This window comes from Mesorhizobium sp. M0802 (assembly GCF_040320115.1).
Taxonomy (GTDB): Bacteria; Pseudomonadota; Alphaproteobacteria; order Rhizobiales; family Rhizobiaceae; genus Mesorhizobium.
The window spans coordinates 113,735-168,135 of sequence record NZ_JAMYOY010000010.1; the positions used below are offsets into that span (position 1 = coordinate 113,735).

63 protein-coding genes (2 of these 63 running past the window's edge) are annotated in these 54,401 nt (G+C 63.8%); 19 read left to right on the forward strand and 44 right to left on the reverse strand.

All coding sequences use genetic code 11. The features are described 5' to 3' along the window. Positions 1–150 carry the end of an oxygen-dependent tRNA uridine(34) hydroxylase TrhO gene (trhO, locus tag NKI10_RS16045; protein WP_352860892.1) on the forward strand. Its footprint begins 777 nt before the window's first position, so only the last 150 of its 927 coding nucleotides appear in the window; its start codon lies off the left edge, out of view; its stop codon occupies positions 148–150. A gap of 23 nt (positions 151–173) precedes the next feature. Here the strand turns inward: trhO and NKI10_RS16050 are convergent, their stop codons facing one another. Beyond that, positions 174–536, reverse strand: coding sequence for a YybH family protein (locus tag NKI10_RS16050; RefSeq protein WP_352860894.1), 363 nt, complete (start codon positions 534–536; stop codon positions 174–176). Between the two features lie 202 nt (positions 537–738). Between NKI10_RS16050 and NKI10_RS16055 the strand changes: the two genes are divergently transcribed. Further along, positions 739–1,476 carry a tellurite resistance TerB family protein gene (locus NKI10_RS16055; protein WP_352860895.1) on the forward strand — a complete coding sequence of 246 codons (738 nt, stop codon included), beginning with the start codon at positions 739–741 and terminating at the stop codon, positions 1,474–1,476. Between the two features lie 355 nt (positions 1,477–1,831). Beyond that, complete coding sequence (locus tag NKI10_RS16060) at positions 1,832–2,593, forward strand: SDR family oxidoreductase (protein ID WP_352860897.1); 762 nt, start codon at positions 1,832–1,834, stop codon at positions 2,591–2,593. A 12-nt stretch (positions 2,594–2,605) separates the two neighbouring features. Here the strand turns inward: NKI10_RS16060 and NKI10_RS16065 are convergent, their stop codons facing one another. Continuing rightward, positions 2,606–3,790, reverse strand: coding sequence for a pyridoxal phosphate-dependent aminotransferase (locus tag NKI10_RS16065; protein WP_352860899.1), 1,185 nt, complete (start codon positions 3,788–3,790; stop codon positions 2,606–2,608). An 83-nt stretch (positions 3,791–3,873) separates the two neighbouring features. On the opposite strand from NKI10_RS16065, the gene NKI10_RS16070 reads away from it, so the two are divergent. Genes NKI10_RS16070 through denD form a run of 4 tightly spaced genes read left to right on the forward strand, consistent with a single transcriptional unit; the run spans position 3,874 to position 6,808 of the window. Continuing rightward, positions 3,874–4,560 carry a GNAT family N-acetyltransferase gene (locus NKI10_RS16070; RefSeq protein WP_023701049.1) on the forward strand — a complete coding sequence of 229 codons (687 nt, stop codon included), beginning with the start codon at positions 3,874–3,876 and terminating at the stop codon, positions 4,558–4,560. Positions 4,561–4,575: 15 nt separating this feature from the next. Next, on the forward strand, positions 4,576–5,547 hold the full coding sequence (locus NKI10_RS16075; protein WP_352860901.1) for a cation diffusion facilitator family transporter: 972 nt from the start codon (positions 4,576–4,578) through the stop codon (positions 5,545–5,547). A gap of 58 nt (positions 5,548–5,605) precedes the next feature. After that, on the forward strand, positions 5,606–5,812 hold the full coding sequence (locus NKI10_RS16080; protein ID WP_023701051.1) for a hypothetical protein: 207 nt from the start codon (positions 5,606–5,608) through the stop codon (positions 5,810–5,812). A 12-nt stretch (positions 5,813–5,824) separates the two neighbouring features. Further along, a complete protein-coding gene (gene denD, locus NKI10_RS16085) occupies positions 5,825–6,808 on the forward strand; it encodes a D-erythronate dehydrogenase (RefSeq protein ID WP_023701052.1) in 984 nt (327 codons plus the stop codon). A 10-nt stretch (positions 6,809–6,818) separates the two neighbouring features. Here denD and NKI10_RS16090 read toward each other — a convergent pair whose 3' ends face one another. The 4 genes from NKI10_RS16090 to NKI10_RS16105 all read right to left on the reverse strand — a co-directional run bounded on the left by NKI10_RS16090 (position 6,819) and on the right by NKI10_RS16105 (position 10,859). Further along, positions 6,819–7,991: a nickel/cobalt transporter gene (locus tag NKI10_RS16090; RefSeq protein WP_373432825.1), complete on the reverse strand. Its 1,173-nt coding sequence runs from the start codon at positions 7,989–7,991 to the stop codon at positions 6,819–6,821. 8 nt (positions 7,992–7,999) lie between these two features. Beyond that, positions 8,000–8,668, reverse strand: coding sequence for a DUF1007 family protein (locus tag NKI10_RS16095; RefSeq protein WP_023725173.1), 669 nt, complete (start codon positions 8,666–8,668; stop codon positions 8,000–8,002). Between the two features lie 89 nt (positions 8,669–8,757). Further along, positions 8,758–9,657, reverse strand: coding sequence for a LysR family transcriptional regulator (locus tag NKI10_RS16100; protein ID WP_023671925.1), 900 nt, complete (start codon positions 9,655–9,657; stop codon positions 8,758–8,760). Between the two features lie 2 nt (positions 9,658–9,659). Further along, on the reverse strand, positions 9,660–10,859 hold the full coding sequence (locus NKI10_RS16105) for an amidase (protein WP_352860903.1): 1,200 nt from the start codon (positions 10,857–10,859) through the stop codon (positions 9,660–9,662). Positions 10,860–11,400: 541 nt separating this feature from the next. Here NKI10_RS16105 and odc2 point away from each other — a divergent pair. Further along, entirely contained in the window at positions 11,401–12,534 is a 1,134-nt protein-coding gene (odc2, locus tag NKI10_RS16110; RefSeq protein ID WP_023671923.1) for an ornithine/lysine decarboxylase, read from the forward strand. Between the two features lie 147 nt (positions 12,535–12,681). Next, positions 12,682–13,353 carry a GNAT family N-acetyltransferase gene (locus NKI10_RS16115; protein ID WP_352860905.1) on the forward strand — a complete coding sequence of 224 codons (672 nt, stop codon included), beginning with the start codon at positions 12,682–12,684 and terminating at the stop codon, positions 13,351–13,353. A 69-nt stretch (positions 13,354–13,422) separates the two neighbouring features. Here the strand turns inward: NKI10_RS16115 and NKI10_RS16120 are convergent, their stop codons facing one another. The 7 genes from NKI10_RS16120 to flhA form a co-directional block, all read right to left on the reverse strand. Next, the gene (locus tag NKI10_RS16120) at positions 13,423–13,707 is read right to left on the reverse strand and encodes an SCP2 sterol-binding domain-containing protein (protein ID WP_023744214.1); all 285 of its coding nucleotides are present in this window, start codon (positions 13,705–13,707) and stop codon (positions 13,423–13,425) included. A 198-nt stretch (positions 13,708–13,905) separates the two neighbouring features. After that, positions 13,906–14,454, reverse strand: coding sequence for a hypothetical protein (locus NKI10_RS16125; protein ID WP_352860907.1), 549 nt, complete (start codon positions 14,452–14,454; stop codon positions 13,906–13,908). Between the two features lie 28 nt (positions 14,455–14,482). After that, positions 14,483–14,899 (reverse strand): hypothetical protein, encoded by a 417-nt coding sequence (locus NKI10_RS16130; protein ID WP_023671919.1) that lies wholly within the window; start codon positions 14,897–14,899, stop codon positions 14,483–14,485. A 13-nt stretch (positions 14,900–14,912) separates the two neighbouring features. Further along, positions 14,913–15,485, reverse strand: a complete 573-nt coding sequence (locus NKI10_RS16135; RefSeq protein ID WP_352860908.1) for a rod-binding protein — start codon at positions 15,483–15,485, stop codon at positions 14,913–14,915. Between the two features lie 291 nt (positions 15,486–15,776). Continuing rightward, positions 15,777–16,160, reverse strand: a complete 384-nt coding sequence (locus tag NKI10_RS16140; RefSeq protein WP_023740974.1) for a hypothetical protein — start codon at positions 16,158–16,160, stop codon at positions 15,777–15,779. Between the two features lies 1 nt (position 16,161). After that, positions 16,162–16,914 carry a flagellar biosynthetic protein FliR gene (fliR, locus tag NKI10_RS16145; RefSeq protein WP_023714022.1) on the reverse strand — a complete coding sequence of 251 codons (753 nt, stop codon included), beginning with the start codon at positions 16,912–16,914 and terminating at the stop codon, positions 16,162–16,164. Beyond that, entirely contained in the window at positions 16,911–18,998 is a 2,088-nt protein-coding gene (flhA, locus tag NKI10_RS16150) for a flagellar biosynthesis protein FlhA (protein WP_023671908.1), read from the reverse strand. The genes fliR and flhA overlap by 4 nt, the downstream gene beginning before the upstream one ends. A gap of 123 nt (positions 18,999–19,121) precedes the next feature. Between flhA and NKI10_RS16155 the strand changes: the two genes are divergently transcribed. Beyond that, positions 19,122–19,421 carry a putative quinol monooxygenase gene (locus tag NKI10_RS16155; RefSeq protein WP_023683279.1) on the forward strand — a complete coding sequence of 100 codons (300 nt, stop codon included), beginning with the start codon at positions 19,122–19,124 and terminating at the stop codon, positions 19,419–19,421. A 39-nt stretch (positions 19,422–19,460) separates the two neighbouring features. Here the strand turns inward: NKI10_RS16155 and NKI10_RS16160 are convergent, their stop codons facing one another. Further along, on the reverse strand, positions 19,461–19,775 hold the full coding sequence (locus tag NKI10_RS16160) for a hypothetical protein (RefSeq protein WP_156033727.1): 315 nt from the start codon (positions 19,773–19,775) through the stop codon (positions 19,461–19,463). Between the two features lie 170 nt (positions 19,776–19,945). Between NKI10_RS16160 and NKI10_RS16165 the strand changes: the two genes are divergently transcribed. From NKI10_RS16165 to NKI10_RS16200, 8 genes are read left to right on the forward strand one after another with little or no spacing between them, the layout of a single operon-like run. Further along, complete coding sequence (locus NKI10_RS16165; RefSeq protein WP_245260023.1) at positions 19,946–20,302, forward strand: hypothetical protein; 357 nt, start codon at positions 19,946–19,948, stop codon at positions 20,300–20,302. Further along, a complete protein-coding gene (locus tag NKI10_RS16170; protein ID WP_027049833.1) occupies positions 20,299–20,952 on the forward strand; it encodes a helix-turn-helix domain-containing protein in 654 nt (217 codons plus the stop codon). The genes NKI10_RS16165 and NKI10_RS16170 overlap by 4 nt, the downstream gene beginning before the upstream one ends. Positions 20,953–20,989: 37 nt before the next feature. Beyond that, positions 20,990–22,066 (forward strand): extracellular solute-binding protein, encoded by a 1,077-nt coding sequence (locus tag NKI10_RS16175; protein WP_023728389.1) that lies wholly within the window; start codon positions 20,990–20,992, stop codon positions 22,064–22,066. 22 nt (positions 22,067–22,088) lie between these two features. After that, positions 22,089–22,961, forward strand: coding sequence for an ABC transporter permease (locus NKI10_RS16180; protein WP_023683283.1), 873 nt, complete (start codon positions 22,089–22,091; stop codon positions 22,959–22,961). Then, entirely contained in the window at positions 22,961–23,758 is a 798-nt protein-coding gene (locus NKI10_RS16185) for an ABC transporter permease (RefSeq protein ID WP_023695739.1), read from the forward strand. The genes NKI10_RS16180 and NKI10_RS16185 overlap by 1 nt, the downstream gene beginning before the upstream one ends. Further along, positions 23,755–24,870, forward strand: a complete 1,116-nt coding sequence (locus NKI10_RS16190; RefSeq protein ID WP_352860910.1) for an ABC transporter ATP-binding protein — start codon at positions 23,755–23,757, stop codon at positions 24,868–24,870. Before NKI10_RS16185 ends, NKI10_RS16190 begins: the two co-directional genes overlap by 4 nt. Positions 24,871–24,920: 50 nt before the next feature. Continuing rightward, entirely contained in the window at positions 24,921–26,306 is a 1,386-nt protein-coding gene (locus NKI10_RS16195; protein WP_352860912.1) for an NAD(P)/FAD-dependent oxidoreductase, read from the forward strand. A gap of 58 nt (positions 26,307–26,364) precedes the next feature. Beyond that, positions 26,365–26,733, forward strand: a complete 369-nt coding sequence (locus NKI10_RS16200; RefSeq protein WP_081726812.1) for a cupin domain-containing protein — start codon at positions 26,365–26,367, stop codon at positions 26,731–26,733. Between the two features lie 23 nt (positions 26,734–26,756). Here NKI10_RS16200 and NKI10_RS16205 read toward each other — a convergent pair whose 3' ends face one another. The 12 genes from NKI10_RS16205 to fliK all read right to left on the reverse strand — a co-directional run bounded on the left by NKI10_RS16205 (position 26,757) and on the right by fliK (position 38,052). Further along, positions 26,757–28,400, reverse strand: coding sequence for an MFS transporter (locus tag NKI10_RS16205; RefSeq protein WP_352762484.1), 1,644 nt, complete (start codon positions 28,398–28,400; stop codon positions 26,757–26,759). A gap of 223 nt (positions 28,401–28,623) precedes the next feature. Next, complete coding sequence (gene asnB / locus NKI10_RS16210) at positions 28,624–30,492, reverse strand: asparagine synthase (glutamine-hydrolyzing) (RefSeq protein ID WP_352860915.1); 1,869 nt, start codon at positions 30,490–30,492, stop codon at positions 28,624–28,626. A 71-nt stretch (positions 30,493–30,563) separates the two neighbouring features. Further along, the gene (fliQ, locus tag NKI10_RS16215; RefSeq protein WP_023671896.1) at positions 30,564–30,830 is read right to left on the reverse strand and encodes a flagellar biosynthesis protein FliQ; all 267 of its coding nucleotides are present in this window, start codon (positions 30,828–30,830) and stop codon (positions 30,564–30,566) included. A gap of 24 nt (positions 30,831–30,854) precedes the next feature. Further along, positions 30,855–31,262: a flagellar hook assembly protein FlgD gene (flgD, locus tag NKI10_RS16220; RefSeq protein ID WP_023671895.1), complete on the reverse strand. Its 408-nt coding sequence runs from the start codon at positions 31,260–31,262 to the stop codon at positions 30,855–30,857. Beyond that, positions 31,262–31,705, reverse strand: coding sequence for a flagellar biosynthesis repressor FlbT (flbT, locus tag NKI10_RS16225; RefSeq protein WP_023683290.1), 444 nt, complete (start codon positions 31,703–31,705; stop codon positions 31,262–31,264). The genes flgD and flbT overlap by 1 nt, the downstream gene beginning before the upstream one ends. Then, positions 31,702–32,049 carry a flagellar biosynthesis regulator FlaF gene (flaF, locus tag NKI10_RS16230; protein ID WP_023671893.1) on the reverse strand — a complete coding sequence of 116 codons (348 nt, stop codon included), beginning with the start codon at positions 32,047–32,049 and terminating at the stop codon, positions 31,702–31,704. The genes flbT and flaF overlap by 4 nt, the downstream gene beginning before the upstream one ends. Positions 32,050–32,079: 30 nt before the next feature. Then, complete coding sequence (locus NKI10_RS16235) at positions 32,080–33,123, reverse strand: flagellar hook-associated family protein (protein WP_352860917.1); 1,044 nt, start codon at positions 33,121–33,123, stop codon at positions 32,080–32,082. A gap of 3 nt (positions 33,124–33,126) precedes the next feature. Continuing rightward, positions 33,127–34,581: a flagellar hook-associated protein FlgK gene (gene flgK / locus NKI10_RS16240; RefSeq protein ID WP_352860919.1), complete on the reverse strand. Its 1,455-nt coding sequence runs from the start codon at positions 34,579–34,581 to the stop codon at positions 33,127–33,129. 175 nt (positions 34,582–34,756) lie between these two features. After that, positions 34,757–36,010 carry a flagellar hook protein FlgE gene (locus NKI10_RS16245; RefSeq protein WP_352860920.1) on the reverse strand — a complete coding sequence of 418 codons (1,254 nt, stop codon included), beginning with the start codon at positions 36,008–36,010 and terminating at the stop codon, positions 34,757–34,759. A gap of 94 nt (positions 36,011–36,104) precedes the next feature. Further along, complete coding sequence (locus NKI10_RS16250; protein WP_023740983.1) at positions 36,105–36,773, reverse strand: response regulator transcription factor; 669 nt, start codon at positions 36,771–36,773, stop codon at positions 36,105–36,107. A 222-nt stretch (positions 36,774–36,995) separates the two neighbouring features. Continuing rightward, a complete protein-coding gene (locus NKI10_RS16255; RefSeq protein ID WP_502897543.1) occupies positions 36,996–37,583 on the reverse strand; it encodes a transglycosylase SLT domain-containing protein in 588 nt (195 codons plus the stop codon). Then, positions 37,516–38,052, reverse strand: a complete 537-nt coding sequence (fliK, locus tag NKI10_RS16260) for a flagellar hook-length control protein FliK (protein ID WP_352860924.1) — start codon at positions 38,050–38,052, stop codon at positions 37,516–37,518. Before fliK ends, NKI10_RS16255 begins: the two co-directional genes overlap by 68 nt. A 453-nt stretch (positions 38,053–38,505) precedes the next feature. On the opposite strand from fliK, the gene NKI10_RS16265 reads away from it, so the two are divergent. Next, on the forward strand, positions 38,506–38,838 hold the full coding sequence (locus NKI10_RS16265; RefSeq protein ID WP_352860926.1) for a hypothetical protein: 333 nt from the start codon (positions 38,506–38,508) through the stop codon (positions 38,836–38,838). Positions 38,839–38,897: 59 nt separating this feature from the next. On the opposite strand, the gene NKI10_RS16270 is transcribed toward NKI10_RS16265, so the two are convergent. The 18 genes from NKI10_RS16270 to fliI all read right to left on the reverse strand — a co-directional run. Next, entirely contained in the window at positions 38,898–40,325 is a 1,428-nt protein-coding gene (locus tag NKI10_RS16270) for a MotC family chemotaxis protein (protein WP_352860928.1), read from the reverse strand. After that, entirely contained in the window at positions 40,322–41,668 is a 1,347-nt protein-coding gene (locus NKI10_RS16275) for a MotB family protein (RefSeq protein ID WP_023701072.1), read from the reverse strand. The genes NKI10_RS16270 and NKI10_RS16275 overlap by 4 nt, the downstream gene beginning before the upstream one ends. A 31-nt stretch (positions 41,669–41,699) precedes the next feature. Then, positions 41,700–42,326 carry a hypothetical protein gene (locus NKI10_RS16280; protein WP_352860930.1) on the reverse strand — a complete coding sequence of 209 codons (627 nt, stop codon included), beginning with the start codon at positions 42,324–42,326 and terminating at the stop codon, positions 41,700–41,702. 3 nt (positions 42,327–42,329) lie between these two features. Then, positions 42,330–43,970 (reverse strand): flagellar basal-body MS-ring/collar protein FliF, encoded by a 1,641-nt coding sequence (fliF, locus tag NKI10_RS16285; protein ID WP_352860932.1) that lies wholly within the window; start codon positions 43,968–43,970, stop codon positions 42,330–42,332. A 192-nt stretch (positions 43,971–44,162) separates the two neighbouring features. Then, entirely contained in the window at positions 44,163–45,047 is an 885-nt protein-coding gene (locus NKI10_RS16290) for a flagellin N-terminal helical domain-containing protein (RefSeq protein WP_023683302.1), read from the reverse strand. Positions 45,048–45,329: 282 nt separating this feature from the next. Beyond that, positions 45,330–46,214 carry a flagellin N-terminal helical domain-containing protein gene (locus tag NKI10_RS16295; RefSeq protein WP_023683303.1) on the reverse strand — a complete coding sequence of 295 codons (885 nt, stop codon included), beginning with the start codon at positions 46,212–46,214 and terminating at the stop codon, positions 45,330–45,332. A 210-nt stretch (positions 46,215–46,424) separates the two neighbouring features. After that, entirely contained in the window at positions 46,425–47,156 is a 732-nt protein-coding gene (gene fliP / locus NKI10_RS16300) for a flagellar type III secretion system pore protein FliP (protein ID WP_023817295.1), read from the reverse strand. Next, entirely contained in the window at positions 47,153–47,653 is a 501-nt protein-coding gene (locus tag NKI10_RS16305) for a flagellar basal body-associated FliL family protein (protein WP_023733437.1), read from the reverse strand. Before NKI10_RS16305 ends, fliP begins: the two co-directional genes overlap by 4 nt. Before the next feature lie 17 nt (positions 47,654–47,670). After that, positions 47,671–48,375: a flagellar basal body L-ring protein FlgH gene (gene flgH, locus NKI10_RS16310; protein ID WP_023673654.1), complete on the reverse strand. Its 705-nt coding sequence runs from the start codon at positions 48,373–48,375 to the stop codon at positions 47,671–47,673. Continuing rightward, positions 48,372–48,953 (reverse strand): MotE family protein, encoded by a 582-nt coding sequence (locus NKI10_RS16315; protein WP_031192939.1) that lies wholly within the window; start codon positions 48,951–48,953, stop codon positions 48,372–48,374. The genes flgH and NKI10_RS16315 overlap by 4 nt, the downstream gene beginning before the upstream one ends. 3 nt (positions 48,954–48,956) lie before the next feature. Beyond that, on the reverse strand, positions 48,957–50,198 hold the full coding sequence (locus NKI10_RS16320; protein ID WP_023673652.1) for a flagellar basal body P-ring protein FlgI: 1,242 nt from the start codon (positions 50,196–50,198) through the stop codon (positions 48,957–48,959). Beyond that, on the reverse strand, positions 50,195–50,722 hold the full coding sequence (gene flgA, locus NKI10_RS16325; protein WP_023740991.1) for a flagellar basal body P-ring formation chaperone FlgA: 528 nt from the start codon (positions 50,720–50,722) through the stop codon (positions 50,195–50,197). Before flgA ends, NKI10_RS16320 begins: the two co-directional genes overlap by 4 nt. A gap of 6 nt (positions 50,723–50,728) precedes the next feature. Beyond that, positions 50,729–51,517, reverse strand: a complete 789-nt coding sequence (gene flgG / locus NKI10_RS16330; protein ID WP_023686343.1) for a flagellar basal-body rod protein FlgG — start codon at positions 51,515–51,517, stop codon at positions 50,729–50,731. Between the two features lie 11 nt (positions 51,518–51,528). Next, positions 51,529–51,864, reverse strand: coding sequence for a flagellar hook-basal body complex protein FliE (gene fliE, locus NKI10_RS16335; RefSeq protein ID WP_352860936.1), 336 nt, complete (start codon positions 51,862–51,864; stop codon positions 51,529–51,531). Continuing rightward, entirely contained in the window at positions 51,864–52,280 is a 417-nt protein-coding gene (gene flgC, locus NKI10_RS16340) for a flagellar basal body rod protein FlgC (RefSeq protein WP_023686341.1), read from the reverse strand. The genes fliE and flgC overlap by 1 nt, the downstream gene beginning before the upstream one ends. Positions 52,281–52,282: 2 nt before the next feature. Beyond that, a complete protein-coding gene (flgB, locus tag NKI10_RS16345) occupies positions 52,283–52,663 on the reverse strand; it encodes a flagellar basal body rod protein FlgB (protein ID WP_023683310.1) in 381 nt (126 codons plus the stop codon). An 84-nt stretch (positions 52,664–52,747) separates the two neighbouring features. Beyond that, on the reverse strand, positions 52,748–53,614 hold the full coding sequence (locus tag NKI10_RS16350; protein WP_023673646.1) for a hypothetical protein: 867 nt from the start codon (positions 53,612–53,614) through the stop codon (positions 52,748–52,750). Further along, positions 53,601–54,401, reverse strand: partial view of a flagellar protein export ATPase FliI gene (gene fliI, locus NKI10_RS16355; RefSeq protein WP_352860939.1) — the 3' portion only. Its footprint extends 621 nt past the window's final position; only the last 801 of its 1,422 coding nucleotides appear in the window; its start codon lies beyond the right edge, outside the window — the gene reads right to left on this strand; it ends in the stop codon at positions 53,601–53,603. Before fliI ends, NKI10_RS16350 begins: the two co-directional genes overlap by 14 nt.

Consider the following 54,401-nt stretch of genomic DNA (forward strand, 5'->3'; position numbering starts at 1 on the left):
GAGGACCGGCTGTCGCCGCATTTTTCCACCGGCGTGTCATGCCCGCATTGCTACGAGGCACGCTCGGATGAGGATCGCACCCGCTATGCGGAGCGCCAGCGCCAGGTCGAACTTGCGCAGGCGCAGGGCAGGGGACATATCGGCAGTTAAGTGCCGCCGACGCCCTGACTGGATCACCACGCGACGGAATAGCGGTCGATCACCCACAGCCATGTGCCGTCGGCCTGCCGGCGCGCGACCTCTGAGATTATCGAGCCGTCGGCAAGCCTGGTCGACGTCAACGCGAGGTCGCCGTTGATGGCCGCCGGGCGCTGCTCGCCGCGCTGGAATTTTCGCCCGCTCTCGGCAAAGGCTTCGAACAAAGCGCGGATCGCCTCGTGGCCACGCGTCAATTCGGCTGCTCCGGTGTCTATGACGGCATCGGGTTCGAACAGCGCCACCATGCCGTCAATGTCTCCCACCCACTGCCGCTCGATCAGCAGACGTTCCAGATCCTGCGGATCGCGCGCCGGTTCCCGGCCAGGTTGATCGGTCACGGCAAGGTTCCTCCCTCGGCAATGCGGCGGCGACATTAGCGCAAGCCGAGGCCGGTATCGACACACCGATTACCGATTTGCGGCATTGCCGGGCCGATAGCAAAGCGTGCGTCCGTCATTGTAATGTCAGTGTGCGGGCCCTACGTCTGCAACGTCCAAAACCTGCCCGTCCACGTTTCGCGGGCCCTTTTCTGGAGGCACCATGTTCGACCCCAAAAAGCTTCTCGACGATCTGCTCGGCTCGCAAGTTCCCGGCACAACCGGCACCGTTCGCGACAAGGCCGGGCAGGCTGTGCAGATGGCCAAGGACAATCCGCTGGCCGCCGGTGCGCTGGCCGCGGTGCTGCTTGGAACCGGCACGGGACGGCAGGTCACCGGCACGGCCGTGAAGCTCGGCGGACTGGCTGCGATCGGCGGTCTCGCCTACAAGGCCTACCAGAATTACAAGGCCGGCAATGCACCCGAGCAGGCGCCGGCGGCCGGCCAGCCGGAATTGCTGCCGCCGCCCGCCGACACCGGCTTTCATCCTTCACAGGCGCCACAGGGGGAGGACGAGCTCACGCTGACCCTGGTGCGGGCGATGATCTCGGCGGCCAAGGCCGATGGCCATGTCGATGACGCGGAACGCCAAAAGATCGCCGGCAAGCTCAGTCTGGCCGGCATCGGCACGGAAGCGGAAAAGTTTCTGATGGCCGAGCTGGACAGCCCGCTCGACCTCGATACGCTGGTCGCAGGCGCCAAGACCGATGAGCAGAGGCTCGAGCTCTACACCGCGTCGCGACTGACGATCGACCCCGATACGCGCGCCGAACGCGGCTATCTCGACCTGCTCGCCGGCCGGCTCGGCCTGCCGGATGCGCTCGTCGATCATGTCGAGGCTACGGTGTCGGCGGCCAAGGTGCCGGTTCCGTCAGGCACGGCGCCGAACCCGCGCTGGTAGACAACGCAGCCGCGCGCCTGAGGCAGGGGGGCCGAGGCGGAAAAAATGCGTTAACGTCTCGTTTACCGAGGAAGCGCATGATTTTAGTCAGTCGGATCGGCTTTCCTCCTCCCAAGCCCGGTTCAGATCAGGGGGCGGTCGCCAATGACCGCCCTTTTTGTTGGACCGATCACATAAAGCGCGTCGCGCTTCATGTTTTTGTCCTGACGCATGTCGTTGTTTCAAAACTGGGGCCACTTTTGAGCGACATGCATTAGTGTCCGACTTGCCATGATCGCCTTCATTTGCGATGGGTCGGTGCATTCGGATGCACCCCGATCTGTGCCGGGATGCGCGGCGCGCAGGAGCAAAATCCATGACAGCCCTCCCAGAGAAAACCGCCATCGTCACCGGCGCCGGCACCGGCATCGGCAAGAGCGTCGCCACGGCGCTGCTGAAGGCGGGCTGGAACACGGTGTTTTGCGGCCGCCGCAAAGCGGTGCTCGATGCCGCCATTACCGAGGCCGGGAAAACGGACGCCAAGGCGCTGGCGGTTGCCTGCGACATCAGCAAGGCCGACGAAGTCGATGACCTGTTCGAGACGGTGGCCGCAGCCTTCGGCCGCGTCGACCTGCTCTTCAACAATGCCGGCATGAGCTACAAGTCGACGCCCATCGACGAGATCCCGGTCGAGGTCTGGAACGATATTGTCGGAGTCAATCTCACCGGATCGTTCCTATGCGCCCGCGCCGCCTTCGGCGTCATGCGCAAGCAAAAGCCAATGGGCGGCCGCATCATCAACAATGGCTCTGTGTCGGCCTATGCGCCACGGCCGGGCTCGGTGCCCTACACCGCGACCAAGCACGCCATATCGGGGCTGACCAAGACGCTGGCGCTCGACGGCCGGCCCTATGACATCGCCTGCGGCCAGATCGATATAGGCAACGCGCTGACCGATATGGCGCACGCAATGACGGTCGGCGTGCCGCAGGCCAATGGCACCATCGCCGCCGAGGCGGTGATGGACGTCCAACGCGTCGCCGACGCCGTCGTCCACATGGCCAGCCTGCCGCTCGACGCCAACGTGCTGTTCATGACCGTGATGGCGACCAAGATGCCGTTCGTGGGGCGTGGGTGAAGAGCCGAAGGCCTACTTCTTCAAAAACGCCTCGATCCGCTCCAGCGCGTGCAAGATGTTCTCTTCGGAATTGGCGTAGGAGAGCCTGATGTAGCCTTCGCCGAGAATGCCGAAATCGGGGCCGCCGATCAGCGCCACGCCGGCCTCCTCGAGCAGTGCCGAGGCGAGCTTCTTGGCCTTCCAGCCGGTCTTCGAAACATTCGGGAAGGCATAGAATGCGCCCTTGGGCGTGATGCAGGAGACGCCGGGCAGCGCGTTCAGCCCCTCGACCACGATCTTCCTGCGGTTGTCGAAGGCGCGCATCATCTTGTCGACATCGTCCTGGGGGCCGTCGATGGCGGAGATGCCGGCGAACTGGCTCGGCGCGTTGACGCAGGACCAGCAATTGACCGCCAGCTTGCGGACCTTGTCGTAGAGATGCGCGCCCTTGTCGCCATTCGGCCAGATCGACCAGCCCATGCGCCAGCCGGTCATCGCCCATGTCTTCGACCAGCCGTTGAGCACGATCAGCCGGTCGCGAATTTCCGGAAAATTGAGCAGCGAAAAATGCGTCTCGCCGTCATAGGTCATGACGTCGTAGATTTCGTCGGAGAGGATAGCGACCTGCGGATGCGCTTGCAGTCCCTTCACCAGCTTCTCGATCTCGGCGCGCGGCGTGACGCCGCCGGTCGGGTTGGCCGGTGAGTTGAGGATCAGGAGCCTCGTCTTCGACGTGATCAGCGCCAGCGTCTCTTCTGCCGAGAAGGCAAAGCCGTTCTCCTCGCGGATCGGCACCGGAATGGGCGCGGCGCCGGTGAACTCGATCATCGAGCGGTAGATCGGAAAGCCTGGGTCTGGATAGAGGATCTCGGCGCCGGGTTCGCCGAACATCAAGATGGCCGCGAACATGGTCGGCTTGCCGCCGGGCAGGATCATCACATTTTCCGGCGAGACCTCGACGCCGGTGGTGGCCAGCGTGCGCCGCACCACCGCTTCGCGCGTCGCCAGCAGGCCGTTGGCCGGGGTGTAGCCATGGTGACCGTCGCGCAGCGCCTTGATCGCTGCGTCGACAATGTGCTGCGGCGTTTTGAAGTCGGGCTGGCCGATGCCGAGATTGACGATGTCGCGGCCCTGTTGAGCCAGTGCAGTGGCGCGCGCCAGCACGGCAAAGGCGTTTTCCTCGCCGAGGCGGTCGAAGGCCGAAATCGTGTGGAGCATTTTTCCCGTCCGTGTGGTTCTTGCTGTTAGGTCGCGTTTTTGTGAGCGTCTGCTCACAAAAGTCAAACGGATTGGAGTTTTGCGTGTCGGAAAATCTCAAAGATTGGCAAGCGCGTCCGCGGCCCGAGCGCAAGCCCATTGACGGCCGCTATGTCCGGCTCGAACCGCTGAGCGCCGAAAAGCACGGCGATGGGTTGTACGAGGCGTCGTCCGTGCCCGACATCGATGGACGCTTTGCCTGGCTGCCCGACTACCCGCCGCAAACCCGCGCCGATTTCCAGCCATGGCTGGATAAGGTCGAGGCGAGCGAGGATCCGCTGTTCTTCACCGTCATCGACAAGGCCAGCGGCAAGGTCGCCGGGCGACAGACGCTGATGCGCATCGATCCCACCTATGGCGTCATCGAGATCGGCAACATCTATTGGGGGCCGCTGATCTCGCGCAAGCCGGCAGCGACCGAGGCGCAGTTCCTGTTCATGAAGTATATTTTCGACGGGCTCGGCTATCGCCGCTACGAGTGGAAATGCAACAACCGCAACGAGCCGTCAAAGCGCGCGGCGGAACGGTTCGGCTTCAAGTTCGAGGGCATTTTCCGCCAGCATCTTGTGGTCAAGGGTGAAAACCGCGATACCGCATGGTACTCGATCATCGACAAGGAATGGCCGGCGCTGCGCAAAGCCTATGAGGCATGGCTCGATCCCGCCAATTTCGATGGCGAAGGCCGGCAGAAGCGGCGGCTCGAGGATTTCCGCGCCGAGTTCGGCGCGTAACAGGAGTTTTTTCCGATGGCGCACAGCCATGATCATGGTTCGCATGCTGGGCATGGCGCCGGCCACGTGCATGGCTCGACCGACAAGAAGCGTGTGCTGATCGCAGCCTGCCTGACCGCCGGCTTCATGGTGGCCGAAGGGCTTGGCGGCCTTTTGACGGGATCACTGGCGCTGCTGGCCGACGCCGGCCACATGCTCGCCGACTCGATCGCGCTTGGCCTTGCTTGGTACGCCTTCCATCTTGGCGGAAGGCCGGCGACAGTGCGCCTGACCTATGGCTTCGGCCGGGTCAAGACGCTGGTCGCCTACACCAACGGCATCGCCATCTTCGCCATTGCGTTGTGGATCGTCTACGAAGCCTGGGGCCGGCTGATGACGCCGGCGCCGGTGCTGGGCGGGCCGATGCTGGTGGTGGCGATCGCCGGCCTTCTGGTAAACTTCGCCTCGTTCTTCGTGCTGCATGGCGGCGACCGCGACAGCCTCAACATGCGCGGCGCCATCCTGCATGTGCTGGGCGACCTGCTCGGCTCGGCGGCGGCGATCGTGGCGGCGCTGGTCATCCTGGCGACCGGCTGGACGCCGATCGACCCGATTCTGTCGGTGCTGGTCTCCCTGCTGATCCTGTCCACCGCGTGGTCGCTGATGCGCGAAGCCGCCCACGTCCTGCTCGAAGGCGTACCGGCAAGCCTCGACCGCGACCTCATCGCCAAGGACATTGCCGGCACCGTCAACGGCGTGCGCGAAGTGCATCACATGCATGTCTGGTCGCTCGACGGGTCCAGCAACATGGCGACGCTGCATGCCTGCCTCAACGATGGCGTCGATCCGCACCAGGCGGTCAGCGCCATCAAGAAGCGGCTCGCCGCCGAACACGGCATCAGCCACGCCACGGTTGAACCGGAATTCGGCCAGTGCGCCGACAGCCGTGACGAGCACGATCATGACCACGACCATGGTGCGCCACCGCATCACGGCCATTATCACTGACAGGGAATTTCATGGCATTGGCATCCGAGTTGACGAGTTCCCGCTGTGGTGGGACGGCATGATGGACCGCGACACGCGAAACGCGCTGATTGCCGCAGCCTGGATCATGCTGCTGTTCGGCATCGCGGCGTTCTATTTGCCGACCGTGATGCTGGCCGTCGGCAATGTCTCGACCGTACTTGCCGGCATCGTCGGCATCGCCTTCGTGCTGGCATTTTTTCTGGTGTTCTGGTTGCGGGGCCGCAACCAGAACAAGGGCAAATAAGAGGCTTTCGAAATGCGCATCCTGATTACTGGCGCCGCCGGCATGGTCGGCCGCAAACTTGTCGACCGGCTGGCCAAGGACGGCACGCTCAACGGCCGCAAGATCACCGGGCTCGACCTGCACGACATCGTGCCGCCGCAGGCGCCGGCGATGGATGGCGTCAGCATCGCCACGCATACGGGCGACCTTGCCGACGCCGGTGCTGCCGAGAGCCTGGTGGCGTCACGCCCCGACGTCATGTTCCATCTCGCCGGCATCGTGTCGGGCGAGGCGGAGGCGAATTTCGATCTCGGCTACCGCGTCAACCTCGACGGCACACGGGCGCTGTTCGACGCCGTGCGGCTGGCAGACTTTGCGCCGCGCCTCGTCTTCACCTCGTCGATCGCGGTGTTCGGCGCGCCGTTCCCCGATGTCATCCCGGACGACTTTCATCCGACGCCGCTGACCTCCTACGGCACGCAGAAGCAGATGAGCGAAGCGCTGCTGGCCGACTATTCCAGGCGCGGCTTCTTCGACGGCATCGGCATAAGGCTGCCGACCATCTGCGTGCGGCCCGGCAAGCCGAACAAGGCGGCGTCAGGTTTCTTCTCCGGCATCATCCGCGAGCCGCTGAGCGGCCACGAGGCGATCCTGCCGGTGCCGCGCTCGGTGCTGCACACCCATGCCAGCCCGCGCTCTGCGGTCGGTTTCCTGATCCATGCCGCCGGGCTCGACGGTGCCGCTGTCGGGCCGCGCCGCAACCTCACCATGCCCGGCGTTGCCGTCACCGTCGGCGAGCAGATCGAGGCGCTGGAGCGCACTGCAGGCGCCGAGGTGGCGAGCCTGATCCGCGAGGAGCTCGACGAAACGATCTGGGCGATCGTCAAGGGTTGGCCGACGCGCTTCGAGGCGCGCCGTGCAAGGGACCTCGGCTTCAGCGCCGAAAACAGTTTCGATGAAATCATCCGCGCTCATATCGAGGATGAGCTGGGCGGAATGATCGCGGGTCAGGCCTGACCCGCCGAGGTCACACAGCTCCGGACAGGCTCGCCGACAACAGCAACAGCCCGAACAGGAAGACGAAGGCGGCGCCGCCGATTTCGACGACTGTGTGGATGCGGTTGCCCATGCGGCCGTCGCCGGCGAAATAGACCGCCCAGTTCTTGGCGGTGACTGCGATCGTTGCCAGCGCCGAGACTGTGATGGCGGTTCCAATCGACATCGCCAGCACCGACAGCAGGCCGCCGAGCCACAGGCCGTTGAGCAAAGCGAAGCTCAGCACAATCAGCGCGCCGGAGCAGGGGCGGATGCCGACGGCGGCTACAGCCGACCAGGCCGTGCGCCAGTCGAAGCGGTCGCCCGACAGCAGCGCCGGATCGGGCGCATGTGAGTGGCCGCACGTATCACAGACCTCGCCGGCTGGGTGATCGTGAGCGGCGTGATCGTGATGAGCGTGGTCGTGATGGGAATGATCGTGTGTGTCGTGGTCGTGCGCAGCGTGATCGTGATGATCATGCGAATGGTCGTGATGCACATGCAAGGCATGCGAATGCGCATGCGCCGCGTGGCTGTGAGCGGCATGCGAATGGCCGCCATGGGAATGACCGGCGTGGGCTGCCGACAGGCTGTAGGCGGGCGCCTTGCCGAACCAGCGCAGGACCGTAGGCCTGAGCTTGCGCCACAGCAGCCAGGCGCCGAACAAAGTGACGAAGACATAGCTCATGATCTCCATGAACCAGGCTGCGTCGGTCATCGAGATGGCGGTGCCGCGCAGGACGAAATAGGCAAGCAGCATCACCAGGATCGCGGTCAGGCCCTGCAGCAGCGCCGAGACGAAGGACAGCAGGATACCGCGCCTGAGCGCCACTTCATTGGCCACCATGTAGGACGAGATCACCGCCTTGCCGTGGCCGGGGCCGGCGGCGTGGAAAATGCCGTAGGCGAAGGACAGGCCGATCAGCAGCCACATCTTGCTGCCGTCCTCGCGCATTGCTTTCATCGCCGTGGCCAATGCGCGGTAGAATTCCTGCTGGCGCAGATTGATCCACATCAGGATATGGGCGAACGGGCCGGTGGTGGGCGCCATGCCGTCATTGACACCGATGCCGAGTGAGCTCTGGGCATGGGCCTGCCCGAGAAAGTGCGTCATCAGCAGGGCAGCGGCCACGAGGCCGAATGCCAAACGCAGGGACGGTTTCATCACCGGATCTATCCTTCTGGCGGGCAATTCAGTTCGAGCTTGGTGGCGAAGATCTTGCTCATGTCGGTGCCTGTCGGGTCGTTGAAGAACGCGTCCGTCAGGGTCTTCTGGTTTTCCTTGATCGCCTCGTCTGGATCAGGCCGGATGACGCTCTTGGTGCAGTTCGAGGGCAGGCCTTCCACCGTGATGTTGCTATCCTCGGTGAAGTCGATCGCTGTGTAGAAGGTTGGATCGTAGACGCCGAAATCGATCTTGCCGGCGAGCTTGATCGGCACCTTGGGTTCGGATTCGAACAGGATGATCAGCTGGTCGTTTTCGAAATTGGCCATAAGATGCGGTGGCGGCGTCATCGGCACGTCCTTGCCGTCGACGGTGACGAGCTGGAAATAATTGAACTCGGCCAGCGAGGCATGAACGGTGTCGGCGACATCCTTCAGCTCCTTGTCGTCAAGCTTCAGGTCGGAGTTCTTGTCGAACTCCATCATCACCGTACTCGAAAACAGATCATCGAAACGCCAGAGGTGACGCAGCGCTTTCACACTTTGGTGATCCGGCGAGAGGATCACGTCGAGGCGGGCCTCGGCGAAGACATGAGGATGCGCGCCAGCCGCTCCGACGGAGGCAAAAGTCGTCGCCAGGGCCGAAGCCAGCATGATTGCGTGCCGTTTCAGATGCATTCTCGGTCGCTGTTCCATCGGCCTCGGAGAGATTTCGAGAGGTTACCAGAAACGGGGCGAAATTGGGACCGCGGCACGGCAGGACCGGCTCAAGCGCTCTCGCGGTTCTTGAACCATTGCACCAGGAAATCGACGAAGACACGGACCTTGGCCGGCAGATAGCGACGGTGCGGGTAGACGGCGAAAATGCCGCTGCCCGACTGGATGCGGTCGTCGAGCAACGACACCAGCAGCCCGGATGCGAGGTCGGGCGCGGCGATGAAATCCGGCAGGATGGTGAAGCCCAGACCGGACACGGCGGCGGCTCGCGCGGCCATCGGGCTGTTGACCTCGATCGGACCCGATACGTTGACACTGACTGACTCCTCGCCATCGCCCCTGAAGCGCCAGTTGGCAAGCGAGCGGCCATTGGTGTCGACGATGCAGGGCAAGTTGGCGAGATCCTGCGGGCGCGTCGGCTTGCCGTGCTTGGCGATCAGCTCCGGCGAGGCGCAAAGCTTGATCGAAAACGGCCCCAGGCGGCGGGCGATCAGCGATGAGTTCTCCAGGCGCGAGATGCGCACGGCAAGATCGAAACCTTCCTCGACCAGATCGACAAAACGGTCGTCGAGATGGATGTCGAGCACGATGTCGGGATGCTGTTTGGCGAAGTCGATGAGCGATTGGCCTATCGGCGCGTCGGCGAAGGTGCGCGCCGCCGACAGCTTGATCCTGCCGCGCACGTCGCCGGAGGATTCGCGCACGGCGTCGGCCAGGCTGTCGACCTCGCGCACGATTTCCGAAGCGCGGCTGTAATAGGTATGGCCGGCCTCGGTCAACGAGAACTGCCGCGTGGTGCGGTTGAGCAGCAGCGCGCCGAGTTCGTCCTCGAGTTCGCGCACATATTTCGACAGCAGCGCCTTGGAGCGACCGATCTTGCGCGCGGCCGCCGAAAAGCCTTCGGCCTCGACGACGTCGATGAAGGCGCGCATGCGGGTCAGTGTATCCATCATCAGGCCTTTCGAGCCGCATCGAGAATTCGCCGGCCGAGCCGTATCAGGGCAATGTCGCTGCCGGGAGGGCCGAGCAGAGAGAGGCCGAAAGGGGCACCGTCGACCGAGCCCAGCGGCAGGGTGATTTGCGGAAAGCCTGAAAGACCCGAAAGGCACAAAAGATGCAAGGCCCTTTCGCGGTAGGCCTGGAGCTGCTGCGGCTCGCTTTTGACCAGAGGTGCGGGGCCTGGAACGGTAGGCAGGACAAGAAACCCGTCCTGGCCGAGCAGCGCGGCTAGCTCGGAGCGGAACGTCAAGCGGCGCACCGCCTCGGCCCGCGCGGTCTTTTCGTCGATTGTCCGGCCGAAACCAAAGCGCTCCTCGACGCCCGGCCCGAGATCGCGCTCGCCCGAAATGATCCAGGCGCCATGCTGCTGCCAGGCCTCGGCGGCCTGGAGGCGGCGAAAGCACCAGTAGAGCTCGTCGGGGAAGGAGGCGAAGCTGTACTCTACCGGCGCCGGCTCACCGACAAGACTGGCGGCCAGCGCTCTCATCCTGGCATATTCGGCTGCCTCGGCGGGGCCGGCCACGAAAGCGTCCAGCCAGCGGATCGAAAGCGGCCGGTTGAGCGGATGCTGATGCGGGTCGCGGCCAAGCAACAGCTTGCCGATCGTCTCATAGGTTTCGATGTCGTCGGCGAACCAGCCGAACGTATCGAAGCTCGGCGCCAGCTTCATCGTGCCTTCGAGCGAGATGCGGCCATGCGTGGTGCGCAGCCCGATCAATCCGCAAAAGCTCGCCGGGGCGCGGATCGAGCCGCCGGTGTCGGAGCCGGTGGCGATATCGGCAAGCTTGCCGGCCACCGCCGCCGCCGATCCGGAGGACGAGCCGCCGGTGACGCGATCGGGAGCGGCCGGGTTCACCGGAAACGGAAAATGCGCGTTCTGGCCCATCAGCGAGAAGGCGAACTCGTCGGTCTGCGTCTTGCCGATGAAACGCGCGCCGGCGTCGAGAATCATCTGCACGGCCGGTGCCGTGCTGGACGCGGCGTGGGACTCGGCGAACTTCACCGGATTGCCGCAACCGGTGCGGTAGCCGGCGACGTCGTAAATGTCCTTCACAGCCAGGCGCAGCCCGGCCAGTGGCCCCAGTTCCGCATTGGCGACCGGCATTCGACGCAGGTCGAGAAGGGCGTTGAGCGGGCCGTGCGTGCCTGGCATCGTTCGATATCCGTATACAGTAGGCCCAGCATTGTTCGATGCCGGAAATTTTACAACCTGGAGTACGATTTTTATTGATTGTGAAATCTTTCGATCTTATATCGCGCTTGCCCAAAGTCGCACGTGCCTGTGGGTGTCCGCCGATCCTCGAATGGTGAGGGAAATCGGTAAGGTAACTGGAGCTAACCCCTCCAGTCGGTCTAGCGGCCAACCGCCAGCCCGAGGACACCTTGAAGCAACGACGGTGCGGGCCTTTCTGGTGTTCTGCCGGTCGTCCAAAGACCGGGGTTACTGAAGAGGCACACCTTCATTGCCGGCAGTGCGGACGGGTCTCCCATCCAAGCCAAGGCAGACAAAGCGAACCGAGGCCGGGCAAGGCCAAGGTTCACCGCCGCGAGACGGCGTTTCATGGTTCCGGGGTCTCCACCGGCTGGTTCCATGGATTTCCGTCCCGCCTTTGTTTGACCGCGTGTTCGCGAGGCCGAAAGCCCGCGTCCCGCAGCCTTATTGCGCGCCGCAAGGCGTTAATGGAGAGACCCCGATGGCCACCCAGCGCATCCTCGACTTCCTCGCCACCCGACGTCCGTCCGGCCCCTGCCTCGTCGTCGACCTCGATGTCGTGCGCGACAATTTCCGTGCCTTCGAGAAGGCGCTGCCCGATTCCAGAATCTACTATGCGGTGAAAGCAAACCCTGCGCCGGAGATCCTGCGCCTGCTTGCTGCGATGGGCTCGTCCTTCGACACCGCTTCCGTTGCCGAGGTCGAGATGGCGATGGACGCCGGTGCGCCGGCGGACCGTATCTCCTTCGGCAACACCATCAAGAAGGAGCGTGACATTGCACGCGCCTACCAGCTCGGCATTCGGCTGTTTGCCGTCGATTGCGTCGAGGAGGTCGACAAGATCGCCCGCGTCGCTCCCGGCGCGCGCGTGTTCTGCCGCGTGCTGACCGACGGCGAAGGCGCCGAGTGGCCGCTGTCGCGCAAGTTCGGCTGCGTGCCGGCGATGGCCGTCGATGTGCTGCGCCATGCCAGGACGCTCGGCCTCGACGCCTATGGCGTGTCGTTCCATGTCGGCTCGCAGCAGACCGACCTGACGGCGTGGGACCGTGCGCTGGCCGACGCCAAGAAGGTGTTCGCCACGCTCGCCGACGAAGGCATCGTCCTCAAGATGGTCAATATGGGCGGCGGTTTCCCGACGCGCTATCTGCGTGATGTGCCGGCGGCTCAGGCTTACGGCCAGGCCATCTTCTCGGCGCTGCGCAAGCATTTCGGCAATGCGATCCCTGAGACCATCATCGAGCCGGGCCGCGGCATGGTCGGCAATGCCGGCGTCATCAAGTCGGAAGTCGTGCTGATCTCGAAGAAGGCCGAAAACGACAATGTGCGCTGGGTGTTCCTCGACATCGGCAAGTTCGGCGGTCTGGCCGAGACGATGGACGAGGCGATCCGCTATCCGATCGTCACCCGCCATGACGGTTCGGAGACCGCACCTTGCGTGCTCGCCGGCCCGACCTGCGATTCGGCCGACGTGATGTACGAGAAGACGCCGTATCCGCTGCCTCTGTCGCTGACCATCGGCGACGATGTGCTGATCGAAGGCACCGGCGCCTACACGACCACCTACTCGGCGGTCGCCTTCAACGGCTTCGAGCCTCTCCGATCCTACGTGATCTGACGGCTTCGGCCTTCAGATCACCCCAGGCGGACGTTTGCGTCCGCCCGGGTTCGCCTGTGGAACAAGCTCCGCTCGTGAAGGATCGCGGAAATGGACATTGTAAATTACATTGATGGTGCCGTGGGAATCTCCCCCCTTGAGGGGGAGATGGCAGGCAGGCCAGAGGGGGTCGTCTCGCGTGAAGCGCCGGCATCCCTCGTCCACGACGCGGTGTCGCGTCACGTCGTGCCGACCCCCTCTGTCGCCTTCGGCGACATCTCCCCCTCGAGGGGGGAGAGTGCCCGCGCCATTCCCATCGTCGCCGAAACTGCGGCAGACATTGCATTGCGTGAAGCGTTGCTCGATCGCGCTATGGGGCCGATGCGGCGCAAGAAATCGTCGGAGAAGCTGCGGCGTGGCCGCCGGCCTTCCGAAGGCCTCGCTTTTGTCGTGCGCGATGCAACCGGCGCGGTTGCTGGTACGGTGCGGCTGTGGGACGTGCGTCTGGGCGAGGGTGGCCCGGGAGCACTTCTGCTCGGACCGCTCGCCGTCGATCCGGCGCTGAAGAACGCCGGCATCGGCTCGGCGCTGATGCGCCATGCTTTGGCCGAGGCCGCGCGTCTCGGCCATGCCGCGGTGCTGCTGGTAGGCGATGCGCCTTACTATGGCCGCTTCGGCTTCTCGGCGGAGAAGACCGGCGCGCTCGCCATGCCTGGTCCGTACGAGCGGCACCGCCTGCTGGCGCTGGAACTGATCGATGGTGCGCTCGACGGCGCGCATGGCACGCTGAAGGCTGCAGGTCGCAAGCTCAAGACACAGAGGCTGTTGCTGGCCGCCTGATTGTCCAAAAACAAACGCCGCCGGTCCTTTGCATTTCAGCGAGGGCGGCGTTTTGTTTTTGCGAAGGGCTCAGCCGATCAGCTGGCTGAGCGCCATGGCGACCGACATATCGCCTTCGACCTTTATCTTGCCGGACATGAAGGCCATGGTCGGATTGAGGTCGCCGGCGATCAGCGAATCCAGATCGTCGAGCGACAGCTTGATGGTGCAGTCGGTCGGCGCATCGGTGTTTGAGACGGTCGCACCGTCAATGACGATGACGCCGTCACTGCCGGTATCGAACTTCACGGAATGTTCGAACCCGGCGCTCGCCACGCGCGACCTCATCTTCTCGGCAATGTCCTGAACGCTCATGACTGTTCTCCTGGTCTCGTTGCGTTTTGCCGCGCTTCAGTGACCGGCCTCCGCCAAAGTCGCTGTCTCGCGCGTGCCGCGATCCTGGTCGCTTGGCGCATATAGCTTCGAGTTGACGTAAACGTCAACGCGGTCGCGATGCGTCATCTCGTTTCAGTCGGAAGGAATGCGGCAGAGACATTCACCCTGCGATGAAGGTTAGTGTTCAGCAGCGGACTTCGCCGCCTCGGCCTGGGCCGATTCCGCCGGGGCCGGTTCGGTCGGCGTGGCCGGATCCTTGCGGCGGCGCATGGCGTTGTCGCGGATTTCGTCCTTGGTCAGGAAGTTGACCTGGTCGATCAGCACTTCATGCACCAGGTCGGCGCCGACGCGCGCGTTGACGGTGTCGCGTATGGCCTTGCGGAAGGCATCGAGATCGATGGTTTCCTTCTTGGTGAAGTCGATCTGAGGATTGGAGTAGAGATAGGAATAGACCTGATCGGTCATCAGGGCTTCGGCCGGAATCGACATCTTCTTTATCTCGGCCGGCTCGACCGTGTAGACGAGCTTGGTGAGGAAATAGCCGTCGATCTTGGAATCGCGGATCAGCGGCACCGAGATGATGTCGGTCTTGACGTAGTCGAGGCCACCCAGCATCGGTTTCGGCGTCTCGCCGACGCCGCGCTCAACGGCCGCCTGGAACGAATAGAACACGGCGCCCAGCGTGGCGGCGCAGATCCAGATCGCGGCGGCGATGAATTTGATCACCGGTTGTTCCCGCCTGGTGCCGAGATCATCAGCTCGCCCAACCGAATTCGCCGGCCGAATAGGTGCCGTCAGCTTCGGCGCGCTGAATGGCGTTCTTCAACAGCGTGGCGACTTCGTTGACCGCGTTGAGGTGGGCGAGGATTGCAGCCTCGTTTTTCGCGAGCTTCTGGCGCAGCCGCGCCAGACTGTCGCGATGCTGTTCCAGGAATTCGATCTCGTTGGCGCCCTTCATGGCGCGGGTCAGCTCATAGAGGTAGCGGCTCTTGCGGGCGTTGGAGGCCTTGAGGTCATAGCTGGTGTCGTTCTTCAAACCGGCCGTCTCTTCCTCGACCGCTTCCTCGATGCGGCCGATGATGGCGGCAAGGTTGCCCGGCCGTGCAAACGGGATCGGCGCTTCGGACGTACGCGCCGGCAGGTTGGAAGAGTATTTTGAAAAATCGGCCATTGAAAATCCTGGTCTAGATCTTGATTTCGGTTTTGATGGTCGTCTCGTCGCCGGTCATCGACCGTGCGGCCTTGCGCTGCAATTCCTCGACCAGCGAGGTGGACAGCCGGGTCTGCTGGTCGATCTCGGTCTTGTGCGGCCCGGTTGACACCGGGCCGATCGGCACGGTGCGCTTGCCGTCCTTGTAGTGGTCGGCGACCAGCGATTTGGCGATGCCGATCCCTCCGCGCTCGGCCATGACGTCGGCGACACGCTCGGCAAGCTGCGATTTCCACATGTCGCCGGCCAGCCCCTTGCCGTAGACGCCCTCTGTGTCCTTGGGCAGCATGTTCTGGATGAAGGTCTGCAAGACCATCGCCTCGAACTTCTTGAACTTGCTGGCGGGATCGGCATTTGCGGCGGCCTTGTCGGCGGTGGCGCGCGACAGGATCGAGCCGGCATCGACCGAAGCAGCCATGTCGACAGAAAAATTACCGCCAACGCCGTTGGCCCGCTTGGCCAGCGCGGCACGGGCAGCCTCGATATCCGCCGGGTCGACGGCTCGGGCAACATCGAGAACGATGTCACTGGGTGGAGAAATCGCCAAGAAAGTCCGCCTCTTTGCCGGGTTTCCTGAGCGACCATGCCGCAACAAGCTTGTGGCAGGCTTGCCGGTTTGAAATCCTTCGCCGGATGCTGGGCCATTGCTATCAGCAGCGGCAAGTCCGGCTGGGTCGATGCGATCTGGTCGTTTGCGGTGGGCGCTGCCGGCGTCGCCATGGTCAGATCGTAGGTGGCGTAGGCGCAGAGGCCGAACACGGCGCCGTACACCCAATACAGCCCGCCGCACGGAACGAAACCGAACGCCGTCCGCAAGTGACGCGGCTTTAACTTTCGATTATTCCTGCCCGCGCTTCTGCGCGATCAGATCGAGCCGGTCGCGGTCGGAGCGTTCGCGTTCGTCCTGTCGGCGCACGTCCTTGTAGGCGCGCTCGACCATGTTGGTGCGCGCCGTCGCAGTGGCGATGAGCGTGACCTCCTGCCTGGCGCTTTCCAAGCTCGCTTCCTGCCGGACCAGCGCATTGGCGATGCGGCGATGGTAGAGGTCAGGGAACAGCACCGCCAGCGACTGATCGGCGTCGAAATGCTGGACAAGTTCCCTGGCTTCGGTCTCGGCGGTTGCGGCCGCCGCCAGGAAGGCCGCATGGCGCGTCTCGTGCAGGGCCTTCAGCTGCTCCTGCACCTTGACCAGTTTCTTCAGCCGTTCCTTGCGCGTGCTCATCTCACCTCGCCAGCGTCAGATCGACAAAGCCGTCGACGAACAGCGACAGCATGGTGCCGATGGCGAAGTAGAAGATGATCATGCCGCCGGCGATGACGAAAGGCAGCGAGATGAAGTAGACCGGAATCTGCGGCGTCAGCTTGTTGACGAAGCCGATGGTCAAATTGACGAGGATGGCATAGGCGATGAACGGGCTGCCGAGCCGGATGACCAGGAAAAAGGCGTCCGACACCGTGTCGGTGAGATCGACCAGTGCGGCCTGCGGGTTGAAGAAGACGTTGACCGGCGCCACCGTGTAGGAGGCGACCAGAGCGCGGATGATCTCGTGGTCGAAATCGAAGACGAAGAGCAGCAGCAACGCTGAAAACGAGATGATGGCGGCGAGGGCCGCCTGCGGCTCCGGCTCCTCGATGGCGGGGCCGCCGGTGCCGCCATAGCCGATCAGCATGGCGATGGCCGAACCCATGAAGCGCAGCGCCTCCATGTAGAGCCTCGTCATCGCGCCGATCAGCCCGCCGACCAAAAGTTCGGAGATGATCATCGGTGCCAGCACCTGCGGACGCGCATCGACGAAGGGAAAGATCTTGTCCCACAGGAAGGCGAGCAGGCCACCGGTGGCGGCGATCGACGCGAACAGCCGGACCTGGACCGGCACGCGGGCGCTGGACAGGCCCGGCATCAGCATGAAGCAGGCGCCGATGCGACAGAAGGCGAGGAAGGCGGCGATGACGACGCCTTGCGACAGTATGTTCACGAGATCGTCCCGAGCACCTTGATCTCGACGCCCTTGGCGATTTCGACATGGGAGAGAACGGGAAGCGTCGTGAACAGGCGCTCGATGATCATGCGCACATAGGGGCGAGCATCGGGCGCGGTGACGAGGACAAAACGCTCGCCGGCCTCGAGATGCTTGCGGATCGCCTTGGTCGCGTCCTGGCCGAATTCCTCCAACTGGCGCGGGTCGATGTCGAATTCGCGCACCTCGCCCTTGGCGTCGCGCTTGAGGCTCTGGTGGAAGGCGAGGTCCCAGCGGTTGCCGAGCCGCAGCACCTTGAGCATGCCGCCCTCGGAGAGATCGCCGCAGATCTGCTGGGCCATGCGGATGCGGACATGCTCGACGATCTGCTCGGTGCGGCGCACATGCGGTGCGATCTCGGCGATAGCCTCGATGATCAAATGCAGGTTGCGGATCGATACGCGTTCGGCCAGCAGCAGTTTCAGCACCGCCTGCAGGCCGGGATAGGAGATGTGCGAGGTGCAGATCTCGTCGGCGAGCTTGCGGTATTCCGGATCCTGGCGCTCGAGCAGCGCCTTCATGTCCTTGTAGGACAGAAGCTGCGGCAGGTTGTTGCGGATCACCTCGGACAAATGCGTGAGCAGCACCGACATGTTGTCGGCAAAGGTATAGTTCTCGCGCTTCAGATCCTCGGCGAAGGTTTCCAGCACCGAGAAGGCGCGCATGCCGAAGGCCGGCTCGCGGATTTCCTCGCCGGGAACGTCGGGCAAATCCCGGTTGCCGAGCAGCACCATGATCTCGCCGACGCGCATCTGGTATTCGGCGACGACGGTGCCGTGGACCTTGATCTGATAACTTTTCGGCGGAATGCCGAAATCGTCGGCGACGCGCACTTCCGGCACAACGAAGCCGTATTGCGTGGCAAATTTCTTGCGCATCTTGGCCATGCGGAACACCAGTTCCTGATGCGACACCAGCAGCCGCGTCGACAGCTGCTTGCCGATCAGAAGCTCGATCTCGGCGGTGGTCAGCGAAGCCTTGACCGAGTTCTTCTCTTCCTCGACTTTGTTCGCCTTCTCCAGATCCTTGATCGCTTCGGCGGCGGCAGCCTCGCGGTTGGCGCGCATCGGGATGACGTAGCCAAGGCCGGCCATGCCTGCAGCCAGCGTGAAGAACGGGAAGAACGGCAGGCCGGGCATCAGGCCGAGCAGGACGAGCAGCGAGGCCGCGACATAGAGCGCGCGCGGATGCGCGCCGAGCTGGCCGAACACCGCCTGGTTGGTCGAGCCGCGCGTGCCGCCCTTGGACACAAGCAGGCCGGCGGCGAGCGAAACGATCAGCGCCGGGATCTGGGTGACGAGGCCGTCGCCGACCGACAGTTTGATGAAGACATCGGCGGCTTCGCCCATGCCCATGCCGTGCCTGATGTAGCCGATGGCGATGCCGCCGACGATGTTGATTGCGGTGATGATGAGGCCGGCAATGGCATCGCCGCGCACGAATTTCGAGGCACCGTCCATCGAGCCGAAGAAGGAGGATTCCTCTTCCAGCTCGCGGCGGCGCAGTTGCGCTGTCTTGTCGTCGATCATGCCGGCGGACAGGTCGGCGTCGATCGACATCTGCTTGCCGGGGATGGCGTCGAGGGTGAAGCGGGCGCCGACTTCGGCAATACGGGTGGCGCCTTTGGTGATGACGATGAAGTTGACCACAATCAGGATCATGAAGACGATCAGGCCGATGACGAAATCGCTGGCCATCACAAGTTTGGAGAAGCCGGCGATGACATAGCCGGCGGCGTGCGTGCCCTCATTGCCGTGCGACAGGATCATGCGCGTGGTGGCGATGTTGAGCGATAGCCGTAGCATGGTGGCGATCAGCAGCACGGTCGGGAAGGACGAGAAATCGAGCGGCCGCTGGATCCACAGCGCCACCATCAGGATCAGCACCGACAGTGCGATCGAGAAGGCGAGGCCGATGTCGATGAGGAAGGCCGGGATCGGGAGGAACAGCACGGCCAGGATGATGACGATGCCGATGGCGAAGAAGACATCGCGGCCGTTCTTGGCCACTGTTCCTGTCGCTAAGCTTTCGCTGACGGCCATATCGTCCCCAATCACAAGCCTGCCGAGCACGCGACAGCCCTTCGAGCCTAACCGGTCAAGCTTGCGCGAGGGTGGGAGGACTGGTTACTTGCCGGGACGACAGAGGCCTTGAGGAGAGAGATCATGCTGGTGATCATCGGCACCATTCGCCTGCCTGCGCAACGGCTCGACGAGGCAAGGCCGGCCATGCGGCGCATGATACTGGGCAGCCGTGCGGAGCCCGGCTGCATCGAATACTCCTACGCGCAGGACGTGCTCGACGTCGGGCTCATCCATGTAACCGAGGTGTGGAGCGACAGGGCCGCGCTCGACGCGCATTTCCGCTCGCCTCACATCGCCGATTGGCGGGCGAGTTGGGCATCGCTCGGCATAGGCGAGCGCAACCTCATGCTCTATGAGGCCGGCGAGCCGAAGCCGATCTGAGGACCGGGCACAGTCAAGAAGGCGTGGGCCCAAGAAAGTCTAGCAGGCGTTGACCTGTCTGCAGGACCATCCGCCGCCATCGGTATCGTGGCAGTCTTCATAGCTGCCGTAGCAGGTGTTCGTCGAATTGCGATACCAAGGGTAGCCGCCAGGACAGCAAACATCTTGTTGTGCAGTCTGGATAAATTCCTTTGCCGGCCGGCTTTGGCTTTCCGGATTGCCTCCCGCCAAAAAAAGAGACATCGGGTGTGACACAACAGACCTAACCGGCATATCCATGCTTGAATTGCTCACCGCAGACGAGCTCAAAAAAATCATGCCGACAGCTAATGAAAAAAATCCCCGCGCACTCATCTTCTCCTCCTTGAGGGAAATAGAGACGGCCAAAAATAACACAGCTGCGTCGATTGCGTAAGCGATCGCTCATATACCTCGACACGCTCGCGGGGAATTGAAGCGGGGCGGCAAGCCTGACTGCTCCTCAGCGCCAGAATGGCGCCGCAAGCAGCCGGCATTATGTCGGCGTGCTGATCGTCGCCGAACTGCACAGCGATCCGTCCGATGGTGACACGCCGGTGCTGGCGCTGGCCAAGTTCACGGATGCGGTGCTGGTGCCGAGCATGAACGTCCAGTCCGCCGCCGGAACCTCCAGCGCGCCGTCGCCGAGGAACTGGCGGTGGTCGAGAATTTCGACAACCGGGCCGTTGTCGGCTTTTGACCGAGGGCCATCTGATGCGACGCTACGCCGAGGACTCGACAAGGCGCGGCGCGACCTGTCGGGCGAAGAACAGGCCTCAGCCGGCATTTTAAAATGTCCCGGCGCTTGCCACGTGTACAGTGTCACTGTACAAATTGTTCAGTGGGAGAAAAAGACGGGATGAGCACCGACCAGGCTCCGGTCAAGAATGGCGTCGCCTCGACGGCGACGCATGCCCATCAGATGTTGGGCCAGCGGCTGAAGAGCCTGCGTCTCGGCCGGCGGCTTTCGCTGCGCGAACTCGCCGAGCTGACCGGGACCAGCGCCAGCTTCATCAGCCAGCTCGAGCGCGGCCTGACCGGCGCCAGCACCGCCTCGCTCAACCAGATGGCCTCGGCGCTTGGGGTGAGCGTGGCGATGCTGTTCGAGGATAGTGCCGCCGGGCAGCGCGGGGTCTTGCTGCGCAGCGAGCGGCCGAGCCTGCCGCCCAGCGACGGCTGCCGCAAGATGCTGCTCTCGCGTCCCCCTTTAAGCGACATGGAAGTCTATGTCGGCGAGTTCGAAATCGGCGGCTCGACCGGCCCAGCGCTCTACACCCATGGCGACGCGCACGAGATGCTCGTCGTGCTGCGCGGCATCGTCGAGGTTTCGCTCGGCGATGTCAGGCATGTGCTGGAAGAGGGCGACAGCATCGAATACGCGACATCGACAGCACATCGCTCAGAGAACATCGGCAGTGGCCGAGCCGAGGTGATGTGGATCATTGCGCCACCGACTTCGGTGCGCGCCGAACTCGATCAATACAGGGCCTGGAAACCGCTCGCAGCCAGGTAGGTTCAATCCATGCGGGTCAAATGGGAGAACAATAATCATGCTGAAAACAAGACATCTTGGCCTTGGCGCCGTGCTGGCGCTCGGCGTTCTGGCAACCGCAGCTTTCGCGCAGGAAAAGCCTGTCGCGGGTGAGGTCAAGGAAGGCTCGCTCAAGGGCAAGACGCTGACGCTCGTCTCCTATGGCGGCATCTACCAGGACGGCCAGGCCGCCGCGCTCAAGGAGTTCGTCGAAAAGTCCGGCGCCACGCTGCTCAATGACGGGCCGACAGAGATCGCCAAGCTGCAGGCGCAGGTCGAATCCGGCAACGTCACCTGGGACGTCGTCGACACCGCCGACCTGCCGCCTTACGTCTATTGCGGCAAGCTGTTCCAGAAGCTTGATTTCAGCAAGCTCGACGTCTCCAAGGTGCCCGAGGGCCAGGTCGGCGAATGCTCGGTGCCGGCCATGAACTACGGCGTCGTGCTGATGTACAACAAGGAGAAGTATGGGGATAACCCGCCCAAGAACTGGGCCGATTTCTTCGACACGGCAAAATTCCCCGGCACGCGCGCGCTCGACGGTTCGGGCGACCCGACGGGCGGCCTGCTGGAGCAGGCGTTGAAGGCGTCTGGCGGCGACCCGAAGGCGATGACGGCGGCCGACATCGACAAGGCCATCGATGTCATCCGCAAGCTCGGTCCCGACACGATCTATTGGAAGACCGGCGCTGAATCGCAGCAGCTTGCCGAATCTGGCGAAGCCGACATGCTGATGATGTGGACCGGACGTGCCATGACGGCGGTGAAGAACGGCGCCAAATATGCGCCGGCCTGGCAGGACTGGCTGGTGGTGATGGACCAGATGACCATTCCGGTCGGCGTCAAAGATACGGATGCGGCTTATGCGCTGCTCAATGCCTATCTCGGCAAGGGGGCGCAGGAGATCCTGGCGCAGCAGACCTCCTATACGCCGATCAACAATGACGCGCAGCCCAAGGTCGATGCGTCGGTCGCCGCCTTCCTGACCAACACGCCCGAGCGCCAGAAGCAGGGTTACAAGCAGAACATCAAGTTCTGGGTCGAGAACTTCCCGGTGGCGCAGGAGAAGTGGTCGGCGCTGATGGCCGGCAACTGAACAGCCGAGCGAGAGCCAGGCCGTGAGCGCGTCCGAACCCATCGCCCAACCCGCCGCCGATGTGCGGCCCGGTCGGGCATGGCGGCCGTTCGCGCTCACGGCGCCGGCGCTCATCCTGCTTGTCGCGGTGATCGGCTACCCGCTGCTCACCATCGTTTTGCGCAGCCTGTCGGAACCTGAGTGGGGGCTGCAGAACTATGCCTGGTTCTTCGGCGCGCCGGTCAACCTGACAGTGCTGCAGCGGACTTTCGTCATTTCGGCCTGGGTGACGCTGGTCTGCGTCATCGCGGCCTATCCCTATGCCTATCTGATGACCGCGGTCGGGCCGCGCGTCCGGCTGGTGCTTGTGCTTTGCGTGCTGATCCCGTTCTGGGTGAGTGGTGTGGTGCGAACGCTGTCATGGGTGATCCTGCTGCAGGATTCGGGCGTCATCAATTCGTTGCTGCGCTCGGTCGGGTTCGGCGGCGTCAAGCTGATCCGCACCCAGACCGGCGTGGTCATCGGCATGGCGCAGGTGCTGTTGCCGTTCATGATCCTGCCGCTCTATTCCGTGATGCAAGGCATCGACCTCAGGCTGATGCGTGCGGCGCAAAGCCTCGGTGCGCGGCCGTCGCGCGCGTTCTTCACCGTCTATCTGCCGCTGTCGCTGCCCGGCGTCTATGCCGGCGCGATCATCGTCTTCATCCTGTCGCTCGGCTTCTACATCACGCCTGCTTTGCTCGGCGGCCCGCGCTCGACCATGCTGTCGACGCTGGTGCAGACGCAGGTGCTCAGCCTGCTGCAATGGGGCAGGGGCGGCGCCATGGGCGTCGTTCTGCTGGTCACCACCTTCGTGCTGCTGGCGCTGGCAGCACCTGTGATGCGGTCCAGTCATCGGGAAGCGGGGCGGCGCTGATGGAGATGAAGCCGCTCACCCGCGTTCTTCTCGGGCTCGTCTGCCTGCTGGTGGCGATATGGCTGGTGGCGCCGACGCTGGTCGTGGTGCCGATGTCGTTCAACGAAAACAAATCGCTGGCGTTTCCGCCGCAAGGCTTTTCCTGGCAGTGGTACCAGAATTTCGCCACCAATCCGGACTGGTCGAACAGCTTCCTGAACTCGCTGAAAGTCGCCTCCATCGTTGCCGTCCTGGCAACGGTGCTCGGCACGCTTGCCGCCTTCGGCCTCGACCGCATGAAGGCGCGGCCGGCGAACCTTTTGCGTATGCTGATGCTGACGCCGATGGTGGTGCCGGGCGTGGTGCTGGCGATCGGCATCTATGCCGTCTATCTCGACACGCAGCTCGTCGGCACGCTGCTCGGCTTCGTGCTGGCCCACACCATCCTTGCGCTACCCTTCGTGCTGATCGCGGTCTCGGCCAGTCTCGAAGTGTTCGACCGCCGGCTGGAGACAGCCGCCGCGAGCCTGGGCGCCGGCGCACTGACCACGTTTCGCACGGTGACGCTGCCGCTGATCGCGCCGGGCGTGCTCTCAGGCCTGCTGTTCGCTTTCGCCACCTCGTTCGACGAGATTGTCGTGTCGCTGTTCATCACGAACCCCTATCTCAAGACATTGCCGGTGCAGATTTTTGCCTCGATCACGCGCGACGCCGATCCGACGGTGGCGGCTGTCGGCACGATCCTGCTTTTCGCGACCACGATCCTGATCGGCGGCGGCATGCTCCTTCTTGGCCGCGAGCGGAAAGGACGCCAATGAATCCGAAGCCGACAAGCAAGGGCGCGGCGATCGATCTCGAAGCGATCAGCAAGGCCTATGGCGGCTTCAAGGCGCTGGACGGCGTGTCGCTGCGCATCGAGCCCGGCGAGTTCATGACGCTGCTCGGCCCCAGCGGCTCGGGCAAGACGACGACGCTCAACGTGATTGCCGGTTTCACCGATGTCACCAGCGGCAAGCTTCTGGTCGGGGAAAAAAGCGTCGTCGGCGTGCCGGCGCACAAGCGCAACATCGGCGTCGTCTTCCAGCATTACGCGCTGTTCCCGCATATGAGCGTCGGCCGCAACGTCGCCTATCCGCTGACGCTTCGCGGCGTCGACCAGGCGACGAGGCAGACACGCGTGGCAAGGGCGCTCGACATGGTCAAGATGGGCGATTTCGCGCATCGCTATCCCAACGAATTGTCGGGCGGCCAGCAGCAGCGCGTGGCGTTGGCACGCGCCATCGTCTTCGACCCGCCGCTGCTCCTGATGGACGAGCCGCTCGGCGCGCTCGACAAGAAGCTGCGCGAATGGCTTCAGCTCGAGATCAAGCGCATCCATCGCGAACTCGGCACCACCTTCGTCTATGTCACGCACGATCAGGAAGAGGCGCTGGTGCTGTCGGACCGCATCGCCGTGTTCAACCGCGGGCGCATCGAGCAGGTCGGCACCGGCCGCCAGCTCTATGACGAGCCGGCAACGCTGTTCGTCGGCCGCTTCATCGGCGATTCCACCGTGCTGCGCGGCAAGGCGCGCAGCGATGGCAACAGCACCGCGCTGAGCATCGCCGGCGAGACGGTGACGGTACCGCGTAAGCTGTCGGGAGAAGCCAGTCCGGTGATGCTGCTGCGTCCCGAAAAGCTCGCGATCCGAAGAGCCGGCCAAAGTGCTGCCAATGGCGCCAACCGCCTGTCGGGGACGATCGCGGAAGCCATCTATCTCGGCTCGGAATCGAAATACGAAGTTAAGCTCGCCGACGGCTCGGCCGCGATCGTGCGCTCACCACTGACCGGCGAGAGTTTTGGCCTCGGCGACAAGGTCGAGCTCTGCTTCGACGGCAGCGATGCCAAGCTGCTGGCGGACGACGCAAGCGCCGACACCACACTCACCTGATTCCATCTGGCCTGATCCCATCTGGCCTGATCCCATCTGAAAGTCATTCCATGCAAGCCAAGCGCAACGGCGACATATCGTTCTGGTATGCGGATCTGGGGGCGGTTCCCGCTCCGCGCCCGCCCTTGCCTGGAAATATCGAGGCCGATGTCGCCATTGTCGGCGCCGGCTATACTGGCCTGTGGACCGCCTACTATCTGAAAAAGGCGAAGCCGTCGCTGCGCGTCGTGGTGATCGAGCGCGAATTTGCCGGCTTCGGCGCTTCGGGGCGCAATGGCGGCTGGCTGTCGGGCGGCTTCAGCTGGTCGCGCGAAAAATATCTCAAGACGTCGAGCCGGCAAGGCGTGATGGCGATGCAGGCTGAGATGGCAGGCTGCGTTGACGAAGTGATCCGGGTCGCGACCGAGGAAGGCATCGACGCCGACATTCGCCGCGTCGACAACCTGACGGTGGCCACCAACGCAGCGCAGTTGGAGCGCGTGCGCGAAGAATGTGAGACGATCCGTTCCTGGGATGTCGACCCGAACCGCGTCGAGATGCTGGACGCCGCCTCAACGCGCACGCGCATCAACATCCGTAACGTCATGGGCGGCTTCGTCGTGCATGGCCAGGCGCGGGTGCAGCCGGCCAAGCTGGTGCGTGGGCTTGCCGATGCCGTCGAGCGGCTGGGCGTGCCGATCTATGAGAAGACGACGGTGACAAGCATCGCCAAGGGCAGCGTGACGACAGACCGCGGTACGGTGCAGGCGGAGACGATCATCCGCGCGACCGAGGGTTTTACATCAGGCATCCCCGGCGAGGAGCGGACCTGGCTGGCGCTCAACAGCGCGCAGATCGTGACTGAGCCGCTGCCGCCCGACCTGTGGCGCGACATCGGTTGGGAAGGGCACGAACTGCTCGGCAATGCGGCGCATGCCTATTGCTATGCCCAGCGCACGCGTGAGGGACGCATCACGATGGGCGGACGCGGCGTGCCTTATCGCTACGGCTCGCGCACCGACGTCAACGGCCAGACGCAGCAGGCCACGATCGACCAGCTGCACACGATCCTGACGACGCTTTTGCCGCAGACCAAAGGATGCCGCATCGACCATGCCTGGTGCGGCGTGCTCGGCGTGCCACGCGACTGGTGCACGACTGTCGGCCTCGACCCCGCGACCCGCATCGGCTGGGCCGGCGGCTATGTCGGCCTCGGCGTGTCCAGCTCCAACCTTTCGGGGCGCACGCTGGCTGACCTTGTTCTCGGGGCAAACACCGAGCTGACGAAGCTGCCCTGGGTCAACCGCAAGGTCAGGCCATGGGAACCGGAGCCCTTCCGCTGGCTGGGCGTGCATTCGATGTACCAGCTTTATCGCATTGCCGATGGCCGTGAGGCGGCAGGCCTTGCGCACACCTCGAAGCTGGCCGCGTTGGCCGACAGCATCACCGGCCACTAAAGCCATTTGTTCTCACGCAATTCCGGGGCAGACCGCTTTCCTGGAATTGCTCTTATCCATGGAGCTAGACTTGATCGATCTTTCGACCTTCCACGATCTCGCCAAGGCCGAGATCGGCGCGTTCTCTCCTAAGCCAACCTCGATTGAAGGGGATCAGGTCGAGGCCGTGCGCTCGTTCTTTCAATCGCCGGACGGGACTGTCGATGTCGGCATCTGGGAATGCACGCCCGGCCGCTTCACCGCCGATCGTTCGGACTCGTCGGAGATCTGCCACATCATTTCGGGGCGCGTGGAACTGAGCCGCATCGATGGCGAGGTGCGGGAACTCGGTCCGGGCGATCTCCTCGTCCTGCCGCAGGGCTGGAAGGGCGAGTGGCTGATACGCGAGACCACGCGCAAGCTCTACATGATCCAGAGCGCCGGCTGACCGGCGCTACGGCTATGGCGAGCTCAGTGATCGATCGGCCCCTTCGGCGAGACCAGCGCGGTGCCGGCGGTCGTCGGGCGCTCGATCAGGCGGCGCACGCGCGGCGGTTCGTCGCCGCTGTGCAGCGCCCGCACCCGCTCGCCGACGACGGCGTCGGCATGGGTGGCGCGCCGGTTGTGGCGGATGTATTCCAGCCAGGTCGGCGTGTGGTAGTGTTCGATCCAGACTGCGGGATTTTCTAGGTCCCGAGCCAGCGTCCAGTTGCGGGCGCCGTCGCGGCGGCGGATGCGCCCGCGCTCGGCCATGGTGGCGAGGAATTCGGGCACATCTTCGTCGCGGATAATGTACTCTATCATGATGGCGATGGGGCCGCTGCGCGGCTTCAGGTCGAGGCCGAGATGCGGCTCCTTGAAGCGGTTGAGCGGGTCGAGGTTGAGAGTCGTCTGCTGCGGCAGCGGCAGGAACAGGCCGATGGCGCCGCCAACAAGCATCGCGATGGCCGCCGCAATCAGCGCGGTTTCGGCGCCATGCGCATCGGCAACGACGCCCCAGATCCAGCTGCCCAGCGCAATGCCGCCGAAGGTCGCCGTCTGGTAGACCGACAGCACCCGGCCGACGACCCAGCGCGGCGTCGACATCTGCACCGTGACGTTGAAATGCGACAGCGCGATCACCCAGCAGGCGCCGCCGATGAGCAAACCCGCCGCAGTCTGCCAAGCATTGTGGCTGATGGCGGCGTTGAAGGCGCAGACGGCAAAGCCGGCGAAGGCCATGCGCACCATCGTCTCGCTGGACAGCAATTGTCTGAGACGCACGCTTATCAGCGCGCCGCCGACGGCGCCGATGCCGAAGGCGCCGAGCATGATGCCGTAGGTCAAGGCATCGCCCTTGACGACGTCGCGCGCCACCAGCGGCAGCAGCGCCAGAACCGCGCCGGCGCTGAAGCCGAAGGCCGAGCCCCTGACCAGCACCTTGCCGATGTTGGGCGACATGGCGACATAGCGCAGGCCGGCGCCCATCGCAGCGCCCAGCGTCTCGCGCGGCAGCGTCGAAACCGGCAGTTCCGGCTTCCAGCGGAAGAGCACGATGATGAGACCTATATAGCTCAGCGCATTGGCGGCAAAGGCAGCGGCCGCCCCGGCAGCGGCAACGATGATGCCGCCGATCGCCGGGCCCACGCTGCGCGTCAGGTTGAAGCCCAGCGAATTGAGCGCAACCGCGGCCGGCAGCTTGTTGCGCGGCACCATGTCGCCGACCGATGCCTGCCATGAAGGGTTGTTGAGCGCCGTGCCGCTGTCGATCAGGAAGGTGAAGGCAAGCAGCGTCCACGGCGTCATCCAGCCGTTCCAGGTGAACAGCGTCAGAAGTGCAGAGACGACCAGCATGAAGATTTGGGCGATCAGCATCACCTTGCGCCTGTTGAAGCTGTCGGCAATGGCGCCGGCAACGAGCGCAAACAGCATGATCGGCAGAGTGGCCGAGGCCTGGACCAGCGCCACCTGATAGGGCGAGGTGGCGATGGTGGTCATCATCCAGGCGGCGCCGACGCCCTGGATCAGGCCACCGAAATTCGACACCAGGCTGGCCGACCAGACGGCGCGGAAGATGCCGTGCCGGAACGGCGCCAGCGCCGAGACGCGTTCGCTGTCCGGCTCGTCATCGATCATTAGACCTGTCCCACCTTCACGTGCTGGTTTCGTCCGCCGGGACGACAATCATGGCATCCGTTTGAAATAGAGCACGACATCCAAAAGGGCGAACGCGTCTTCGAAAAAGATCATGGTCCAACAACAGGATAGCAAGGCGAAAATACGTCAGCCGGGAAGGGTCCGCTACCCAGAGCGATGTTCTCATTGGTCCACTGCGCGGGGGTGTCGGCCGTGCGCGAATTCAGCTTCTGTCCCGGGCAGCGGCATGCAACGCTTCGGTCAGCGTGCTTGGCGTCTCGCCGCCGGCGTGAAGGCGCAGGAAAAGCTCCATGCCGACAAGCCGCAGCCTGGACGGTTGCTCGCGCCGCGCCAACTGGACCATGTCCTCCAAATTCGCGGCGGGCCATTTCAAGGCATCGCGCAGGAAACCGCCGCGTAGCAAAGTCTCCGTGCCGGCCGAAAATTGCGACGACATCTCGAAGCCGATCTTGCGCGCCTGGACGTTCTGGCGCGGAATATGCTTTTCAGCGACCTTTCGCAAAAGCCATTTTCCTGTTTTGTCGCGGTATTTCTGCCGCCTCGGCAAATGGATGGCGAAGTCGATCAGGCGGTTTTCCAGGAACGGGACCCGCAGCTCCACGGACGCCGCCATGCTCAGCCGGTCGTGCCGGTGCAGTATGTCCTGCAGATGCGAATAGAGGTCGTAGAGGCAACTACCGAGAAAGGCGCGATCCGCGGGCGGCATAACCGGCTCCAGGCGGTCGAAGATCTCGGTTTGCAGGAAATTCAGCTCCGGTGACAAAGCACGCAGGACCATGCTGCGATCCATTTGTGACTGGCTTCCAGCCGAGACCTTGTAGGGGGCATGACGCTGTTGCTCGAATCTCCGGTCGAGCGAGCGCTTCGAATGGACCAGGCGCCGGGGCCACGACCAGGAACGCCACTTCTTCATGCTCAAGGCCTGCAAGGGGTAGCCGCCAAACAATTCGTCTGCGCCTTCGCCGGTGAGCAGCACCTTGACGCCATCGGCCCGGCATCGTTCGGCAAGCGCCAGCAGTGCGACATGGCTGGCGTGCCAGCCATCGCTTTCAAGATGCCAGATTACCCTTGGCCAAAGTTCGAAAAACCGGTTCCTGTCGACCGGCACCCGGCGCAAGGGCACGCCGACATGGCGGCCGGTGCGTTCGGCGTCTTCGGCCTCGCTGTGGCCGAGCTGCGGGTCGACGACATAACCATGGACTTCCGGCCTGAACCGCTTGGCCAACGCCGTTATCAGGCCGGAATCGACACCGCTGCTGCAGGCGGTGGCAACGCTGGTATCGGCGATGCAGTGAAGTCCGACGCTGTCCTTGAGCAACGCCTCGAGCGTCGCCATGTGTTCAGCATCAGCGGATGCATCGCCGGTAATGCGCGCGGTCTCCAGCACGTCCAGCACATGCCAGAAGCGGCGCTTCTCGATAATGCCATCGGTGATCTTCCACAGGCCGGCGGGCGGCAGGCGCTCGATGCGGTCGAACAGGCTGTAGCTGGAATCGCGGCTCTGCCAGGCAAGCCGCAAGGTGATCTCGCGGCTGTCGATGTCGCGCGGAAAACCGTCGCAGGCGAGGATCGCCTTGTCCTCCGAGGCGAACAGGATTCGCTCCGGCGTGTCGGCCACCGACATCGGCTTGATTCCAAGACGGTCACGCGCAAGCCACAGCGCACTGCTGCGAGCGTCGAAATAGGCGAAGGAAAACATCCCGTCGAACAGCGGCACGGCTTTTTCGGGACCCCAGTGATGCAAGGCTTCGAGAACCACTTCGGCATCGCAGATGGTTCGAAAGACGACGCCTTGCGCCTGCAGCGTTTCGCGCAGCGAGCGGTAATTGTAGACCTCGCCATTGTAGACGAGAACGCCATCGCCGGAAGAAGTCAGCATCGGCTCACGGGCGGCGGGCGAGGGATCGATGATGGTCAGTCGGCGGTGACCGAGGGCCAGCCGATTGTTGTGCCAGCTGTCATGATCGTCGGGGCCGCGATGTACCAGCGCCTGCATCATGCTGGCGACATCCGACAGGTCGTTGGCGTCAATCGGGTTTCGTTTGCGCCAGACGCCGGCTATTCCGCACATGGCCTGCCGGTGAGTTCTGCCTGAGTCATGGCCTGCAATCTAGCCGGAACACAGCCGCCTGCAAGCGCTGCCTAGAACCCGTTTTCGATGCGCTCGAAGATGACGTTGGTGAAGGCCGAGATCTGGCTGCCGATGAACGGACCGGTCAGCGCCACGACCAGCATGATGGCGACGATCTTGGGCACGAAGGTCAGGGTGATTTCCTGGATCTGGGTCAGGGCCTGGATCAGCGCGATGCCGATGCCGACTACCATGGCGACCAGCACCACCGGCGCGGACGCGACGAGCACCGTCCATACCGCGTACTGGACGATGTCGAGTGCGTCGGCCTCGTTCATGTGAGCGCGCCTCTATGGAACTGTCTAGCTGGCCGGCTTTATCGAAACGCCCGCGCCGACCGGCACTTCGGTGCCGTTCTGCAGAACGGCGATCACGCCGTTGCTTGCAAGCTTGACCGAGGCCACGACGCCGGTCGTCTTGCCGTCGGCCGAGGTGATCGAGCGGCCGATCAAGGCATCGGCCTGCGACAGCGCCGACGACTGCATGATCTGGTCGAGCTTGGTGTTGGTCTGCACCGATTGCTCTACCTGTGAGAAGGTGGCGAGCTGGGCGACATACTGTGTCGAATCCATCGGTTTCGTCGGATCCTGGTTCTTCATCTCGGCGATCAGCAGCTTCAGGAACGACTGGTAGTCGACCGCTGTCTTCGACGTCTGCTGGGTGCCCTGGTTGGCGCCCGTGGGGATCGTCGTCGTCATGTCCACATTCATCAGTATTGTGCTCCCACGGCCAGCGGGCGCTTCGCACCCTGAACATCGTCATTGCCGCCAAGTGCGCGGCGTTCGAGCGGATAAAGCGCACGGATAGCCTTCAGCGCTTCATAGATATGGTCTTCGCCGACCATGCGGTCGATCTGCTTCAGCGCGCCACTGATCTGCTCATCCTCGAAGCTTGCCAAAAGCAAGGGCAGCGAGCGGCGGAACATGGCGCGCGCCTCGATGGCGCCGGCCGGGTTCATCAGCATCACCTGCAGGATGAAATAGAGCTGCTTGAGCGGCGTCGAGGCATCGTCGGCCTGGATGACATGGTTCTCGAGCAGGAACTGTACGTCGTTCATCAGCTCGACGGTGACCTTGCGGTCGACGCGGATGACGGCGCCATTGATGTAGATCTTCTCGTTCGGCTTCAGCGATATCTTCAGCGTGTTGGTCATTGAATGCCGTCCCGGATGATCTGGGACACTTCGATCAGCCCTTCGAAATTGTCGGTGCGGCCCTGGCGGATGTCCTCGGCCTCGCGCAGCAGCCACAGGCCGATGGAGATGAGGTTGGCGCGCAGTTCCTTGGGCAGGACATTGTCGCTGGAACCGAGATCCTCGACGAAGGTGGTCCAGACCCGGTTGGTGAAGTGCAGCGCCTCGACCGCTTCCATCGAGGTGTGGCCGACAGCCGCTGCCGCCGCCAGCATTTCGATCGAGCGGGTCAAAAGCTGCCGCTCGCGATCTTTCGCATCGGCAACGGAGTCGGTCTGGATGTCGGCGTAGGAGAATTGGTACATCGTTTGGCTCTACCGTTGCGGTTGAGATTGTCAGGTCAGGTAGTTCAGCAGGCTCATCTGCTGCAGGCGCGCGGTCAGCGCAAAGGACGTCTCGATATGCTGCGTCAGATCCGCGACGCGGGTGGCTGCCTCGGCGGGGTCGACGCCTTCCAGATCGAGGATATGGTGCTCGAACAGGTCGACCTGCGTCTTCATGCGGTCGCTGGCGTCGGAGACCCGCTTCTCGGCAAGGCCGGTCTCGGCCTGCAGTTGCCCTATCCCGCCCAGCGCCTCGCCGACCATCGCCTGGGCGCGGCCGACAACGGTGGTCTTCGCCGCCTGGCTGATATTGCCGGACAGCAGGCCGGTGATCAGGGCGGAAGCCATGGCGAGCTTGCGGATGCTGTCGTCATTGGCGCTGGCCGAGGTCTGGGTGGTTTCCCCCAGCGAAATGCGGCTGACGATCTGCTGGTCGGTAGCGTTCGACCAGTTGGCCTGCCAGCCGGAGCCCATGAACTGCGGCACGACATTGCTGGTGATGAAGCCGTCCATCTGGGCGGCGGTGATGTTGGCAGCGAGCGGATCGGCCTGCGTGAAGCCGAAATACGACGAGAAGGAAGCGTCGAACGCCGCCATGGCCGGCGAGCCGGCGGCAGTGAAGTCATCGATCGGCTTGACGTCGGTGTTGGTGCCGGCAAACAGATATTCGCCGTTGACGCTGGCGTTGAGGATAGAGGTCATCTGCTGCACGGCGGCCTTGCCGGCTTGCTGCGTGATGGTGCTCGAGGAATTGCCGGCGGCGGTCAGCGCGGTCAGCAAATTCTGCGCAGTGTCGGAAAGCTGGCCAAGCGCAGCCTGCGTCGAGGACAGCCGCGCGGTGACCAGCGAATTGGAATCGATGATGACGTTCAATCGGTCGAGGTCGCGCGAGAAGGTGACCGCCTGCGAGGTGCGCGCGCCGAGCGCCAGACCGACATCGGCGACGGTGCCGGTCGTCGATTCCTTGGTGGCTTTGACCAGTTCGGCCTGCATGCGCATCTGCTGATAGCGCGCGGCGTTGGACAGGGCGGCTGAGGAAACGGATGTGGCTTTCATGGCTTATCCCACGGCATCGAGCAGGGCCGACAGCATGTCGTCGACGGTTTTCATCATGCGCGCCGAGGCCTGATAGGTGTGTTCGAGGTCGAGCAGCAGCGACATCTCCTGGTCGACATTGACGCCGGTGTCGTTGGACAGCGCCTCGGCGGTGCGCGATGCCAGCGCTTCCTTGGCGTCGGCGTTGCTCGAGGCCTGCTGGCGCTGGCCTTCGAACCAGCCAATGGCATTGGCGGCGTAGTCGGAGACGCTGGACGTCACGGTGATGCCGGCCGCAGCGTCGAACGGCATCGGCTTGTCGAGCTTGTCGCCATAGCCGATCAAGAGCTGCGAATAGGAGGCGTCGCCGGCGGTGTTGGCGATATAGGCCGCACCATTGGCGCCGCCGTCGCGCAGCAGCACCGGATTGCCGCCGACGCTCGGGTCCATTGCGGCGTTGACCTTGATCGAGCCGGCAAGCCCGTCGATCAGCGTGCCGGCGGCCGGAATGGCGGGCGCACCCGACCAGGTGAACAGGCCGGTTCGGTCGGGCTGCGAAGGTGCTGTTTCGGCAAAGGCGGTGATGAGGCCGCGCGCCACTTCGTCGAGCTGGCTCTGCATCGTCGCCGCGACGCCGTCGCGCAAGGTGATGAGCCCGGCGAGCTTGCCGTCGGCGCTGGTGTTGCCGCCAGCCCCGGCGCTGACCGGCACATTGTCGATGTAGATGGTGTTGCCTGGTGTGCCGGCCGTGTAGCCCGCCGACGGGGTGAAACTTACCGAGCGCGGAATGGTCTCGAACAGCGTCGTGCCGTCCCTGGTGGTGATGACCATGTCGTTGTCGCCCCGGGTGAAGGTCGACACCGGCACATAGTCCGCGATCTTCTTCAGCAAAGCGTCGCGCTGGTCGAGCGCGTCGGATGCGTCGGTACCCGAACGGGTTGCGGAGATGACCGCCTTGTTGGCGTCCTGGAACTGACTAAGCAGCGAGTTGAGATCGTCGACCGCCGTCGATATCTCGCCATCAGCCTGGGCGCGGAAATCCTGGATCGCGTTGGTGCCGTCGTTCAGAGCGCGCACCACCTGCTGGGCCGCGTCGATGACGCTGGAGCCGAGGTTCTGGTTGGATGGCGTAGCGGCGTAAAGCTGCAGCGCGTTCTGCAGCTTGCCGATCGCGGTCGAGGCAGAGGAGGCGTTGTCGACGCCGTTGACGGCAACGGCGAGGCGGTCAATTCCGCTGTAAAGCGTGCTCTGGCCGCTCCATGCCGATTGCGCGCTAAGGTTCTGGCGAAACAGCAGGGCGTTGGTGGCGCGCTGGATCTCGACCGAGCGGGCGCCGGGCGCGCTGCTGACGACGACCGCCGTGCGGCGGGCATAATCGGGGTTGCTGGCGTCGGCAATATTGCGGGAAAGGACGCTGGTCTGCTTCGATGTGGTCTGAAGCGACTGTTGGGCTATGGTCAATGCGGAAGTCAGCGACATGCGGGTCTTTCACGAGGCCAGTGGGGAGGGGATGACGTCTCTGCCCTGTCGGCGGCGTCGGCGTTCGGAAACCTGCAATTCCAGACCACCCGGGCGGTTTGCCGGTGTTGCCTTGAATTCGAAATCCGCGCACCGCGCTGCTCTGGTTTGGGTTCATTCCCCTGGCGCCCGTCGTTTATCTCTTCAGGTTGACAAGGACATCCATGAGGTCGGAACCGGTCTGGAACACTTTCGAGTTAGCGGTGTAGCTGCGCTGCGCCGCGATCATGTTGGTCAATTCCTCGGCGATATCGACGTTGGAATTTTCCAACGCGCCGGAGATGATGCTGCCGAGCTTGCCTTCGTTGGCGAAGCCGATGCGCACGGTGCCGGAGTCGGTGGACTGCGCATAGACATTGCCAGGCAGTGCGGTGAGGTTGTCGGCGCTCTGGACGTCGGCCAGTGGGATCTTGAACAGCGGCTTGGTCGAGCCGTCCTGATACTGGGCGTAAATGACTCCGTCCTCGCCGATCTGGATCTTTTCGATCGTGCTGGGCGCGTTGCCGTTGACCTTGGCTTCGGAGACTGTGAAGCCGGTGCCGAGCTGAGTCAGCTTGGACAAATCGAGGTCGAGCGACGCACCGCCCGGTACGGGGATCGTTATGCTGTCGACCGCGCCGGTTAGCTTGCCGGTGGTGGTGTCGAAGGTCAGGTTGGCCGTGGCCAGCGCGCCGCCCGTATAGGGGAAGGATGTGCCCGGCGTCGCCTGGGACTGGTCGAACACAGAGACCGACCAGGCGCCGGTGCCGGTGTTGGTGAAATAGACGTCGAGCAGCTTCTTGTTGCCGAGATTGTCGTAGGTGACCATCGAGGACTTCGACGTGTATTCGGCGGTCGGGCCGTTGGTGGAAGGCAGCGGACCGGCGGGCGGCGTGGCGCCAGCCGGCAGATTGGCGTTGAAATTGCCTGTGGTGCTGGGCGTCGCCGTCATTTCCTGGTCGGAGATCTGGACCGGAACCAGCCCTTCGAAGCCGTTGGCGGTGGCTGCCGGCGTGCCGTTGGCGTAGCTGTATGCCATCAGCTGGTAGCCGGCGGCGTTGACCAGCCTGCCCTGAGCGTCGGGAACGAATGCGCCGGCGCGGGTGAGGAAAGGCGTTCCGCTGGGGTCCTGGACGACGAAGAAACCGTTGCCGTTGACCGCAAGGTCGGAAACCGAGGTCGTGTACTGCAGCACGCCCTGGGCGCTGATCGCCGAGCGGATGGTGGTGTTGACGCCGCCGGAATTGTAGGCGCCGCCGACCTGCGGCATGATCAGCGTCGAAAACTCGGCCGAGGATCGCTTGTAGCCGGTGGTGTCGGAATTGGCGATGTTGTCGGCTGTCGCCGACAGGCGGTTGGCCTGCGCGTTCATGCCTGAAACGCCGGTTCGCATCATTCCATAAAGGCTCATCGAAACGTCTCCTCAATGCCCAACATCGTTGGGCCCATGCCTGTGGTCGCGAGGATATAATTTCTGTCTTGCGCGAGGCTGGCGCAGACCGCCATCAGAACACCAGCCGGTAGCCGAGGAAGCGCTTGGAATCTATCGGGTCCTGACCAAGCTTTTCGCGCAGTTTCTTGCGCAATTTGGAGATGTGGCTCTCGACGACGTTCTCCTCGACCTCTTCGTCGAAGATGCCGTAGATGGCGTTGAAGACCTGGGTCTTGGTGACGCGGCGTCCGCGGTTGCTCGCCAGATATTCGAGGATGCGGCGTTCGCGGCGCGGCAGAGGCAGCGGCTGGCCATCGATCTCGGGATCGCGGCCGTCCATGAAGATGCGCATGGCGCCGATCTCGGTATAGCTGACGTCCTCATGGGCGCGGCGGCGGATGGCGGTGATGCGGGCCAGGATCTCCCGGATATGGACCGGCTTGCGTATGACGTCGTCGACCCCGCTCTCGAACAGCCGCAGCGTATTCTCGAGCGAGTGCTGTTCGCTCAGCGCAATGACCGGAGCGCCGGTGCGGTCGCGGATCTGGCGTGGCGAGATGGTGCCTTCGCGGCAGTCGCCGATGAGGAAGGCTCGGACCGATCGCAAATCCGTGTCGGCGGCCGATGTCACCCACTCGCCGAATTCACCGGACGCGAAGCCTGCACAGGCGACGCCCTCACGATCGAAAAGTGAATTATAGCCTTCAGTTACGAGCTCACGCTCGTCAACGATTACAATCATCGGCCCCGCCTCCGAATCAGATCATCTGCCCCGTGGGAAGAGGCGTAACCGGTGCCGGGAATCCTGAACAACCATCATTTCTTGTAGCTATTTTCTTGGGAGTTATTTCGAGTTTCGAAATAACCGCAATCACGAGGTTGTATCGTTGGTTGCCGAAACGGGGGACGTGGCACGCCACCCGCCGGGCGTTGGATTTGCAGCCGTCCGCAAAAGCTGATTCACCTACGGGTTGCAAAAGTTGCGGGCATTCGGGGTCCATTTGCCGAAGCCGGTGGCGACCATATTGGCGATGACGCGGCAGACATAGAATTTCTGCGCGGGATCATTGTCGGGGCCGGCGTGGTAGCGGGCGACGGCCATCGACCAGCTGACATGACGCGCATGCAGGCTGGCCAGGAAGCGCGCGGCATAGTCGACATTCTGGCGCGGGTCCAGCATGTCGTCGACGCTGCGGAAATGCGCGGCGTGATAGTGATGGTTGATCTGCATGCAGCCGAGATCGATGAGTGTCTTGCCCTCGCGCCGGGCTGCTTCGAAGGCGGCCAGGGCCTCGGTGCGGTTCCTTGGAAATAGCGCTTTCCCCTCTATATTCAACGCATTAGGCTGCAGGCTTCCCTTCTTGCCGGTCTCGGTCAGCCCGACCGCATAGAGGATGCCGGCCGGCACGCCATAGCGATCGGCGGCACGCAAGATCTCGGGCTCGCAAGGGTTGGCGGCGGCGGTGGCCGGCTTGGTGGCGAGGCTAGATAAACATATCGTCGCCAGCACGCTCGCGAGCAGGCGCGCCAGCGCGGCCGAATTCCTGGGCATCGTCATTGCGGTTTCTTCCCGACTGGTGGCCGCCCGAACCCGTATTGTTGCCGCTCGAGTTTCCGGGCTGAAAAGCGGACTGGTCGCGGCCTTGCGGCATTGGCTGCGAGTTCGCTGCATCGCTGCGGGCCGCTGCGTGGATCGCTATCGAGGGTTGCAGGATGGTGACCTTGTCGACATCGAAGCCGAGCCCGCGCAACGACTTCACGATGGCGTCGCTGTCGGTGGCGAGACGGCGGTAAGCCTCATGGGTTTCGGGCTTCAATTCTATCGAAAGTTGTTCTCCGGAAAGCCTCAGACTGGCGGTGACCATGCCGAGCTCTGTCGGGTGAAGCTCGATCTTCAATATATGTGTCGGAACGGCAACAGAACCGGCCGTCTGGGCGGTCGTCGACGGCGTCGAAACCGCTTGCCGCAGGCCGTTGTCCGAAGCCAGCCCGTCGATAAGCGCCGAAGTCGTCTGGTTCATCGGGCTTTGCGCCGGGGCCGGGAAACTCTGCTCGGCGACAATGTCGACGCGCGCAGCGGATAGCGCCTGTTTCCCCGGTGTGGACGATGCCGCGGAATGGGCTCCATCGACGGCCTTCGCCGACGGCGCGGACCGTTTTGCCTCGGGTGCCGAAACGTCGCTTGCCGTCTGGTCCGCCGGTAGAGGAGGCGTCGGACGATCCTGATGCGGCAGTTTGCCGGACTGGAGCCCGATCGCGGGCAGCTTTTGCCCCTGATCCTGTGCGGAAACGCTGGTACCGGGCTTGGCCCGTTCCGATCGCGTCGTCGTGTCGAGTCTGTTGTCAATGCCGGACGCTGCGCGGTGTCTCTTCAGAGGCGACGTCTGTGCAGAAATGGCCTCGCCAGCGGGCGCCGGTTGCCCAGTCTGTCCATTCGTCGCGGTGCCGTTCCCGCTTGTCCGGACCGTTGAGAAATGCCTGATATCGTGCAGCGCCAGCACCAGTGGCAAATGATCCTGCAGCGATCCTGCATCCGCGTCTCGTCCGGCCACCTCAGCGTCCTTGGATGCTTTGTCCGGGCCACTATCGGCGTGTTCTTTTGCGGCCTTGCCGGCAGCGGATTTCGTCCCCGTTTTGCCAGACTGGGTGTGTGGGATTTCGCTTTTGCCGGGACCGGCAGGGTTGCGTTTGGCCCAATGCGGCTCGTGCGACGCTGCCTCAATTGCTCCCTGGCCTATCGGTGTCGGCGCATCGTCGTCGCCGCGCACCATGTCGCCGAAGCTTTTGTCGCCACCTTTGGCGTTTGAGGCCGACTGCTTCGATCCGGCGTGCGCGGGAGCCGGCAGGGCCTGGCCAACATTGGTGGTCATTTCGGGGCTGCTCCAAGCATCTGGTCGATCAAATCGAGCTGGCGACGCGTCCTCGCCATGGCGGCGTCGGTGGGATCGGTAGGCTCTACTGCGGCGGGGGCCGGCACCGATGCCGGCACGACCGGAGCCGCATCGCTGGCCGAGGCGGCTGCAGGCGTTTCCGCCGCCTTTGCCTCTGGCGTGCTCGGTGCCTGCGCGGCCGGCTCACTTGCCGCCTTCGGTCGGTCGGTTGCGGGCTGTTCACTCGACGTTGTGGCGGCTGGCTGTTCCGGCATCGCGCCTTCGACCGGCGGCAGCTCTGGCTCGTCGGGTCTTTCCACGGCCGCGGTCTTGACCGGCTCCTGCCTGGCCGCGGCACGTGCGGGCTTTTCGGCAGGCAGCGGCGCCGGCGGGGCGATGACTTCACCGGCCACGGCCTGCGCGGCATCGAGCAAATCGCGGTCGCTTTGCGAAAGCTGGTTGCGATCGATCTTGTCCAGCTTGGCGCGGACCTCGCCGATGGTGCCGGACGTTACCGTGGACAGGCTGGAATAGAGCTGGGCGCGCGGATCGTCCTGATTGTGGATGCCGTCGCGGCCCCGTTCAGCCCTGGCCGAGGCAAAGGCGGAGAGATCGGCAAAGCCGTCGATGGCGGCGCGGCGGGCGATGCGAAGATAGATCACCTTCTCGCGCTCGGGATCCATCATTGCGGTGATGTCGGCGAGCTTGTCCTGGCTGATTGCCATGTGCAGCGTGATGACGCCGGAGACGAATGCGTCGGCGAACTGGCTGGCATAGGGCGAATAGAGATAGTCTTCGACATATTGGGTTGAGGCAAGCGCGAAACGCGCACCGTCGCCTTGCGCGGCTGCGATGCCGACCGAGCGGCGCAGCGCTGCTTCCTCGACCAGCGTGCCGGGGCTGAGCAGGCGAGCATCGTCGAGCAGCGCAAGCGCGCTAACCGGTTGCTCGGTGGCGAGAAGCGAGCCCTTGACCAGCGCCAGAAAGGCACCGAGATCGGGGGGCAGGGTCATCGGATCGATCGACTTCAGCGCCTCGATTGCAGCCGCCGGCCGGCCGTTCAGATAATCGACAATGCCCTTGGCGATGGCCAGGCTTTGCGGGTCGGCCTTGGCGCGCGACACCGCCGCCTCGACGGTGACGGGGTTGCCGCCACTCATGCCATAGACCAGCAAGGCGCGAAAATTCTTCGGGTCGCTGAAATCATCTGCGTTCGCCGCGCGCAGCCTTGTGTCGGCCATTTCGAGCAGCTTGGCCTGCATCGGCAGCGCGGCGTGATCGCCGGCGGCGATGCGGTCCTGCACAAGCTGCAGCGAGCGCACCAGCTGATAGGGCTGCAAGCCGTCCTCGGCAAAGGCCGATGGCGGATGGACAGCGCTCAGCAGCAGCCCGACGGCGCGGCCGATGATGGCGGCGCGCCTCATCCGTCGGTCGCCATCAGGATTTCGATGCGGCGGTTCGCGGCCGCCATCGGGTCGGCTGCAATTTTCGGCTCGCGATCGGCGAAGCCGGCGACCTCGGTGATGCGGCGCTCGTCGACGCCGCCGCGCACCAGCATGTAGTAGGCGGAATGGGCGCGCGCCGTGGACAGCCGCCAATTGTCGTAAGTGTCGCTGCGGAACGGCCGCGCGTCGGTGTGGCCGTTGATGCTGATCGTGCCTTTCTGCTCGTTGACGATGCGGCCGATCTTTTCCATCGCCAGCACCAGTTCACGCCTAGGCACCGCCGATCCGATCTCGAACATGCCGAAATCGAACTGGTCCGTGATCGAAATGACGACACCCTTGTCGGTGGCTTCGACGGAGACGCCGTCATGCAATTTGTCGCCGGGCTTGAAGGCCTCGGCCAGTTCCTGCTTGACCTGCGCCGCGGCTTTAACAGTGGCGGCCGTCGGCGCCTTTTCCGCGGCTTCGGGTTTGGGTGCGGGTTGTGCTTCGGCGGCTTCGGCCTTTGCAATCTGGGCCTTCGCTGCTTCAGCCTTGGCCTCTGCCTTGGCTTCAGCCTTGGTCAGTGGCTTATCGGAAACGGATTTCGCCAGCGGCTCGAGCGGCGCCGCGGCCACTGGCGGCGCGGCCGGCACGGCCTTCACCTCCGCCACTTGCGTCTGTGCCGCCTTGTCACCCGGCTTCAGGGGATCGCCTTCGATCTTGGTGCGTTCGGCGGTGGCTTCGGCGCCTGGTGCAGCCACCTGCTGCGACCAGAAATCCGGCGCGAACGGGTCGCGGTAGGATTGGCCGCCGGATGCGCCGGTAGCCGGGCCGGACGCCTGCGCGCCGCCATCGCCCTTCTCGCTGACATTTTGCATGACGCCGGTGTCGGTGGCGATTTCCGACAGCACAGCATAGGGATCGGCAAACAGATGCTCGTCGGAAAGATCGGTCTTCGGCGCCGATTCCTTCGATTGCTTCTTGTCCGAGGTGCCGGCGCCGCCGATGCCGTCCTGTCCGGCCTTGCTGGTCTTGTCCCGCGGGTCGTCGGCCGTCAGCCCGACCTTGCTCGGGCCATCGCCGAGGTCTTCGAGGCCCTTGCGGCTGGCGTTGCGATCGACCAGCTTGACCGGATTGAAGTAGCTGGCAACGGCCGCCTTGGTCTGCTCGTTGGCGGCGTTGATCAGCCACATGACGAGGAAGAAGCACATCATGGCGGTCATGAAATCGGCAAAGGCAATCTTCCAGACGCCGCCATGGTGGGCGTCGTCGTGGTCGTCGTGATTGCGCCGCACGATGATGATCTCGTGCCTGGCGTCTGCGGCCTCGACAACGCTCATGACGTCCACTCGTTCATAATAGGGCCCCCGCTCATGATAGGGCCTCCGACAAGGCGGCCGACCATTCGGCAATGCGGGTTTCGAACACCGCCTCGTCAATGGCGACGGTAAGGTCGAAGCCGGGCGCCTCGATGAAATCGAGATTGGCCGCGCGTGGGCCGAGCGAAGCCTTCAGCGTCTCGAACAATGACAGCGGTCCGCGCACGGCGATGCGCACCGCCTCGCTGTCGCCGACGGCTTCGCGGATCGTGCCGGCAAGGGCTTCCAGCGAACGCTTCTGCAGATCGTCGCTGACAAGGCCGCCAATGATGCGCGCAATGGTGGCGCCGACGAGGTCGCTGACCTTGGCCTCCATGATCTCGATACGGGCAGTGACGACCGCGCCGAGATCGCCGCCGAAACTTTCCAGAAAGGCCTTTGCTTCATCGGCATTGGCCTGTCTCTGCGCCTCGAGCGCTGCCTGGTGGGCGATGGCAAGGCGGGCTTCAAGGGCGGCTTCGGCATCGATGACCGCTTCGGCGATCAGCGCGCCGATGTCGGCCTGCGGCGCCGACGTCTCCGGCCTTGGCTCGGCCATGGCCGCGAGCGAGGGCTGGCCGGCACGCTGGCTGCGTGCGCCGAAATCCGGCAAAAGGTCGAAAAGCGCTGCCGAGGCCATGGTCTATACCGCTGCTTCCTGGGCCGCCCATTTGCGCAGGATCTGCGCGGTGCGCTCCTCATTGATGTCGACCATGCGGGCAAGCCGCTCCTGTGGCGCCGGCCTGATCTTCTGGCGAAGATCATCGAGTGGAGTCGGGCCGGGGCGGCTGCCGGGCAAGGCAGCCGGCGCCGGTTCGGCGCGGGCGGCTTCGGGTGTCGGCAGCGAACGCTGGACGTCGTCGAAGCTCGGACCGGCAAGTGCCGGCGTCGGCCGCGCGCTCAGCGCGGTGGCCAATGGCCTCAGGCCGAAGAAGGCGACCAGGAACACCACGACGATGAACGCGCCGGCGTTGATCATCGTACCGGCATGGGTTCCGATCGACGCCATTATGCCCGGCTGTTCGACCGGCTCGCCGTCCAGCCCGTCGATGAACTCGACCGCCGAGACATCGATGATGTCGCCGCGCTTGTCGTCGAAGCCGGTGGCTGAGGCGACCATTTTCTGGATGTCGGCGACGCGCTTGGCGATCTGTTCGGGTGTGGCGTCCTTGCCGAGGATGGTCATCAGCCGCTGCTGGTTGACGACGACGGCGATCGACATCTTGGTGACGGAATAGCCGTTGGAGACTGTGGCGATCTTCTTGGAGTTGATCTCGTAATTGGTGATCTCCTCCTTGCGATCATTCTCCGATGACGTCTGCGGACCATCGGTGCTGGTCGCCTGGGTCTCGGGCAGGTTCTGCTCGACGGTGGCCGGGGTCGAGGCCTGCCTCTGATTGCTGTTTTCGTTGGCGCGCACGGACTGCACGGAACGCTCCACGCGCGACTCCGGATCGAAGATTGTCTCTTCGGTCTGGCGGGTGTCGGTATTGACGTCGGCTTTGACGCTGGCGCGGAAATTGTCGGGGCCGAGATAAGGCGTCAGCGCGCGGCGGATGTTGTCGCCGATCTGCGCCTCGACGGTCTGCTCGACGCCGAGCGTGCGGGCAGCACTTGTGTTGGAGGGATCGTCGCCGGCGGCGAGAAGGTTGCCGTTGGAATCGAGCACGGTAACCTTGTCGGCCGACAGGCCCGGCACGGCGGCGGCGACGAGATGGCGGATCGACATGGCGCTCTTTTCGGCGTCGATGCCGGAATAGCGGATGACCACCGAGGCGGAGGGTTGCTGTTCGTCGCGGCGGAAATTGGCGCGCTCGGACATGACGATGTGAACGCGGGCGGCCTTGATGCCGGATATCGACTGGATGGTGCGGGCGATCTCGCCTTCCAGGGCGCGCACGCGGGTGATCTGCTGCATGAAGGAGGTCAGGCCAAGAGAACCGACATTGTCGAACAGTTCGTAGCCGGCATTGGCGCTGGTCGGCAGGCCCTTTTCGGCGAGCAGCATGCGCGCCTGCGCGGTGGTGCCGGCCGGCACCAGCACGGAGGTGCCGTCGGAGCCGACGTCGAAGCCGATGCCGGCTTCGCCGAGCACCAGGCCGATCTGGTTCACGTCGGAGCGATCGAGCCCGACATAGAGCGTCTCATAGGCCGGGCGGTTGAGATAGACCGAGCCGATGCCGATGACGGCCATCACCAATGCGGCAATGCCGGCCAGCATGGCAAGGCGCCTGACGCCAAATGCCCTGAGATTCGAGATGATGCTCTGGATCTGTTGCGGCACGATTCAAGCGCTCCCAGCATGATATTCCGTGGGAACACTAGACCGCGAAGCTTGTGCGAAGATGATAGAGCATGTCGCCCGGAAGTGTGCAGCGGTTCCGGGTCAACGACATGCGTCAAAACACAGCCACAAAGCGAAAGGGCCGCGCTGTTGGCGCGGCCCTTATTCAAGGAAGAGAAAGCCGGGTCAGGCTTACTGCTTGAACAGCGCCAGGATCGACTGCGAGTTGCCGTTGGCGATCGACAGCGACTGGATGCCGAGCTGCTGCTGGACCTGGAGGGCCTGCAGCCGCGTGGATTCCTTGTTCATGTCGGCGTCGACCAGCGCGCCGACGCCCTTGTCGATGGAGTCCGAGAGGTTCGACAGGAAGCTCTTCTGGGTGTCGATGCGCGACTTGGCGGCGCCGAGATAGGCGGCACCCGTGGACAGCTTGGCAAGCGCCGTTTCAACGGCGCCGAGTGCGGTGTCGATGGCCGCCGGGAGGACCTGGGTGGTGCTGGGATCGAAGAAGGTCGTCGCCAGCAGAGCGCCGACGATGCCGCCAGTGCCAGGAAGATCGAGAACCTGCGTGTCGGCCGCCTTGACGTCGATGGTGTCGATGGCGACGGTCGTGCCGGTGCGGTTATAGGACGCGACGATCTTCAGGTCGGAGGTCGCAGCAGCGTCGTTCTGCAGCAGGTTCGAGCCGGCATAGGAGGCGTTGGTAACCGACGACTTGATCTGGTCCTGGATGGCCTTGATTTCGGTCGCGATCTTCTGCTGGTCGTCCTTGCTGGCGCTGCGTGCAGTGACCAGCTTGGCCTTGATCAGGTCGACCTGGTCCTTGATGTCGGTGATGGCGGTGTAGGCGGTATCGACCTTGCCGGCGCCGAGGCCAAGCGCGTCCTGAACGGCCGAAAGAGCCTTGTTGTCGGACTTCATCGTGGTGGCGATCGACCAGTAGGCGGCGTTGTCGCTGGCGGTGGCGACGCGGTAGCCGGTCGAAATGCGTGACTGGGTGGTTTCAAGCTGCTTGTTGGTGTTGTTCAGGCTCTGCAGCGCGGTCAGAGCCGAAGCGTTCGTCATGATGCTAGCCAAGATATTTACCCCTTTTCAAACACTGGCGTGTCCCGAACACGCCGGATCAACTTCATCAAGGGGGTAGGCATAAGCCCATCGACCGTATGGTCTGCCCGCCATGGAATGGTTAACCATGACTACCGGGATATGGTTAACGGCCTGTTAAACCAAGCCATTCAGGGCGCTGGCCAAGAGCAAAAATCGGCAGCCATTTAGCAAGACAATCAACAGCCGCAAAAAGAAATCGGGCCGCGCTGTTGGCGCGGCCCGACGGATGGTGTCAGTCGTAATGTCGAGAGATCAGCCGCGGAAGAGCGACAGGATCGACTGCGAGTTGCCGTTGGCGATCGACAGCGCCTGGATGCCGAGCTGCTGCTGGACCTGGAGGGCCTGCAGACGGGTCGATTCCTTATTCATGTCGGCGTCGACCAGAGCGCCGACGCCCTTGTCGATCGAGTCCGACAGGTTCGACAGGAAGCTCTTCTGGGTGTCAATGCGCGACTTGGCGGCGCCGAGCGAGGCAGCGCCGGTGGACAGCTTGGCAAGCGCGGTTTCAACAGTGCCGAGCGCGGTGTCGATGGCGGCGGGGGTAACCGCCGTGGTGCTCGGGTCGAAGAAGGCAGCGGCGAGCAGGCCGCCGACGATGCCGCCCGTGCCGGCGACATCGAGAACCTGCGTATCGGCAGCCTTGACGTCGATGGTGTCGATGGTGACGGTCGCGCCGGTACGGTTGTAAGCCGCAACGATCTTCAGGTCGGACGCAGCGGCAGCGTCGTTCTGCAGCAGGTTCGAGCCGGCGAAGTTGGCGTTGGCGACCGAGGACTTGATCTGCGCCTGGATGGCGTTGATTTCGGTCGCGATCTTCTGCTGGTCTTCCTTCGAGGCGCTGCGGGCAGTGACCAGCTTGGTCTTGATCAGGTCGACCTGGTCCTTGACGTCGTTGATGGCGGTGTAGGCGGTGTCAACCTTGCCGGCGCCGAGGCCGAGGGCGTCCTGCACGGCCGAGTTGGCCTTGTTGTCGGACTTCATCGAGGTCGCGATCGACCAGTAAGCGGCGTTGTCGGAAGCGGTGGCAACGCGGTAGCCGGTCGAGATGCGGGCCTGCGTCTGCTCGAGGGATTTGTTGGTGTTGTTCAGGCTCTGCAGCGCGGTCAGCGCCGAGGCGTTCGTCATGATACTGGACATGGCTACTCGTACCTTGATTTTTACAGGGTGTTTTTGACATACCGGCTTTTCCGGTATGACGGAGCGGCATCATGCCAATGATCGTGAGACCCGATCACCCGCCATCTGCGAGCAATATGCGGGCAAGTCCCTACCAAAGGGCTAAACGGGACGGTTAACCGGAAATATATTGCATAAAATTTTAGCAAGGCGCCAAGGGCGCGCGGACGGTCAGGTGAAGGAGCGCACCAGGCTGCCGACAAGCAGGTTCCAGCCGTCGATGAGGACGAAGAACAGGATCTTGAAGGGCAGCGAAACGACGGTCGGCGGCAGCATCATCATGCCCATGGCCATGGTGATGGTGGCGACGATCAGGTCGATGACGAGGAACGGCAGCACGATCAGGAAGCCGATCTCGAAGCCGCGGCGGATTTCGGAGATCATGAAGGCCGGCACCAGGATGCGCAGGTCAACGGTGTCCCTGGCAACGACCTGGCCGCGTTCGCGGGCGAGATCGGCGAACAGGTCGAAGTCCTTGTCGCGGACATTGTGCAGCATGAAGGTGCGGAACGGGTCCGAAATCTTTTCGAACGCCTCGGTCTGGCTGATCTGGTTGTCCATCAGCGGCTTGACGCCGGTGTTCCAGGCCTGGTCGAAGGTCGGCGCCATGACGTAGAAGGTCATGAACAGCGACAGCGAGATCAGGATCAGATTGGCCGGCGTCGACTGCAGGCCGATGCCGGCGCGCAGGATCGAGAAGGCGATGACGAAGCGGGTGAAGCTCGTCACCATGATCAACAGGCCCGGCGCCACCGACAGCACGGTGAGCAGACCGAACATCTGGATGATATAGCCGACGGTGGCGCCGTCGGCCTTGCCGATGCCGCCGAGATCGAGCTGCTGGGCGGCGGCGACAGAGGTGGTGGCGACGACGATCGCGGCGGCGAGGACGAGTTTTCTCATTCGAGCAGCAATGTCCTGATCAGAACCTGTTTGGCATGGCCACCGCTGCGGATTGCGGCGCGCTCCTCGAGGTCGGCTTTCAAATGCTGGTAGCCGCTGGCACCTTCGATCTGATGCATCTTCAGGGTGCGGACCATGGCCAGCAGGTCCTGGTGAATGCTTTCGGTGAGTTCGGGCGGCTGCGGCGCATCGTAGATCACTGACGCTTCCAACCTTATCCAGGTGTCGGCAGGCGAAGCCAGATTGGTGGTGATCGGCGCCAGCTGGACAAGCGTCGGCCCGGTGCCGGGAGCATGTTCGGCCGCCTTGCTCGGTTGCTCGGCATTGGACTGGTTCTCCGGTGCGGCGGGCACAGGCACCGGTCCCCCGACGCCCTTCAGATAGCCGCCGGACATCCAGCCCATGCCGATCGCGGCGCCCGTCACCGCCAGCAGCATCGCAAGCTGGATGACAAGCGACGGGCCCTTTTTTTGCTGAACCTGTTCGACATTTGCCACGGCGCCGTTCTCCAGTCCTAAAAGGGGAGGACTTGGTCGAGGATCTGCTGACCGTAAGCGGGCTGCTGAATTTCGCTGACGCGGCCGCGGCCGCCATAGGAGATGCGCGCCTCGGCGATGCGTTCATAAGAGATGGTGTTTTCAGCGCCGATATCGGATGGACGCACCATGCCGGCGATGGTCAGCACCCTGAGCTCGTAATTGACGCGCACCTCCTGTGAGCCGCGGATCATCAGATTGCCGTTGGGCAGGACTTCGGTGACGACGGCGGCGACGTTGAGCTCGAGGTTCTCCGAGCGCTTGATTTCGCCGTCCGCATTGGTTTCGGTGGTGGAGCTCAGCCCCGCGTCGCCCTTGCCGCTGGTGGTGGCACCTTCCCATCCGAGGTTGACGTCATAGCCGAGCTTGCGCCCGGCGGTGCGGCTGCGGTCGTTCTGGTTCTTGAAGTTGGCCTTGTCGTTGAGCTTGATCCTGACGGTGAGGATGTCGCCGTCGCGCAGCGCGCGCGGGTCGGTGAACAACCGGCTCTGGCGATCATCCCACAGCGAGAATTTCTTCACTGGCGCGGGTGGCGTTTCGGGATAGGAGTAGGGCGCATTGACGCTGCCGGTAATGCCGGTGCCAACCGGCGACAGCGCCGGCTCCCTGCCGATCTCCCTGGGGTCGGAGGCGCAGCCGGCAAGTGAAGCGGTGGCGACCAGGGCGAGTATATGCGACTTCATGACGGGTCTATCCTTCGCGCCGCGCTGGCCATAATGCCGGTGAGCGTGGCTGCCGCCTTCTGGTCCATTTCGTTGAGAATGACGCCGGCCTTGCGCGAATCGAGTTTCATCAGGATGGCGGCGGCGAGATCGGTGTTGACCATGGCCAGGCGCTCGGCCGCGGCATCCGGTTTCATGCCGGCATAGATCTTGACGACGCCATCCTCGGCGCGGGCCAGGAAAACTTCACGCCGCTTCAGCCATTGCTCGTATTCGGCGCGCTTGTCGTCCAGCGCCTTCATGCGCTGGTCGATGCCAGCCTGCAACTGCTTCAACTCTTCGGCCTGCAGCGCGTAACGGCGGTCGCGGGCGGCGTCGGCGATGTTGGAGCAGAAGCGCTGGATCTCGCTTTCATCGGGCACCTTCTCGCGGACCAGCTGCTGCACTGCCGCCGGCTGTTGCCCGCCAGGAAGAACCTGCCGCACCGCTTCTTCCGCGCGAACAGTGCCGCCGGCAAGGACGGTGGCGGCGATGACGCAAGCTGCCAAGGCTGCGCTTCGGCGGTGCTGCTTTTGGGAAAAGAAATCGATCATCGGCATGGCCTATTGGAGAACCAGATCGGCCTGCAAAGCGCCGGCCGACTTGATGCCTTGCAAAATGGCAATGATGCCGTCCGGCTTGACGCCGAGACGGTTGAGGCCCGACACCAGCGTTTCGAGGTTCGGTCCGTCGAGCACATTGACGCGGGCGTCAGGCCGCGTGGCATCGATGGTGGTGAAGGGTTCCTCCGCTGTCACGCCCTTGGAGAACGGTTCCGGCTGGACGATCTTCGGCTGTTCGGTGATGCGCACGGTGAGCGTGCCGTGGCTGATCGCCACCCGCGAGATCTTGACCTCGTTGCCGATGACGATGGTGCCGGTGCGTTCGTCGATGACGACGCGTGCCGGCGTGTCGGTCTCGACCACCAAATTCTCGATCTCGGCGTAGAAGCGCGCCGCCGAAACATTCTTCGGCCGCCTGATCTGCACGGTACGTGCATCGCGCTCCGCCGCCACGCGCATGCCGAAGCGTTGCGAGGTGTAGCCGTTGATGGCGTCGGCGATGCGGACGGCAGTGGAGAAATCGGGGTTGCGCAATTGCAAGGTGAGCAGCGCCTGGTCCTCGAATTCGGCGCGCACAGTGCGCTCGACGATGGCGCCGTTGGGCACGCGGCCGGCCGTCGGCACGCCCTGCGTCAGCTTTTCGGCATCGCCTTGGGCAGTGAAGCCGGAAACGATGACCGAGCCTTGCCCGACAGCATAGATCTCGCCATCGGCCGCCTTCAGTGGCGTCATTATCAGCGTGCCGCCGGCAAGCGATGTGGCGTCGCCCATGGAGGAGACGTCGATGTCGATGCGGGCCCCAGACTGCACGTAAGGCGGCATGTTGGCGGTGACGATGACGGCGGCGACGTTCTTGGCCCGCGCGCTGCCACCTTCGGTGGCAATGCCGAGATTTTCGAGCATGGCGCGGATCGACTGTTCGGTGAAGGGCGAATTGCGCAGGCTGTCGCCCGATCCGGCGAGGCCGATGACGAGGCCGTAGCCGACGAGCTGGTTGTCGCGCGAAGCCTGCAGCTGCGCAATGTCCTTGATGCGCGATGCGACCTGGCCGGGTGGCAGAGAGCTTGGGCCGTTGGAGACCCTGAACATGCGGTTGGTGGTGGCCGGATCGTATTCGGGATCGACAAAGGCGCCGCCATTCTGGCCGGCAAGATCGCGCTTTTGCTTCGGCGTAAGACCGTCGGCCAGCGCCGGCTGCAGGCCGACAACGGCCGCGAGCAGAAGGGCAGCTCCGCGTCTCATGACGCGCTGACCCGGATGGTGCCGTCAGCCATCACCGTGCCGGAAAAGATCTTGCCGCTGTCTGTGTTGCGGACCTTTATCAAATCGCCGGCGGCACCCGGCTGCAGCGACACCGCCGTGGCCGAAATGGTGAGGTCGCCCGCGATGAAATAGACCTGCACGGCGGCACCCTGTTCGACCAGCCAGGCGTCGCGGATGGCGGCGACCGGGATATAGCGGCCGGGCAGCAGCGTGCGCTTGGCGACCTTGCCCTGGAGTTCCATGGCCCGCGTGGCGACCGCATCTGGCCTGTGCTTGCCGGGGAGCAGCGTCACCGGTTTCAGCACGCCGGTGTCGATCATCTCGCCGGGATAAATGACCCGGTTGGGGATCAGAACGATCTCGCCGGTTGCCTGACTGCTCGCGACCTGAGTGGTGGTCTGCTGGTCTGCGCTCTCCTGGGCAAACGCCGGCACACTGCCGGCCACCAGCGCCAGGATCAGCGCGGTGCGGCAAAGCGCGGAGCGGAAGGCCGGAGAGACCATCAAATCTTACCTGATGTTCTTGGACACGACGGAGGCCATGTCGTCGGCGGCCTGGATGACCTTGGAGTTCATCTCATAGGCGCGCTGCGCCGAGATCAGCTCGGTGATTTCCTTGACCGGATCGACGTTGGAGGCCTCGAGATAACCCTGCTCGACCGAGGCGAAGCCGGGATCGCCGGGCACGCCGACATTGGCCGGGCCGGAGGCCGGCGTCTCCTGGAACAGATTGTCGCCGAGCGGCGCGAGGCCTGCTTCATTGGCGAAGTTGGCGAGCTGCAGTTGGCCCAGCAGCTGGAGGTCGGTCTGGCCGTCGATGCGGGCAAAGACCTGGCCGGTCTTGTTGACGACAACTTCGATGGCATCGGTCGGCACGGTGATGGCCGGGATGACATTGGCGCCGTCGACGGTCACCAGCTGGCCGGTGGCGTTGGTGTTGAAGGCGCCGGCGCGGCTGTAGAGTGTGCCGCCGTCGGCGCCCTCGATCTGGAACCAGCCTCGGCCGGTCAGCGCCATGTCGAAACTGTTGCCGGTCGAGGTCAGTTCGCCCTGGGTATGGACGTTGCGCACCGCCGTCGTCTTGACGCCAAGGCCAATCGACACGCCTTCCGGCACCAGCGATGAATTGGAGCGGTTGGGCACGCCCTGCGTGCGGTCGACCTGGTAGAGCAGGTCGGAGAATTCGGCGCGCGCGCGCTTGTAGCCGGTGGTGTTGATGTTGGCGATGTTGTTGGCGATCACTTCCAGATTGGTCTGCTGGGCATTCATGCCGGTCGCTGCGATGGCGAGTGCTTTCACGGCAAGTCTCCTCAGATGCCCATACGGCTGATTTCGAGATAGGCGGAGACGACCTTGTCGCGGATGGCGATCGTGGTCTGCAGGGCCTGCTGGGCGCTCATGACGGCGTCGACGACCTGACGGGTATCGGCGTCGCCCCTGAGTGCCTTGATCGACACCTGCTCGGCATTCTGCAAGGTGTTGACGGTCTTCGAGGCGGCCTGGCTCAGCGCCTCGGCAAAGGTGGTGCCGATTTCGCTGCCGGCCATCGGCGCCTTGGTGCCCTGGAACAGGTCGGTCGTGGTATCGGCGCCACCGATCTCCGGCTTGAGGGGAAGCGATCCGATACCGCCAATGCCGCTGATCATTACTGGTTCCTCATCAGGTCGATGGTCATGGAGATCAGATCACGCGCCTGCTTGATGACCTGAAGGTTGGCTTCGTAGGAGCGGTTGGCCTCGCTCATGTCGGCCATCTCGACCAGCACGTTTACATTGGGCATCTTGACGTAGCCCTTGTCGTCGGCGGCCTCGTTGCCGGGCTGGAATTCGACGGGAAAGTCGCTGGGGTCGCGGTCGATGGAGTTGACCTCAACCGTCGTGCCACCCGAGGCACGGTCGAGTTCCGAGACGAAACTGATGGTCTTGCGGCGATAGGGGTCAGCGCCCGGGGTGTTGCCGGTCGACTGCGCGTTGGCGAGATTTTCCGAAACGACGCGCAAACGGTCAGACTGGGCGCTGAGGCCGGACGCGGCGATCTTGAGGGCTGAGGTCAAGGCGTCCATTGTCAGCTCTTCACCGCCATCATCATCATCGAATGGAAGGCCTTGACGATCGCGGTGTTGAGCTCGAAGGAGCGGCGGACCTCGCCGGCCTTCATCAGTTCGTTCTCGACCACCACCGTGTTCTTCGAGGGCATGATGGCGCCGGTCGTCTCTTCTGGCTTGACCGTGAAGCCGGCATTAGTGGCGGCAGTGCCGAGGTGGCCTGCCTGGGTGGCGGTCAGCGACACTGCCGTGCGGTCGAGCACCTTCTCGAACGGCTCGACATCGCCGGCGGTGTAGCCGGGCGTGTTGACGTTGGCGATGTTGCCGGCAATTGCGGACTGGCGCACCGACAGCCATTGCGACTGCTTGGCGGCGAGATCGAAAAGGTTGACGGGCTCCATGGGGATCTCCAGGCTGGTACGTACAAGACTAGGCTGCCAGTCTTGCGCGGACCTTGCGCGGGCCAGGCGTAAGCCGGTGTGCCGCTATTTGGAGAGTTCGATCACCTGGTCGGTGCTGGTGACCATGACCCACTTGCCGCCCCGTTGCTCGATCGACGAGACGACGCTGGTATCGGGCAGCTTCGAGCCGCGCTGGACGATCCACAGGCCGGCATCGTCCTCGATCATGGCGCGGCCATTGGCGACATGAACCATGCGAAATTTGGCGTCCGCCGGGAAGGGCTGCTCGTCGACGCCGGGAGGCTGGGTCTTGTCCTCGGGGTCCTGCAGCGTGCCGGTGGCGAACAGGTCGACATCGGGAACATCGTTTGCCGTCAGCGGCTGACCGCTGTTCTCCATCTGCGAGCCGCCGCTGACCCGCCCTGCATTGGTGCCGCTGCCGCCGAACTTGATCGCCTGCACGCCGAACTGGTCCTGATTGAAGAAGATATACCAGGGAAACAGCGCGCAGATCAGGCCAAGCGTGATGCCGAGCGCGGCAAAGACGATATCGCTGCGGCGGTCGGATTTCTTGTCGAGCCTGGGATATTGCGGCCTTGGCGGCTGCGGCCATTCGGTGACCGGGAACAGCCCGTCGAGAAGCGAGTCACGACTGGTCTCGATCGCTTCTTTGGGGCCGGCGCGAGGGGTCCTTGGCAATTCAGGCTTGACGACGCTGGGCAAGGCAGGCTCGGCCAAGCGAGGCACAGTGGACTCGACTACGCTGGCTACCCTGGGCAAGAATGGCCTGGCGGCCCTGGCCAGAATGGCCTCAGCCTTGGCGGCCTTGTCGAGATCGGCCTTTGCCCTGACAGCTCTCGCTTCGTTGGCCCGGGCTTCCTCGGCGGCACTGGCCTCTGCGATCATCTCGCGCAAAAGCCGCTCGGTGTACTGAAGCTCAGTCTCCTGCATCGACACTTTGCTTGCCTTTCAGATGACGGGCGACGTCGGAGAATGCGTCGCTCGAGGCGCGATCCCTGGGCGACTGCGTCAGCGCCTCGTAGATCAGCGGCACCTGGCGCACGGCAATATCGAGCTCGGCATCGGCGCCGCCCTGATAGGCGCCGAGCAGGCGGATGTCGCGCGTGTCCTCGAAGCGCGAGATCATCGACTTCAGCCTGGTCACCAGCATGCGTTGCTCGGGGCTCCATGCCTTGTCGGCGAGGCGCGAGATCGACGACAGCGGATTGACCGGGGGGTAGCGGCCCTGTTCGGCAATGGCGCGGTCGAGCACGACATGGCCGTCGAGAATGCCGCGTACCGAATCGGCGACCGGGTCGTTGTGGTCGTCGCCGTCGACCAGCACCGAGATGATGGCAGTGATCGATCCCTGTCCTTTGATACCGGGGCCTTCAGCGCCAGGTCCGGCGCGTTCGAGCAGCTTCGGCAGGTCGGTGAAAACCGAAGCGGGATAGCCCCGGGCGACCGGCGGCTCGCCGGTGCCGGTCGCCACCTCGCGCAGCGCATGGGCAAAGCGGGTAATCGAATCCAGCACCAGCAGCACGCGATGGCCCTGGTCGCGAAAATGTTCGGCAACGCGCATGGCGGTATCCGGCGCGCGCCGGCGCATCATGGCGCTCTCGTCGCTGGTGGCGACGACGGCGACCGTCTTGGCCATGCTCTCTGCGCCGATCGTGTCTTCGAGGAATTCGCGTACCTCGCGGCCGCGCTCGCCGATCAGCGCCACGACCACGGTGTC

Bases quoted from the DNA above. Each gene is read 5' to 3' on its own strand.
- fliP (WP_023817295.1), bottom strand. From the start codon at position 47,156: ATGAGAAAACTCGTCCTCGCCGCCGCGATCGTCGTCGCCACCACCTCT.
- NKI10_RS16140 (WP_023740974.1), bottom strand. From the start codon at position 16,160: ATGAGCACGCGCAAGGAACGGCTGAAGAAACTGGTCAAGGTGCAGGAG.
- NKI10_RS16320 (WP_023673652.1), bottom strand. From the start codon at position 50,198: ATGAGACGCGGAGCTGCCCTTCTGCTCGCGGCCGTTGTCGGCCTGCAG.
- fliE (WP_352860936.1), bottom strand. From the start codon at position 51,864: ATGATCAGCGGCATTGGCGGTATCGGATCGCTTCCCCTCAAGCCGGAG.
- NKI10_RS16100 (WP_023671925.1), bottom strand. From the start codon at position 9,657: ATGGATACACTGACCCGCATGCGCGCCTTCATCGACGTCGTCGAGGCC.
- flaF (WP_023671893.1), bottom strand. From the start codon at position 32,049: ATGTACCAATTCTCCTACGCCGACATCCAGACCGACTCCGTTGCCGAT.
- NKI10_RS16090 (WP_373432825.1), bottom strand. From the start codon at position 7,991: ATGAAACCGTCCCTGCGTTTGGCATTCGGCCTCGTGGCCGCTGCCCTG.
- NKI10_RS16200 (WP_081726812.1), top strand. From the start codon at position 26,365: ATGGAGCTAGACTTGATCGATCTTTCGACCTTCCACGATCTCGCCAAG.
- NKI10_RS16275 (WP_023701072.1), bottom strand. From the start codon at position 41,668: ATGAGCGTTGTCGAGGCCGCAGACGCCAGGCACGAGATCATCATCGTG.
- NKI10_RS16235 (WP_352860917.1), bottom strand. From the start codon at position 33,123: ATGAAAGCCACATCCGTTTCCTCAGCCGCCCTGTCCAACGCCGCGCGC.
- NKI10_RS16245 (WP_352860920.1), bottom strand. From the start codon at position 36,010: ATGAGCCTTTATGGAATGATGCGAACCGGCGTTTCAGGCATGAACGCG.
- NKI10_RS16190 (WP_352860910.1), top strand. From the start codon at position 23,755: ATGAATCCGAAGCCGACAAGCAAGGGCGCGGCGATCGATCTCGAAGCG.
- NKI10_RS16205 (WP_352762484.1), bottom strand. From the start codon at position 28,400: ATGATCGATGACGAGCCGGACAGCGAACGCGTCTCGGCGCTGGCGCCG.
- NKI10_RS16065 (WP_352860899.1), bottom strand. From the start codon at position 3,790: ATGCTCCACACGATTTCGGCCTTCGACCGCCTCGGCGAGGAAAACGCC.
- flhA (WP_023671908.1), bottom strand. From the start codon at position 18,998: ATGGCCGTCAGCGAAAGCTTAGCGACAGGAACAGTGGCCAAGAACGGC.
- NKI10_RS16265 (WP_352860926.1), top strand. From the start codon at position 38,506: ATGCCTGATATCGTGCAGCGCCAGCACCAGTGGCAAATGATCCTGCAG.
- odc2 (WP_023671923.1), top strand. From the start codon at position 11,401: ATGGCCACCCAGCGCATCCTCGACTTCCTCGCCACCCGACGTCCGTCC.
- NKI10_RS16315 (WP_031192939.1), bottom strand. From the start codon at position 48,953: ATGCCGATGATCGATTTCTTTTCCCAAAAGCAGCACCGCCGAAGCGCA.
- flgA (WP_023740991.1), bottom strand. From the start codon at position 50,722: ATGGTCTCTCCGGCCTTCCGCTCCGCGCTTTGCCGCACCGCGCTGATC.
- NKI10_RS16270 (WP_352860928.1), bottom strand. From the start codon at position 40,325: ATGAGGCGCGCCGCCATCATCGGCCGCGCCGTCGGGCTGCTGCTGAGC.
- NKI10_RS16080 (WP_023701051.1), top strand. From the start codon at position 5,606: ATGATGGACCGCGACACGCGAAACGCGCTGATTGCCGCAGCCTGGATC.
- NKI10_RS16095 (WP_023725173.1), bottom strand. From the start codon at position 8,668: ATGCATCTGAAACGGCACGCAATCATGCTGGCTTCGGCCCTGGCGACG.
- NKI10_RS16280 (WP_352860930.1), bottom strand. From the start codon at position 42,326: ATGGCCTCGGCAGCGCTTTTCGACCTTTTGCCGGATTTCGGCGCACGC.
- NKI10_RS16175 (WP_023728389.1), top strand. From the start codon at position 20,990: ATGCTGAAAACAAGACATCTTGGCCTTGGCGCCGTGCTGGCGCTCGGC.
- NKI10_RS16060 (WP_352860897.1), top strand. From the start codon at position 1,832: ATGACAGCCCTCCCAGAGAAAACCGCCATCGTCACCGGCGCCGGCACC.
- flbT (WP_023683290.1), bottom strand. From the start codon at position 31,705: ATGACCAACACGCTGAAGATATCGCTGAAGCCGAACGAGAAGATCTAC.
- NKI10_RS16255 (WP_502897543.1), bottom strand. From the start codon at position 37,583: ATGCCCAGGAATTCGGCCGCGCTGGCGCGCCTGCTCGCGAGCGTGCTG.
- NKI10_RS16120 (WP_023744214.1), bottom strand. From the start codon at position 13,707: ATGAGCGTTCAGGACATTGCCGAGAAGATGAGGTCGCGCGTGGCGAGC.
- NKI10_RS16185 (WP_023695739.1), top strand. From the start codon at position 22,961: ATGGAGATGAAGCCGCTCACCCGCGTTCTTCTCGGGCTCGTCTGCCTG.
- asnB (WP_352860915.1), bottom strand. From the start codon at position 30,492: ATGTGCGGAATAGCCGGCGTCTGGCGCAAACGAAACCCGATTGACGCC.
- NKI10_RS16170 (WP_027049833.1), top strand. From the start codon at position 20,299: ATGAGCACCGACCAGGCTCCGGTCAAGAATGGCGTCGCCTCGACGGCG.
- NKI10_RS16295 (WP_023683303.1), bottom strand. From the start codon at position 46,214: ATGTCCAGTATCATGACGAACGCCTCGGCGCTGACCGCGCTGCAGAGC.
- fliK (WP_352860924.1), bottom strand. From the start codon at position 38,052: ATGAACCAGACGACTTCGGCGCTTATCGACGGGCTGGCTTCGGACAAC.
- NKI10_RS16075 (WP_352860901.1), top strand. From the start codon at position 4,576: ATGGCGCACAGCCATGATCATGGTTCGCATGCTGGGCATGGCGCCGGC.
- denD (WP_023701052.1), top strand. From the start codon at position 5,825: ATGCGCATCCTGATTACTGGCGCCGCCGGCATGGTCGGCCGCAAACTT.
- NKI10_RS16105 (WP_352860903.1), bottom strand. From the start codon at position 10,859: ATGCCAGGCACGCACGGCCCGCTCAACGCCCTTCTCGACCTGCGTCGA.
- NKI10_RS16350 (WP_023673646.1), bottom strand. From the start codon at position 53,614: ATGCAGGAGACTGAGCTTCAGTACACCGAGCGGCTTTTGCGCGAGATG.
- flgD (WP_023671895.1), bottom strand. From the start codon at position 31,262: ATGAATGTGGACATGACGACGACGATCCCCACGGGCGCCAACCAGGGC.
- NKI10_RS16155 (WP_023683279.1), top strand. From the start codon at position 19,122: ATGCTGGTGATCATCGGCACCATTCGCCTGCCTGCGCAACGGCTCGAC.
- flgH (WP_023673654.1), bottom strand. From the start codon at position 48,375: ATGAAGTCGCATATACTCGCCCTGGTCGCCACCGCTTCACTTGCCGGC.
- flgB (WP_023683310.1), bottom strand. From the start codon at position 52,663: ATGGAGCCCGTCAACCTTTTCGATCTCGCCGCCAAGCAGTCGCAATGG.
- NKI10_RS16115 (WP_352860905.1), top strand. From the start codon at position 12,682: ATGGCAGGCAGGCCAGAGGGGGTCGTCTCGCGTGAAGCGCCGGCATCC.
- NKI10_RS16250 (WP_023740983.1), bottom strand. From the start codon at position 36,773: ATGATTGTAATCGTTGACGAGCGTGAGCTCGTAACTGAAGGCTATAAT.
- flgC (WP_023686341.1), bottom strand. From the start codon at position 52,280: ATGGACGCCTTGACCTCAGCCCTCAAGATCGCCGCGTCCGGCCTCAGC.
- NKI10_RS16130 (WP_023671919.1), bottom strand. From the start codon at position 14,899: ATGGCCGATTTTTCAAAATACTCTTCCAACCTGCCGGCGCGTACGTCC.
- NKI10_RS16055 (WP_352860895.1), top strand. From the start codon at position 739: ATGTTCGACCCCAAAAAGCTTCTCGACGATCTGCTCGGCTCGCAAGTT.
- flgK (WP_352860919.1), bottom strand. From the start codon at position 34,581: ATGTCGCTGACTTCCGCATTGACCATAGCCCAACAGTCGCTTCAGACC.
- NKI10_RS16195 (WP_352860912.1), top strand. From the start codon at position 24,921: ATGCAAGCCAAGCGCAACGGCGACATATCGTTCTGGTATGCGGATCTG.
- fliQ (WP_023671896.1), bottom strand. From the start codon at position 30,830: ATGAACGAGGCCGACGCACTCGACATCGTCCAGTACGCGGTATGGACG.
- NKI10_RS16160 (WP_156033727.1), bottom strand. From the start codon at position 19,775: ATGAGTGCGCGGGGATTTTTTTCATTAGCTGTCGGCATGATTTTTTTG.